The 56,018-nt window shown below is 69.8% G+C and carries 51 protein-coding genes and 1 tRNA gene; 20 read left to right on the top strand and 32 right to left on the bottom strand.

All coding sequences use genetic code 11. The features are described from left to right. Positions 1-224: 224 nt before the first annotated feature. Together DW298_RS06360 and DW298_RS06355 are read right to left on the bottom strand one after the other, a co-directional pair. Positions 225-315: transfer RNA gene (locus tag DW298_RS06360), tRNA-Ser, on the bottom strand. Positions 316-366: 51 nt separating this feature from the next. Continuing rightward, on the bottom strand, positions 367-1,413 hold the full coding sequence (locus DW298_RS06355; RefSeq protein WP_136041614.1) for a hypothetical protein: 1,047 nt from the start codon (positions 1,411-1,413) through the stop codon (positions 367-369). Positions 1,414-1,543: 130 nt separating this feature from the next. Here DW298_RS06355 and DW298_RS06350 point away from each other — a divergent pair, with 130 nt between their 5' ends. The 3 genes from DW298_RS06350 to DW298_RS06340 are packed head-to-tail and all read left to right on the top strand — an operon-like array spanning position 1,544 to position 3,266. After that, positions 1,544-2,320, top strand: a complete 777-nt coding sequence (locus DW298_RS06350) for a hypothetical protein (protein ID WP_240745035.1) — start codon at positions 1,544-1,546, stop codon at positions 2,318-2,320. Positions 2,321-2,358: 38 nt separating this feature from the next. Further along, entirely contained in the window at positions 2,359-2,835 is a 477-nt protein-coding gene (locus tag DW298_RS06345; RefSeq protein WP_136041612.1) for a MogA/MoaB family molybdenum cofactor biosynthesis protein, read from the top strand. Beyond that, on the top strand, positions 2,832-3,266 hold the full coding sequence (locus tag DW298_RS06340; protein ID WP_136041611.1) for a molybdenum cofactor biosynthesis protein MoaE: 435 nt from the start codon (positions 2,832-2,834) through the stop codon (positions 3,264-3,266). Before DW298_RS06345 ends, DW298_RS06340 begins: the two co-directional genes overlap by 4 nt. Positions 3,267-3,269: 3 nt before the next feature. Here DW298_RS06340 and DW298_RS06335 read toward each other — a convergent pair whose 3' ends face one another. Genes DW298_RS06335 through DW298_RS06310 form a run of 6 tightly spaced genes read right to left on the bottom strand, consistent with a single transcriptional unit; the run spans position 3,270 to position 7,173 of the window. Then, entirely contained in the window at positions 3,270-3,503 is a 234-nt protein-coding gene (locus DW298_RS06335; protein ID WP_136041610.1) for a MoaD/ThiS family protein, read from the bottom strand. Next, positions 3,503-3,784: a DUF6457 domain-containing protein gene (locus tag DW298_RS06330; protein WP_136041609.1), complete on the bottom strand. Its 282-nt coding sequence runs from the start codon at positions 3,782-3,784 to the stop codon at positions 3,503-3,505. The genes DW298_RS06335 and DW298_RS06330 overlap by 1 nt, the downstream gene beginning before the upstream one ends. Continuing rightward, on the bottom strand, positions 3,781-4,389 hold the full coding sequence (locus DW298_RS06325) for a molybdenum cofactor guanylyltransferase (protein WP_136041608.1): 609 nt from the start codon (positions 4,387-4,389) through the stop codon (positions 3,781-3,783). The genes DW298_RS06330 and DW298_RS06325 overlap by 4 nt, the downstream gene beginning before the upstream one ends. Continuing rightward, positions 4,386-4,859 carry a cyclic pyranopterin monophosphate synthase MoaC gene (moaC, locus tag DW298_RS06320; RefSeq protein ID WP_136041607.1) on the bottom strand — a complete coding sequence of 158 codons (474 nt, stop codon included), beginning with the start codon at positions 4,857-4,859 and terminating at the stop codon, positions 4,386-4,388. The genes DW298_RS06325 and moaC overlap by 4 nt, the downstream gene beginning before the upstream one ends. Next, a complete protein-coding gene (glp, locus tag DW298_RS06315; protein WP_136041606.1) occupies positions 4,856-6,082 on the bottom strand; it encodes a gephyrin-like molybdotransferase Glp in 1,227 nt (408 codons plus the stop codon). The genes moaC and glp overlap by 4 nt, the downstream gene beginning before the upstream one ends. Further along, positions 6,079-7,173: a ThiF family adenylyltransferase gene (locus tag DW298_RS06310; protein WP_136041605.1), complete on the bottom strand. Its 1,095-nt coding sequence runs from the start codon at positions 7,171-7,173 to the stop codon at positions 6,079-6,081. Before DW298_RS06310 ends, glp begins: the two co-directional genes overlap by 4 nt. 156 nt (positions 7,174-7,329) lie before the next feature. Between DW298_RS06310 and DW298_RS19490 the strand changes: the two genes are divergently transcribed. The 4 genes from DW298_RS19490 to DW298_RS06295 are packed head-to-tail and all read left to right on the top strand — an operon-like array spanning position 7,330 to position 10,094. Then, positions 7,330-7,719: a TOBE domain-containing protein gene (locus DW298_RS19490; protein WP_205820279.1), complete on the top strand. Its 390-nt coding sequence runs from the start codon at positions 7,330-7,332 to the stop codon at positions 7,717-7,719. Continuing rightward, the gene (gene modA / locus DW298_RS19485) at positions 7,716-8,486 is read left to right on the top strand and encodes a molybdate ABC transporter substrate-binding protein (RefSeq protein ID WP_205820278.1); all 771 of its coding nucleotides are present in this window, start codon (positions 7,716-7,718) and stop codon (positions 8,484-8,486) included. Before DW298_RS19490 ends, modA begins: the two co-directional genes overlap by 4 nt. Positions 8,487-8,535: 49 nt before the next feature. Further along, positions 8,536-9,345, top strand: a complete 810-nt coding sequence (locus DW298_RS06300) for an ABC transporter permease (RefSeq protein WP_136041661.1) — start codon at positions 8,536-8,538, stop codon at positions 9,343-9,345. Beyond that, complete coding sequence (locus DW298_RS06295; protein ID WP_136041603.1) at positions 9,342-10,094, top strand: ATP-binding cassette domain-containing protein; 753 nt, start codon at positions 9,342-9,344, stop codon at positions 10,092-10,094. Before DW298_RS06300 ends, DW298_RS06295 begins: the two co-directional genes overlap by 4 nt. Positions 10,095-10,161: 67 nt before the next feature. On the opposite strand, the gene narI is transcribed toward DW298_RS06295, so the two are convergent. From narI to DW298_RS06275, 4 genes are read right to left on the bottom strand one after another with little or no spacing between them, the layout of a single operon-like run. Beyond that, complete coding sequence (narI, locus tag DW298_RS06290; RefSeq protein ID WP_136041602.1) at positions 10,162-10,917, bottom strand: respiratory nitrate reductase subunit gamma; 756 nt, start codon at positions 10,915-10,917, stop codon at positions 10,162-10,164. Further along, complete coding sequence (gene narJ, locus DW298_RS06285; RefSeq protein ID WP_240745034.1) at positions 10,914-11,621, bottom strand: nitrate reductase molybdenum cofactor assembly chaperone; 708 nt, start codon at positions 11,619-11,621, stop codon at positions 10,914-10,916. The genes narI and narJ overlap by 4 nt, the downstream gene beginning before the upstream one ends. Continuing rightward, entirely contained in the window at positions 11,618-13,255 is a 1,638-nt protein-coding gene (narH, locus tag DW298_RS06280; protein ID WP_136041601.1) for a nitrate reductase subunit beta, read from the bottom strand. The genes narJ and narH overlap by 4 nt, the downstream gene beginning before the upstream one ends. Continuing rightward, positions 13,252-16,971 carry a nitrate reductase subunit alpha gene (locus tag DW298_RS06275; RefSeq protein ID WP_136041600.1) on the bottom strand — a complete coding sequence of 1,240 codons (3,720 nt, stop codon included), beginning with the start codon at positions 16,969-16,971 and terminating at the stop codon, positions 13,252-13,254. Before DW298_RS06275 ends, narH begins: the two co-directional genes overlap by 4 nt. 161 nt (positions 16,972-17,132) lie before the next feature. Between DW298_RS06275 and DW298_RS06270 the strand changes: the two genes are divergently transcribed. Beyond that, positions 17,133-18,365: an MFS transporter gene (locus DW298_RS06270; RefSeq protein ID WP_136041599.1), complete on the top strand. Its 1,233-nt coding sequence runs from the start codon at positions 17,133-17,135 to the stop codon at positions 18,363-18,365. Positions 18,366-18,394: 29 nt separating this feature from the next. Next, complete coding sequence (gene moaA, locus DW298_RS06265) at positions 18,395-19,435, top strand: GTP 3',8-cyclase MoaA (RefSeq protein ID WP_136041659.1); 1,041 nt, start codon at positions 18,395-18,397, stop codon at positions 19,433-19,435. 31 nt (positions 19,436-19,466) lie between these two features. Here moaA and cydC read toward each other — a convergent pair whose 3' ends face one another. The 5 genes from cydC to DW298_RS06240 are packed head-to-tail and all read right to left on the bottom strand — an operon-like array spanning position 19,467 to position 25,989. Next, the gene (cydC, locus tag DW298_RS06260; protein ID WP_136041598.1) at positions 19,467-21,158 is read right to left on the bottom strand and encodes a thiol reductant ABC exporter subunit CydC; all 1,692 of its coding nucleotides are present in this window, start codon (positions 21,156-21,158) and stop codon (positions 19,467-19,469) included. After that, complete coding sequence (gene cydD, locus DW298_RS06255; RefSeq protein ID WP_136041597.1) at positions 21,155-22,831, bottom strand: thiol reductant ABC exporter subunit CydD; 1,677 nt, start codon at positions 22,829-22,831, stop codon at positions 21,155-21,157. Before cydD ends, cydC begins: the two co-directional genes overlap by 4 nt. Beyond that, positions 22,828-23,856, bottom strand: coding sequence for a cytochrome d ubiquinol oxidase subunit II (gene cydB / locus DW298_RS06250; RefSeq protein ID WP_136041596.1), 1,029 nt, complete (start codon positions 23,854-23,856; stop codon positions 22,828-22,830). The genes cydD and cydB overlap by 4 nt, the downstream gene beginning before the upstream one ends. A gap of 14 nt (positions 23,857-23,870) precedes the next feature. Then, the gene (locus DW298_RS06245; RefSeq protein ID WP_136041595.1) at positions 23,871-25,286 is read right to left on the bottom strand and encodes a cytochrome ubiquinol oxidase subunit I; all 1,416 of its coding nucleotides are present in this window, start codon (positions 25,284-25,286) and stop codon (positions 23,871-23,873) included. Continuing rightward, positions 25,273-25,989 carry an ArsR family transcriptional regulator gene (locus DW298_RS06240; protein WP_136041594.1) on the bottom strand — a complete coding sequence of 239 codons (717 nt, stop codon included), beginning with the start codon at positions 25,987-25,989 and terminating at the stop codon, positions 25,273-25,275. Before DW298_RS06240 ends, DW298_RS06245 begins: the two co-directional genes overlap by 14 nt. A 100-nt stretch (positions 25,990-26,089) precedes the next feature. On the opposite strand from DW298_RS06240, the gene radA reads away from it, so the two are divergent. After that, on the top strand, positions 26,090-27,457 hold the full coding sequence (radA, locus tag DW298_RS06235) for a DNA repair protein RadA (RefSeq protein ID WP_136041593.1): 1,368 nt from the start codon (positions 26,090-26,092) through the stop codon (positions 27,455-27,457). Positions 27,458-27,490: 33 nt separating this feature from the next. Here radA and DW298_RS06230 read toward each other — a convergent pair whose 3' ends face one another. The 4 genes from DW298_RS06230 to DW298_RS06215 form a co-directional block, all read right to left on the bottom strand. Further along, the gene (locus tag DW298_RS06230; protein ID WP_136041592.1) at positions 27,491-27,901 is read right to left on the bottom strand and encodes a dehydrogenase; all 411 of its coding nucleotides are present in this window, start codon (positions 27,899-27,901) and stop codon (positions 27,491-27,493) included. A gap of 352 nt (positions 27,902-28,253) precedes the next feature. After that, entirely contained in the window at positions 28,254-28,895 is a 642-nt protein-coding gene (locus tag DW298_RS06225; protein ID WP_136041591.1) for a hypothetical protein, read from the bottom strand. Positions 28,896-28,960: 65 nt separating this feature from the next. Continuing rightward, positions 28,961-29,461 (bottom strand): amino-acid N-acetyltransferase, encoded by a 501-nt coding sequence (locus tag DW298_RS06220; RefSeq protein ID WP_029262444.1) that lies wholly within the window; start codon positions 29,459-29,461, stop codon positions 28,961-28,963. Positions 29,462-29,683: 222 nt separating this feature from the next. Next, on the bottom strand, positions 29,684-32,218 hold the full coding sequence (locus DW298_RS06215) for an ATP-dependent Clp protease ATP-binding subunit (protein ID WP_136041590.1): 2,535 nt from the start codon (positions 32,216-32,218) through the stop codon (positions 29,684-29,686). A 176-nt stretch (positions 32,219-32,394) separates the two neighbouring features. Between DW298_RS06215 and DW298_RS06210 the strand changes: the two genes are divergently transcribed. The 4 genes from DW298_RS06210 to DW298_RS06195 all read left to right on the top strand — a co-directional run bounded on the left by DW298_RS06210 (position 32,395) and on the right by DW298_RS06195 (position 35,663). Next, complete coding sequence (locus DW298_RS06210; protein ID WP_136041589.1) at positions 32,395-33,018, top strand: hypothetical protein; 624 nt, start codon at positions 32,395-32,397, stop codon at positions 33,016-33,018. Then, on the top strand, positions 33,018-33,791 hold the full coding sequence (locus DW298_RS06205) for a hypothetical protein (protein WP_136041588.1): 774 nt from the start codon (positions 33,018-33,020) through the stop codon (positions 33,789-33,791). The genes DW298_RS06210 and DW298_RS06205 overlap by 1 nt, the downstream gene beginning before the upstream one ends. Beyond that, a complete protein-coding gene (locus DW298_RS06200) occupies positions 33,788-34,024 on the top strand; it encodes a helix-turn-helix transcriptional regulator (RefSeq protein ID WP_136041587.1) in 237 nt (78 codons plus the stop codon). The genes DW298_RS06205 and DW298_RS06200 overlap by 4 nt, the downstream gene beginning before the upstream one ends. Positions 34,025-34,235: 211 nt before the next feature. Beyond that, positions 34,236-35,663, top strand: coding sequence for a dicarboxylate/amino acid:cation symporter (locus DW298_RS06195; protein ID WP_205820276.1), 1,428 nt, complete (start codon positions 34,236-34,238; stop codon positions 35,661-35,663). Between the two features lie 62 nt (positions 35,664-35,725). Here the strand turns inward: DW298_RS06195 and DW298_RS06190 are convergent, their stop codons facing one another. Beyond that, positions 35,726-37,456, bottom strand: a complete 1,731-nt coding sequence (locus tag DW298_RS06190; RefSeq protein WP_136041586.1) for a sodium:proton antiporter — start codon at positions 37,454-37,456, stop codon at positions 35,726-35,728. 161 nt (positions 37,457-37,617) lie between these two features. Here DW298_RS06190 and DW298_RS06185 point away from each other — a divergent pair, with 161 nt between their 5' ends. Beyond that, a complete protein-coding gene (locus tag DW298_RS06185; RefSeq protein WP_136041585.1) occupies positions 37,618-38,664 on the top strand; it encodes an LLM class flavin-dependent oxidoreductase in 1,047 nt (348 codons plus the stop codon). 125 nt (positions 38,665-38,789) lie between these two features. Then, positions 38,790-38,999: a methyltransferase gene (locus tag DW298_RS06180; RefSeq protein ID WP_136041584.1), complete on the top strand. Its 210-nt coding sequence runs from the start codon at positions 38,790-38,792 to the stop codon at positions 38,997-38,999. A 45-nt stretch (positions 39,000-39,044) separates the two neighbouring features. Here DW298_RS06180 and pheA read toward each other — a convergent pair whose 3' ends face one another. Next, positions 39,045-39,995 (bottom strand): prephenate dehydratase, encoded by a 951-nt coding sequence (pheA, locus tag DW298_RS06175; protein WP_205820274.1) that lies wholly within the window; start codon positions 39,993-39,995, stop codon positions 39,045-39,047. 78 nt (positions 39,996-40,073) lie between these two features. On the opposite strand from pheA, the gene pgm reads away from it, so the two are divergent. Then, a complete protein-coding gene (gene pgm / locus DW298_RS06170) occupies positions 40,074-41,717 on the top strand; it encodes a phosphoglucomutase (alpha-D-glucose-1,6-bisphosphate-dependent) (protein ID WP_136041583.1) in 1,644 nt (547 codons plus the stop codon). 40 nt (positions 41,718-41,757) lie between these two features. Here the strand turns inward: pgm and DW298_RS06165 are convergent, their stop codons facing one another. The 6 genes from DW298_RS06165 to DW298_RS06140 form a co-directional block, all read right to left on the bottom strand. Beyond that, positions 41,758-42,867 (bottom strand): glycerate kinase, encoded by a 1,110-nt coding sequence (locus DW298_RS06165; protein ID WP_136041582.1) that lies wholly within the window; start codon positions 42,865-42,867, stop codon positions 41,758-41,760. After that, positions 42,864-43,934, bottom strand: a complete 1,071-nt coding sequence (locus DW298_RS06160) for a LacI family DNA-binding transcriptional regulator (RefSeq protein WP_136041581.1) — start codon at positions 43,932-43,934, stop codon at positions 42,864-42,866. Before DW298_RS06160 ends, DW298_RS06165 begins: the two co-directional genes overlap by 4 nt. 180 nt (positions 43,935-44,114) lie before the next feature. After that, a complete protein-coding gene (locus DW298_RS06155) occupies positions 44,115-45,098 on the bottom strand; it encodes a sugar phosphate isomerase/epimerase family protein (RefSeq protein WP_136041580.1) in 984 nt (327 codons plus the stop codon). Then, positions 45,095-46,267, bottom strand: coding sequence for a dihydrodipicolinate synthase family protein (locus tag DW298_RS06150; RefSeq protein WP_136041579.1), 1,173 nt, complete (start codon positions 46,265-46,267; stop codon positions 45,095-45,097). Before DW298_RS06150 ends, DW298_RS06155 begins: the two co-directional genes overlap by 4 nt. A gap of 7 nt (positions 46,268-46,274) precedes the next feature. Continuing rightward, a complete protein-coding gene (locus tag DW298_RS06145; protein WP_136041578.1) occupies positions 46,275-47,438 on the bottom strand; it encodes a Gfo/Idh/MocA family oxidoreductase in 1,164 nt (387 codons plus the stop codon). A 121-nt stretch (positions 47,439-47,559) separates the two neighbouring features. After that, on the bottom strand, positions 47,560-48,510 hold the full coding sequence (locus tag DW298_RS06140) for a LacI family DNA-binding transcriptional regulator (RefSeq protein WP_168429561.1): 951 nt from the start codon (positions 48,508-48,510) through the stop codon (positions 47,560-47,562). A 148-nt stretch (positions 48,511-48,658) separates the two neighbouring features. On the opposite strand from DW298_RS06140, the gene galT reads away from it, so the two are divergent. From galT to galE, 3 genes are read left to right on the top strand one after another with little or no spacing between them, the layout of a single operon-like run. Then, the gene (gene galT / locus DW298_RS06135; RefSeq protein WP_136041576.1) at positions 48,659-49,861 is read left to right on the top strand and encodes a galactose-1-phosphate uridylyltransferase; all 1,203 of its coding nucleotides are present in this window, start codon (positions 48,659-48,661) and stop codon (positions 49,859-49,861) included. Beyond that, positions 49,858-51,051: a galactokinase gene (gene galK, locus DW298_RS06130; protein ID WP_136041575.1), complete on the top strand. Its 1,194-nt coding sequence runs from the start codon at positions 49,858-49,860 to the stop codon at positions 51,049-51,051. The genes galT and galK overlap by 4 nt, the downstream gene beginning before the upstream one ends. A 49-nt stretch (positions 51,052-51,100) precedes the next feature. Continuing rightward, a complete protein-coding gene (gene galE, locus DW298_RS06125) occupies positions 51,101-52,081 on the top strand; it encodes a UDP-glucose 4-epimerase GalE (RefSeq protein WP_136041574.1) in 981 nt (326 codons plus the stop codon). A gap of 184 nt (positions 52,082-52,265) precedes the next feature. On the opposite strand, the gene DW298_RS06120 is transcribed toward galE, so the two are convergent. The 3 genes from DW298_RS06120 to DW298_RS06110 are packed head-to-tail and all read right to left on the bottom strand — an operon-like array spanning position 52,266 to position 55,715. Next, positions 52,266-53,591 (bottom strand): MFS transporter, encoded by a 1,326-nt coding sequence (locus DW298_RS06120; RefSeq protein ID WP_136041573.1) that lies wholly within the window; start codon positions 53,589-53,591, stop codon positions 52,266-52,268. Further along, entirely contained in the window at positions 53,588-54,517 is a 930-nt protein-coding gene (locus tag DW298_RS06115) for a polysaccharide deacetylase family protein (protein WP_136041572.1), read from the bottom strand. The genes DW298_RS06120 and DW298_RS06115 overlap by 4 nt, the downstream gene beginning before the upstream one ends. A 49-nt stretch (positions 54,518-54,566) precedes the next feature. Continuing rightward, positions 54,567-55,715, bottom strand: coding sequence for an ROK family protein (locus DW298_RS06110; protein WP_136041571.1), 1,149 nt, complete (start codon positions 55,713-55,715; stop codon positions 54,567-54,569). Positions 55,716-56,018: the final 303 nt, after the last annotated feature.

Below are 56,018 nucleotides of genomic sequence, written 5' to 3'. Positions count from 1 at the left end.
TTCCTGCACGGACCTCCGAGACTATCAGCGCGGCTTCGGGCTGGACCGCACGTGCGTAGCTGAATGCGGCGTCGGCCAGACGCATGCTCATTCAGTCGTCGCCGGCTCCACGCGGCGATCTATTTCGATCCGTAAGGCTGCTGCTGCGTTACCGCAGACCGATCGCCGAACATGACGAAGGCCCCGACTTCCCAGTGTTTCCAAGGGAGTCGGGGCCTTCGTGGTGGCGGTGACGGTGGGATTTGAACCCACGGTAGGGGGTTACCCTACACAACTTTTCGAGAGTTGCACCTTCGGCCGCTCGGACACGTCACCGCGGAATAGCTTACGCGACGCGCGGCCCGCACGCGAATCGACGGAAGCAGCTCACCAGGCCGCCGCGACTTCGGCGTGGGTGCGCAGGATGCCCTCGGTCGAGCCGGCGGGCGCACGGCCGATGCCGCACTCGGTCGCGACGCCGAATTCGGCGGCATACGGGGCGGCGGCGGCGATGCGGCGCTCGGCGCCTTCCGCACCGTCCTCCCGGTGCACGAGCCCGAGGTACAGCTCGTCGACGGGGGCGAGGTCGGCGAGCGGAGCGAAGTACGCCTCGTCGTCGTGGGCGATCGGCACCGGCAGGTGCAGCCAGGTGAGCGAACGGGCTGATGCCGCCACGACGGCGTTCGCATAGCGGACGAGGTTCCCGGCATCGGCCGGCTCGAAGAAGTGCTTCTCCCCCGCGTCGCCGTAGCAGAGGTGCACGCCCACCTCGACGTCGGAGGGCACGGCATCGACCAGCGAAGCAAGGCGCGAGACGAGGCCGTCGAACGGGTCACCGGGCCACCACGCCTCCATGACCGCGCCATAGCCTGCCGCGCGCTCGATGATGCCCATCTCGCTCGCGACGTCCCACTGCACGGCGAGGTCGTCGTGCGGGATCGCGGCGAGGATCTCGTCGAGCTCCCGGAGGATCGCGGCGGTGTACACGGGCTCGATCGCGGCCCGGTCGTCGCCGTGGAAGAACGAGGAGATCACGGCGAGCGGCGTCGGCAGCGACACCTGGAACCGGATGCCGGCGGGCACAGCCCCTTCGGCGCGGAGCCGCGTGAACACAGCGTACGACTCGATCCCGGCGGCGGCGTAGCCGAGCAGGGGCAGCGCGATGCTCGCGGCATCCACTCCCTCGGCGATGCGCAGCCCGCGCGCGTCGATGCCGGCAGGGAACGGGATGGGCTCGTCGCCGATCCGCTCGATGCCGTCTGCCTGGCCGATCACGTCGGGCTGGAACATGATCCAGTGGAACCGCTTGCCGACCTCGCCGTCCGGGATGCGGCGGAGCCGGTCGCCGAGCAGGCCCGCCGCCGCGCGCATCGTGGTCTCGGCGTCGTCGAAGTTCACACTGCCCACGAGGAGGGCGCCCTGCGGCTGAGTCATCCCCTCAGAATATCGACCGCCCCCGCCGCATTTGCACGGCGCGAGGCCCTGCGAGAGCACCCGAACCCGGTTAGGATTGCCTAAGAACCCGCCGCCTGTGGGGGCAGCGATGACGGGAAGGGTACTCATCATGGGCTTCATCACGTCCGAGGCGCTGGCCGAGACGGGCTATGTCGTCCTCGACGACCACACCTCGACCGCCGATCCGGCCGAGTGGCTCGGCCTCCAGTACGTCGGCTGGCGCTCCTCGGGCATCACGCGCTTCGCGCCGCTCACCAGCTATGCCGGCGACGTCGACTGCAACGGCTTCTGGAACCACACCCCGCCGCGCACCGACAAAGACGGCGTCTGGGTCGAGTCGCAGGTCGCGATCGCCCCCACGCTCCAGCGCCGGGCACAGGAGCCGGGCGCCGGCATCGGCCGCTGCCGCGTGATCGAGCTGCAGCCCAACGAGTACGCCGACGCGATCTACAACCTGCACCAGGACGACAACAACCGCCTCAATGAAGAGGGCACCGGCTGGGTGGTCCGCGGATTCTTCAACCTCTCCGACGACACCGAGTCGATGCTGATCCTGCGCTCCGACCGCTTCGACCCGGCCACCGAGATCCGCCTGCCGCTGCGTGCGGGCTCCCGCATCATCGTCGACACCCAGCGCTTCTGGCACGCGGTCTGGCACCGCGGCACCGCCCCCCGCTACGCCCTGATCACCTCGTGGACGAGCGGACCCGAACTCGACGCGTACATCGCCGCGAACCACGGCGACCCGCACCCGACGACGATCGACCTCGACCCGCAGTTCGTCGACGACGCGCAGGTCGAGCTGCACCGCCGCATCGAGGAGCGCCGCCGAGCCTTCGAAGCGCAGGGCATCGTGATGGAACCGCCCGTCGACATGAGCGTCTGAACGATCATGCCCGCAACGCCCGGCGTTACCCTCGGCTTATGACCTCCGCCGCCGTGCTCACGGTGTCCGACCGCGGCGCAGCCGGCACCCGCGCCGACACGGCCGGGCCGCTCGCCGTCACCGCGCTCCGCGACGCCGGATTCGACTGCGCCGATCCCGTGATCATCCCCGACGGAGCGGATGCCGTCGAGCGGGCGCTGCGCGATCTCCTCGCTCGTGGCCTGCGGCTCATCGTCACCACCGGGGGCACCGGCATCGCCGCGCGCGACGAGACCCCAGAGGGCACCGCGCGCGTGCTCGAGCGACAGCTTCCCGGAATCCCCGAAGAGCTGCGTCGGCAGGGGGCGGCGAAGTTCCCCGCCGCGCTGCTCAGCCGGGGCCTCGCCGGCACCGCGCAGGGCGCGCTGATCGTGAACCTCCCCGGCTCTCCCGGCGGCGTCGCCGACGGCATGCCGGTCATCCTGTCGGTCGCGGCGCACGTGATCGCTCAGCTCGACGGAGAGGACCACCGATGACCGTCGCTCTGGCCGCCATCAGCGACATCGCGCTGTCTCTCGATGCGCACCTCGCCGCCGTGGACGACGACCGTGCGGGCGCTGTCACGACCTTCCTCGGCCGCGTGCGCGACCACGACCCGGATGCCGCCGGCGAAGTCGTCGCCCTCGAGTACTCCTCGCACCCGGATGCCGAGCGGATCCTGCGCGACCTCGCCGAACGTGCCGTCGCCATCGGCGTGAGCGGTGAGGCGATCATCGCCGTGAGCCACCGCATCGGTCGCCTTCCCGTCGGCTCGGCCGCCGTGATCGTCGCGGTCGCCGCCGCGCATCGCGACGAGGCGTTCGTGGTGTGCCGCGAGATGATCGAGTCCATCAAGCGCGAACTCCCGGTCTGGAAGCGTCAGGTCGAGGCCGACGGCACCACAGCCTGGAAGGGCATCGGCGGCTGAGCCTCAGCCTCCGGCGAACGGAGGCAGCACGTCGACGGTCCCGACCCCCGCCAGCGCGAAGTCGTCGTCCACCCTGGCACCGTCGACGAGCAGCGCACAGCGGTCGAGAATCGCTCCCAGCGCCGGATGCGCGTCCACGAGCTCGGCCCGGAGCTCACCGAGGGTCGCGGCATCCGAGGGCTCGGTCGCACGGCCGGCCGCATCCTCGGCAGCCGCGAAGTACCGCACCGTCGCCATCAGTTCTGCCCCTCGGCAGCATGACCGTTCGCGAGCTCGACGATCGCGGCCACCGCCGCACGCACGTCTTCGGGTGAGCCGCCTGCCCGACCGGCGACGAGCCCCGCGACGAAGGCACTGAACGGCGCAGCGGGCCGCGCGACCCCGTTCGCGACGTCTCGAGCGAGGTCGAGGATCAACGCGATCGGCACATCCTCCGCGCTCAGGTCGAAGCGTTCGCGCAGCTCGCCGGCCCACGCATCGAGCGCCTCCGGGGGAAGGGTGCGGCTGTTCTCGGTCATGGTGTCTCCTCGAGTTCCTGTCGTGCACGAGCCAGGTCGGCGGGCGAGTCGATGTCGGCGGTGATCCCCTCCTGGTCGAAGACCCAGTCGATGGCGAGGCCGCCGAGGAGTGCGCGGACGGAGGAATCCCGGTCGGTCTCGATCCGGTCGAGCGCGCGGCGGACGGATGCCGTGCGATACAGACCGGCCAGCCACTGCGGATGCCCGTCCGCGGAGAACACGATGCCGTCGACGGATGCCGGCACCGCCGCATCACGGGCGCGGTGGGAGAGCAATCCGCGCACGACCGCCGCCGGTCGCGCGAGATCACCGGCGAGGATCAGCACCCACTCGGCCGACATCTGCGCGATTCCTGCGGCGATCCCCGCCACCGGACCACCGAGCGGCGGCTCCTCCCTCGTCCAGACCACGTCGACCGCGTCGTCGAGCAACGGTCCGACCGCCACGATCGGCGTCACCCCCGCATCGCCGAGCACATCCACTGTGCGCCCCAACAGCGATCGCCCCTCCAGCGTGAGAAGCGGTTTCGCGATGCCGCCCATCCGACGCCCCTCGCCACCGACGAGCAGCACGGCGCCGACCCCGGCGTGCGACGAGGTGGTCACTCCCCCGGCCTCCGCCACGAACCGCTGCGCCCGCCCTCCTTGTCGACGATGCGGACGTTCTCGATCGTCACCGCGCGGTCCACACCCTTGATCATGTCGACGACCGCGAGCGCGGCGACCGAGACGGCCGTGAGCGCCTCCATCTCGACCCCGGTGCGGTCGGCCGTGCGCACGGTCGCGCTGATCCGGATCCCCTCGTCTTCGATGTCGAGGTCGACGACCGCGCCGTGCACGCCGATGACGTGTGCGAGCGGCAGCAGCTCCGGTGTGCGCTTGGCCGCCTGGATGCCGGCGATGCGGGCCACGGCGAGCACGTCGCCCTTGGGCACGGCACCGTCGCGGAGCAGGGCCACCGTTTCCGACGTGCAGCGCACGAAGCCCGCGGCGGTTGCGGCGCGCACGGTCGGCTGCTTCTCGGTCACGTCGACCATGCGCGCGTGGCCGGCCGGATCCAGGTGGGTGAAGGTCATGACAGCTCCATCACGTCGATGAGGTCGCCGACCGAGACCTGTTCGATCTCGGCGGGGACGATGGCGTAGGCGGTGGCGGCCCCGAGGCCGACCGCGAGGTGAGAGCCGGATCCGCCGCGGGTCGCGGGATGCACCCGGCCGTCGGCGTCGATCACCGCCGGCAGATACTGGCGACGACCGGGAGGGGTGCGCCACCCGGTGCCGGCGGCGAGGCGTCGCCGGGGACGATGGATCTCACGACGACCCTGCATGCCCAGCAGCGCAGGGCGCACCAGCACCTCGAACGAGACCGCCACGCTCACCGGATTGCCGGGCAGTCCGAACAGCAGCATCCCGGCGTCGGTAACTCCGAACCCCTGGGGCTTGCCCGGCTGCATGGCGACCTGCACGAACTCCATCGCCTCGCTCAACGCCTGCCGCACCGGCTCGTACGCGCCGGCGCTCACGCCCCCGGAGAAGATCACGGCATCGAGCCCGAGTGCGGTCGCACGAGCCACGGCCTCGGCGGGACCTGCACCATCGTCGCCGACGACCTCGCGGAACACGACCTCGGCCCCGGCCTCGGCCACGAGTCCGGCGAGCAGCAGGCCGTTCGACTCCGGAATCTGCCCTCGCACGAGGGGCTCCCCCGGAGACACGAGCTCGGCACCGGTCGAGACGACGGCCACTCGCGGCCGCGGCGCGAGAGCGACCCGAGCGATGCCGACGGATGCCAGCGCGGCCAGCTGCCGCGCGCCGAGCAGGGTTCCCGTCTCGAGGACGACAGCGCCGACCGCGGCATCCTCCCCCGCCCGACGCACATGCGCGCCCTCCGCCCGCGGTGCGCGAACGACTCGGATCTCGCCCAGGGAATCGGCGAGGCCGCCGGCGGTGTCTTCGAAAGGCACGACCGTGTCGGCAGCGGACGGCACCGGAGCACCGGTCATGATGCGGGCGGCGGTTCCGGGGGCGAGCGGCGGATCCTCCCCGCTGCCCGCCGGCACGTCCGCCACGACGCGCAGCACGGCAGGATCCCCATCGGACGCGGTGGCGACGTCGGCGAAGCGCACTGCGAAGCCGTCCATCGCGGAGTTCTCGAACACGGGGACGGGGTTCTGCGCGCGGGCCGGCTCCGACAGCGTGAAGCCGATCGCCTCGTCCAGAGGTCGAGTGACCGCCGGGCGAGACCGCACCGCGCCGAGCACGACGGCGAGCTGTTCCTCGACCGTGCGCATGCCGCTCATCGTGCGCTCCAGGCATCCATGCCGCCGGTCAGCACGACGGCATCCGCCCCGGCGCTCCGCAGCGCCGTCGCGGCACGCACCGCGCGCAGTCCGCGTTGGCAGACGACCACGACCCGACCTTCGGCGGCGAATTCCTCGGGGTGACCGAGGACGACTGCGAGAGGTGCGTGCCGGGAGCCGGGGATCGCCCCGGCGGCGATCTCGTCCGCCTCTCGCACGTCGAGCACGAGCGCGCCGGCGGCGACCTCGTCGTCGAGTGCATCCGCGGCGACGAAGGACACCTCGGCGCCGACGGGAGTCGTGGTCGCCACTCCGCTCGTCTCCCCCCGCCCCCGCAGCGGAACCTCGCTCATACGCCCCCGCAGCGCGTCGATCAGCAGCACACGGCCGAACAGCGGTTCACCGATGCCGGCGATGAGCTTGATGGCCTCCATCGCGAGCACCGACCCCACCTGGAGGCAGAGCGCCCCGAGCACTCCCACCGTGGCGCAGTTCGGCAGCTCGCCGACGCCCTCGGGCGGATAGAGGTCACTGAGCACCACCGGTGCCACCCCCGCGGGCGGAGCCGACCAGAACACCGTGACCTGCGCGGCGAACTCCTGCACGACACCCCACACCAACGGCACCCCGACACGCTCGCACGCCGCAGCCACCAGCGTGCGTGTCTCGAACGTGTCGGAGCCGTCGATGACGAGGTCGACGTCGGCGAGCAGCGCCTCGGCGTTGGCCGCGGTCAGGCGTTCGCGCACGGGACGCACGGTCGTCTCGGGCGAGAGATCGGCCGCGACGCGCACCGCGCTGTCGACCTTGGGCGCGTCGACGTCGGCCAGGCGGTGCAGCACCTGCCGCTGCAGGTTCGAGAGCTCGACCACGTCGTCGTCGATGACGGTGAGGGTGCCGACGCCCGCTGCGGCGAGCGCGAGCACGACAGAAGATCCGAGTCCGCCCGCACCGATGACCGCGACATGAGCCGCACGCAGCCGTCGCTGGCCGAGCTCCCCCAGGTCGGCGAGTACGAGGTGCCGTGCGGTCCGCTCCGACTCGGCCGCACTGAGGGCTGCGACGGGCTCGACGAGCGGAGGCAGCGGCATGCGCTCAGGCTACCCCGGGCGGCATGTCGTGGGGCCGTTCGAGCACCGGAGAAATATCCCCCTCGCTGAGCACGACCCCGCACAGAAATCCGCGGATGCGGAATATTCACGACGAACACCGTGGATCTGCGGAACCTTGCCCTCTAGGCTCGGGCCATGAGCACCTATCGCATCGCCGAAGCCGCACGACTGCTCGGCGTGAGCGACGACACGGTGCGTCGCTGGATCGACCAGGACGCGCTGCCGGTCACCGCCGACAGCCCCGCCCGCATCCCCGGCGATGCCCTCGCGCAGCACGCGGTCGCTCTCGCCGCGGCTCCGCCCACTCCCGGCGACGTGCTCTCCAGCGCCCGCAACCGCTTCACGGGACTCGTCACCCGCGTGCAGATCGACGGCGTCATGGCGCAGGTCGACATCCAGGCGGGTCCTCATCGATTCGTGTCGCTGCTCTCCGCCGAGGCCGTGCGCGAGCTCGATCTGCAGCCGGGCTCGCTGGCCGTCGCGGTGATCAAGGCGACCACCGTGATCGTGGAGACACCGCGGTGACCGGCAGGCTCCTCGCCGGGTCGGCCGCGTTGGTCGTCGCCCTGCTGCTGGGCGGATGCTCTGCCGCCTCCTCCGCGGATCCCTCGCCCTCCGCCGCCGATGGAGAGCTCACCGGCGAGGTCACCGTCTTCGCCGCAGCCTCGCTCAGCCCGGTCTTCGACGAGATCGCGGCGGCATTCGGCGAGGAGCACCCGGCGGTCGATGTCGCGCCGATCGTGTACGACGGGTCGAGCGTGCTCGTCACGCAGCTCACCGAGGGTGCGCACGCCGACGTGCTCGCCACCGCCGACGAGCGCACGATGCAGACGCTCGTCGACACCGGCATCGCCGAAGACCCGGCGCCGTTCGCGACGAACACCCTCGTGGTCGCGACGCCCGCCGGAAACCCGGCCGGGATCACCTCGCTGGCCGACCTCACGGAGGCGACCACGGTGCTGTGCGCGCCCGAAGTGCCCTGCGGGGCGGCGTCGCAGCTGCTGCTCGACGGCGCCGGCGTCTCGGTCACGGCGGCCAGTCTCGAGCAGAACGTCTCCGCCGTGCTGCAGAAGATCGTCGCCGGTGAAGCGGATGCCGGCCTGGTCTATGCGACGGACGTGGTGAGGGAAGACGTCGAGAGCTTCGCCCCGGACGGCAGCGACGGGGTCGTGAACCGCTATCCGATCGTCGCTCTCGACGGAGCGACGGATGCCGGCCGGGCCTTCGTCGAGTTCGTGCGGGGTCCGATCGGCCGGCAGATCCTCGCCGACCACGGGTTCGGTGCGCCATGACCACGATCGCGTGGCGAGGCGGAGCATGACGAGAACGAGCATGACGAGGATGCGGCAGGTCGACACGGGAGCGGCACCTCCCTTCCTCCTCGTCGCGCCTGCCGTGCTCGGCATCCTTCTGCTCGCGCTGCCGCTGATCTCCCTGCTCGCGCGTGCGTCGTGGTCGACGTTCTGGACCGACATCACCTCGACGGTGGCGCTGGACGCCCTTCGCCTCTCACTCACCACCGGGCTCGCGGCGACCGCGCTGTGCATCGTGCTCGGCCTTCCGCTCGCGCTCCTCATCGCCCGCGCGGGGCCGCGGACCTCGGCCCTGTTGCGGGCACTCGTCGCGGTGCCGCTGGTGCTGCCGCCGATGGTCGGCGGCGTCGCGCTGCTGTTCCTCCTCGGCCGCTCCAGTCCGCTCGGGGGTCTGATCGCCGCGTGGTTCGGCACGGGCATCCCGTTCACCCCCGTGGCCGTGGTGCTGGCGCAGGCGTTCGTGGCTCTGCCGTTCCTCGTGCTCGCGGTCGAGGGGACCATCCGCAGCACGGGAAGCCGGCACGAGCGCACGGCCGCCACGCTGGGAGCATCGCCGAGCACGGTGCTGTGGCGGGTGACGCTGCCGCTCGCCGCTCCCGGCATCGTGGTCGGGGTGATCCTGTGCTTCGCCCGCGCCATCGGCGAGTTCGGGGCCACGGCCCTGTTCGCCGGCAATGCTCCCGGGGTGACGCAGACCATGCCGCTCGCGATCTACACCGCTTTCAACGGAGCGGGCGCCGGCCGCGAGACGGCTGTGGCCCTGTCGATCCTGCTGCTGGGGACCGCCGTCGTCGTGCTGCTGCTCGTGCGGGCGTGGCGTCCGGGGGCCCTCCGATGACGGGCGCCCGCGTCGGCGGCTCGGTCGGCGATGCCCGCGATGCGGGTGTTCTCGACGCTCACGTCGTCGTGCAGCACGCCGGGCTCGACGCCGAGCTCCGCGTCGCCGCAGGCGAGCTCGTCGCGATCATGGGCCCGAGCGGTGCCGGCAAGACCTCTCTGCTGGAAGCGATCGCCGGGCTCGTGCGGCTCGATGCCGGACACGTCGACCTCGACGGGGACCGCCTGTCCGGAGAGCGGCAGCACACGCCGCCGTCGCGCCGTTCGATCGGTCTGCTCGGGCAGGACGCCCTGCTGTTCCCGCACATGACTGCGGCCGAGAACATCGCCTTCGCTGCCCGGGCCGGCGGCGGCACCCGCGAAGAGTCCACCCGACGGGCGACCGAGTGGCTGGACCGCATCGGTCTCGCGGGATACGGTCCGCGGCGGCCCGACGAGCTCTCCGGCGGACAACGCCAGCGCATCGCCCTCGCGCGGGCCCTCGCCGCATCCCCTCGGCTGCTGCTGCTCGACGAGCCGTTCACCTCGCTCGATGTCGAGGCCGCGGCCCAGCTGCGCGAGGTCGTGCGCGAACAGCGCGGAACCACCACGACGATCCTCGTCTCGCACGGCATCCTCGATGCTCAGGCTCTCGCGGAGCGGCTGGTGATCGTGCAGGCCGGACGCATCGTGCAGGATGCCGCCGTCGCCGAGGTCCTGGCCTCCCCGGCGACCCCCTTCGCCGCTGCCGTCGCCGACTCGGCGCGCTGAACGCTTCGCCGACTCGGCGCGCTGACGAGGACATCCCCCACGGATGCCTGCGCGCGGAGGCGGCGTATCAGGGACGCCGCAGACGCTCCGGGTCCGGAGTGGAGATGGGATCCCACCCTCGCTTCGGCGCCCTGGATCCGTTCTGGTCGTCGCGGGAGCGGTAGACGATGTACGGGCGGAACAGGTACCCGACCGGCGCCGAGAACACGTGCACGAGGCGGGTGAACGGCCACAGCGCGAACAGAAGTGTGGCCGTGAGCACATGCAGCTGGAACAGCAGCGGCACATCGAGCATCAGGTCGGGTCGCGGCTGGAGGATGATCAGCTGGCGCAACCACGGGGAGACCGTCTCGCGGTAATGGAAACCACCGCCGAACACCTGGTGCACCACGGTGGCCGCGGTGCCGAACAGGAGCGTCGCCCCCAGGAACACGTACATCACCTTGTCCATGACGGTGGTCGCCAGGAACACGGCCGCGACCGTGCGGCGTCGGTAGATGAGGATGGCGAGCCCCGCCAAGGTCAGTAGCGCCGCCGCCGTCCCGAGCACGGTCGCCCCGATGTGATACATCTCCTCGTTGATGCCGATCGCGTACAGCCACTCCCGCGGGATGAGGAGCCCGACCACATGCCCGGCGATCACCATGAGGATGCCGAGGTGGAACATCGGCGATCCCCAGCGCAGCAGCCTGTTCTCGTACGTCTGCGAGGAGCGGGTCGTCCAGCCGAACTTGTCGTAGCGATACCGCCAGATGTGACCGACGACGAAGATCGCCGCGCACACGTACGGCAGCGCGACCCACAGGATGATCTGCAGACTCATATCGATTCCCTCGCTCGGAATGCGGGCATCGGGAGGCTCAGCCCGACCGTCTCCGCGGGCGGCCCTTCATTCACCAGTGCGAGCACTCGCTCTCTCGTCGCCTGGTCGACCTTCGGCAACGACAGCGTCACGGCGCGCACGGGATCGGCCCAGCGACTGCCCATGCTCTCCAGCGCCGCCCGCAGCACTTCGACGCCTTCTCGGTGCGCGGCCAGGAGAGCGTCGGCGATGGGAGACCCCGACAGCGCCGAGAACTCCAGCACCGCCGGCAGGAAGTCGGGCAGGTCGGCCGCGTCGAATTCCCAGCCCGCGGCACGGTACGCCTCGAGGAACGTGACGAGTGCGGTGCCGCGACGCCGAGTGTCACCGGTCGCGTAGTAGCTCAGGTACAACGAGCACTTCCGCTTCAGGTCGAACGTCGTCACGTATTCGCGCTGCAGCCCCGATGCACCATCACGCTCCGCCCCGTCGAGGAACCGCGTCATCGGGTCGGCCACGGCGCGGGGCAGCGCTGCGATGTGCGCGCGCAGGACCGGGATCCGATCGAACCACGCGGCGTCCGGATACTCCAGCAGCAGCGACGCGAGCATGTGCACCGTCCGACGCTGCCCCGCGGTGAGCGCCGCAGGAGCCAGCGTGTCGGGAAGCGGGCGCAACGGCGTGACCCGTTCCGTCCGGTCCCGGATGGGGAGCACGCTGCTCACGACTTCGCCTCCGGTGGGAACATGCCGCCCGGTCGGCCGTTGCCGTCCCAGTTCAGCAGGTTCAGGCGATTCGGGGTCGACGGCCTGTCGGCGGTCTGCCGGTCGGCCAACACGTGGAAGTTCTCCACGGCGACCGGCGTCGGATAGCCGCTGTTCGCTCCGAAGGGGCCGGCACCGCCCATGCCCGGCCCGTCTTCATAATCGAGCGAACAGGCCATCTCCTCCAGCTCGTGCGCTCTCTCCGCGTGCGCTGCCGGGATCACGTATCGCTCCTCGTACTTCGCGATCGCGAGCAGCCGGTACATCTCCTCGATCTCGGTACCGGTCATGCCGACGGCCGCCGCGATGCGCTCGTCGCGCTCGTCATCGATGCTGACCCCGCGCATGTAGGACCGCATCGCCGCGAGCTTGCGCAGCGATGCGTCCACCGGTTTCGGATCGCCCGCGGTGAACATCTCGGCGAGGTATCCGATCGGGATCCGGAGCTTGTCGATCGCGGCGAACAGCGTGCGCGCATCTTCGCCGTCGTTGCCCGACCCGGTGATCACGTCGACGACCGGCGACAGCGGCGGGATGTACCAGACCATCGGCATCGTCCGATACTCGGGGTGCAGGGGAAGCGCGACCTTGTACTTCTGGATCAACCGATGGATCGGGCTTCGCTGGGCGGCCTCGATCCAGTCCTCGGGGATCCCGTCACGACGTGCGGCCTCGATCACTGCCGGGTCGTTCGGGTCGAGGATCACCGAACGCTGCGCCTCGAGGAGCTCGTGCTCGTCCTCCACCGCCGCAGCTTCGGCGACCCGATCGACGTCGTAGAGCACCAGCCCGAGGTACCGCAGTCGGCCGACGCAGGTCTCCGAGCACACGGTGGGCAGCCCGACCTCGATCCGCGGGTAGCACATCGTGCACTTCTCAGCCTTGCCGGTCTTGTGATTGAAGTAGACCTTCTTGTACGGGCAGCCCGACACGCACATGCGCCACCCGCGACATGCATCCTGATCCACGAGGACGATGCCGTCCTCTTCCCGCTTGTACATCGCACCCGACGGACACGAGGCCACGCACGAGGGATTGAGGCAGTGCTCGCAGATGCGGGGCAGGTAGAACATGAAGGCCTTCTGGAATTCCGCCTCGACCTGCTCGCTCATCTTCTGCAGGATCGGGTCCTCCTGCATCGTCTCGATGGAACCGCCCAGGTCGTCGTCCCAGTTGGCCGACCACGAGATCTTCATGTCCTTGCCGGTGATCAGACTCTTCGGTCGAGCCACCGGAGTGTGCTCACCGCTCGGAGCGTTGACGAGCATGTCGTAGTCGTACGTCCAGGGCTCGTAATAGTCGTCGATGCCCGGCAGCTTCGGGTTGGAGAAGATGCGCATGAGCTTCGCCAACCGTCCACCGCTGCGCAGGCGCAGCCGACCGCGCTTGTCGCGCACCCAGCCACCGCCCCACTTCTCCTGATCCTGATAGCCGCGCGGGTACCCGACGCCCGGTCGTGTCTCGACGTTGTTGAACCAGACGTACTCCATGCCGGTGCGGTTCGTCCATGCCTGCTTGCACGTGACCGAGCAGGTGTGACACCCGATGCACTTGTCGAGGTTCATCACCATCGACATCTGCGCCATGACCTTCATCGGTACCGCACCTCCTGGTCGCGGCGGCGGATCGTGGTGACCTCGTCGCGCTGGTTCCCGGTCGGGCCGAGATAGTTGAACGCCCACGACAGCTGCGCGTAGCCGCCGATCAGATGGCTGGGTTTGAGCAGGATGCGGGTGAGGGAGTTGTGGATGCCACCGCGCTGGCCACTGATCTCCGAGATGGGCACATCCACCGTTCGATCCTTCGCGTGGTACATGTACACGGTCCCCTCGGGCATGCGGTGCGACACGTTCGCCCGCGCGACCACCACGCCGTTGCGGTTGTAGGACTCGATCCAGTCGTTGTCGCGGACGCCGATCTTGTCGGCATCCTGCGGACTCATCCAGATGGTGGGGCCGCCACGCGACAGCGACAGCATGAAGAGGTTGTCCTGATACTCCGAGTGGATCGACCACTTGGAGTGCGGCGTCAGATAGCGCACATGCACCTCTGCGGCCCCGTTGGTTCCGGGGACGACGTCGCCGAACAGCCGGTGCATGTCGAGCGGCGGGCGATAGATGGGCAGCGTCTCGCCGAGCTCGTCCATCCAGTCGTGGTCGAGGTAGAAGTGCTGGCGACCGGTCAGGGTGTGCCAGGGCTTGAGGTGCTCGACGTTTATCGCGAAGGCCGTGTAGCGGCGCCCTCCGTGCTCCGATCCGGACCATTCCGGAGACGTGATCACGCTGCGCGGCTGCACCGAGACGTCGGAGAAGGTCAGGTGCGTCCCTTCGTGCTCCTCGGCGAGGAACGCCATCTCCTGGCCGGTGTGCTTTCCGAGCGCCTGGAAGCCCTGCACCGCGAGGCGGCCGTTGCTCGTGCCCGAGAACGCGAGGATCATCTCGCACGCACGGCGGTCGCTGTCCAGGCGCACCGATCCGGCATAGGGACCAGCCTCGACGACGCCGTTGCTCCTCTTGAGCTTCTCGATCTCGGGCGCGGCCCGATACGTGATGCCCTTGGTGGTCATACCCAGCTTCTGCGTGAGCGGTCCGAGCGCCTTCCACCGAGCGAACAGATTCGGGTAGTCGCGCTCGACGACGACGAGCTTCGGCATCGTCACGCCCGGCACGCGCGGCAGGTCCTCCACCTTGCCGTGAGGTGTCGCCATCGCGTCGGGGGTGTCGTGCTGCAGAGGCGCCGCCACGAGGTCCCGCCGCACACCCAGGTGGGTGCGGGCCATCTCGCTGAACTTCTCCGCCAGCATCCCGAACGTGTCGAAGTCGGTCTTGGTCTGCCAAGGCGGCGCGATCGCCGGGTTGAACGCATGGATGAACGGGTGCATGTCGGTCGACGAGAGGTCGTGCTTCTCGTACCAGGTCGCCGCCGGCAGCACGATGTCGCTGAAGAGCGTGGTGCTCGTCATGCGGAAATCTGCCGTCATCAGCAGGTCAAGCTTGCCCTCCGGAGCCTCGTCCCGCCAGGTCATGGTCGTCGGACGAGAGCCGGGCGCGGTTTCGTCGGCGCGGATCGCCGCGTCGGTGCCGAGCAGATGCTTGAGGAAGTACTCGTTGCCCTTGCCCGAGGAGCCGAGGATGTTCGCGCGCCACACCAGGACGACGCGAGGGAAGTTCTCCGGCGCGTCCGGATCCTCCACGGCGAACTTCAGGGAACCGTCGTCGAGGCTGTCGACGACGTGCTGCGCCGGCTCCTTTCCGAGAGCATCGGCCTCGTCGCACAGATCGAGCGGGTTGCGGTCGAACGTCGGATAGCTGGGCATCCAACCGCGCTGCACGGACTCGACGAGACAGTCGGCCGTGGTGCGGTCGGCGAAGCGGCCGAGACCCAACGGAGACGAGAGCTGGTCGGCCGGGAGTCCGTCGTAACGCCACTGATCGGTCGCCAGGTACCAGAATGCGGTGCCGATGGTGTGACGCGGAGGGCGGCCCCAGTCTGCGGCGGCCGCGTACTGCTGGTATCCCGTGATCGGACGCACCTTCTCCTGCCCGACGTAGTGCGCCCAGCCGCCGCCGTTCACCCCCTGGCATCCGGTCATGGTCGTCAGCGCCAAGAAGGTGCGGTAGATCGTGTCGGAGTGGAACCAGTGATTCGTGCCGGCGCCCATGAGGATCATCGACCGACCGCCCGACCGCTCGGCGTTGTCGGCGAACTCGCGTGCGATGCGAAGCGCCTGCGGGGCCGGCACCGCCGTGTGCTCCTCCTGCCACGCCGGCGTCCCCGGACTGCTCGCGTCGTCGTAGCCCGTTGGCCACGCACCCGGCAGCCCTTCGCGACCGACGCCGTACTGCGCGAGCATGAGGTCGAAAACGGTCGTGACCTTCCGCCCGGCGACCGTGCGCACCGGAACGCCGCGCACGACGACGCCCGACCCCCCGGCATGCTCCTGACCCGGCTCCGGGTCGAGGTCGAAGCGCGGCAGCCGCACCTCGACGGCGTCATGATCACCCGGCAGGTCGCTGATCGAGAGCGGCGGAACGACGTCGCCGAGGTCGAGATTCCAACGCCCCTCGTCCTCTGCCGTGAACCGGTGGCCGAGGGAGCCGTTCGGAACCACAGGGTTCCCGACGGCGTCGAGCAGCACGGGTTTGAAGTCCGCGCGCGCCTGCGCTGCCGCATCCCCGTCGAGATCCGAGGCGGTGACGAACTTGCCCGGCACCAGCCCGCCGTCCCTCTCTTCCAGAGCCACGAGGAAGGGCGCATCGGTGTAGCGCCGCATGTAGTCCTCGAACCGCGGTGTCCTCTTCTCGACGAAATGCTCACGGAGGATGACATGGCCCATCGCGAGCGCGAGCGCGGCATCCGTACCCGGGTGGGGCGCGACCCATTCGTCGGCGAACTTGGTGTTGTCGGTGTAGTCCGGCGAGACCGTGACGACCTTCTGGCCGCGGTAGCGTGCCTCGGCCATGAAGTGCGCGTCCGGCGTGCGCGTGACGGGGACGTTCGACCCCCACATGATGAGGTAGCCCGCGTTCCACCAGTCGGCGGACTCGGGCACGTCGGTCTGATCGCCGAACACCTGGGGGCTCGCCACGGGCAGGTCGGCGTACCAGTCGTAGAACGACAGCATCGTTCCGCCGAGCAGGTTGAGGAAGCGGGAGCCCGCGCCATGGGAGACCATCGACATGGCCGGGATCGGCGAGAAGCCCGCCACCCGGTCAGGCCCGTACTCCTTCACCGTGTGCACGTGGGCCGCGGCCGCGATCTCGAGCACCTCGTCCCAGGTCGCACGGATCAGACCGCCCTTGCCGCGGACACGTTTGTAGGCGGTGGACTTCTCCGGATCCTCGACGATCGAGGCCCAGGCGTCGACGGGGTCGGCGTGCACGGCTCGCGCTTCGCGGTAGAGCTGGGCGAGGGTTTCTCGGATGTAGGGATAGCGCACCCGGGTCGGCGAGTACGTGTACCAGCTGAAGGCAGCGCCGCGGGGGCATCCGCGCGGTTCGTACTCCGGAGAGTCGGGGCCGATGGAGGGGTAGTCGGTCTGCTGCGCCTCCCACGTGATGATGCCGTCCTTGACGTACACCTTCCAGGAGCAGGAGCCCGTGCAGTTCACGCCGTGCGTGGACCGCACCACCTTGTCGTGCGACCAGCGATCGCGGTAGAACGCGTCGCCCGAGCGGCCGCCCTCCAGAAACAGCGAGCGGAGATCGGAGGAGACCTCGCCCGGCCGCATGAACCTGCCGAGGCTCACCAGCCCGTCGGCGAGAGCACCGTCGGTGGAGTGCGGACTCTCGGTTCGGATGCCAGGGGTCATCGTGTCTCCTTCAGGCGGCCTTTGACTCAGCATCCAACACCCGGACATGCACCCGCACAAGGGTGCGCCGTGTTAATCCGCGAAGCAATTAGCACGGGAGAACAGGGTGGTGGGCGGGGTGCTCGCGGGGCTACTCTCGTCGCTCAGAGGAGGAACCACCCATGAGTTCTGCCGCATCTTCCCCCGCCCGGTCCGAGCTCAAAGGCGGCTTCGCGCAGGTGATCCTCGCGACCCTCGCCTCCACGGTCGGCTTCTGGGCCTGGATGGCGATCGCACCGCTGCAGAAGGCGTACGCCACCGAGATGGGCCTCGATGAGGGGCAGATCTCCCTGATGCTCGCCACGCCCGTGCTGGTGGGTGCGCTCGGACGCATCGTCGTCGGCGCGATGACCGACCGCTTCGGCGGGCGGAAGATGTTCACCGCCGTGCTGCTGATCTCGGTTCCGGCCGTGCTCCTCGTCGCGGTGGCAGGAGAGATCCGCAGCTTCCCTCTGCTTCTGATCGCCGGGTTCTATCTCGGTGTCGCCGGAACGATCTTCGCGGTCGGCATCCCCTTCTCGAGCGCGTGGTTCCCGCCGGCTCGACGCGGGTTCGCGAACGGCGTGTTCGGTATGGGGATGATCGGAACGGCCGTCTCGGCGTTCTTCACCCCCCGCCTGGTGGAGTCGATCGGGTACCTCCCGACGCACCTGGTGATCGCGGGGGCGCTGGCCGTACTGGCCGTGCTGTCGTGGTTCTTCCTCCGCGACTCGCCCGTCTGGCGTCCCAACACCGAGCGGTTCGTGCCAAAGGTCGTCGGCGCGCTGAAGCTCGCGGTGACGTGGGAGATGGCGTTCCTCTACGGCATCGTGTTCGGTGGATTCGTCGCGTTCTCGACCTTCCTGCCCAAGTACCTCACCACGATCTATCCCGACGACGTCGATGTCGTCGGAGCGGGGACGCGAACCGCTCTCTTCGCCGCGGCGGCGGTCATCGCGCGTCCCATCGGCGGCGTGCTGGCCGATCGCTTCGGCCCCAAGGTGATCGCACTGATCTCGCTCGGGGGGATCGTGTCCCTCGCGTACATCGTGGGCCAGCAGCCGCCCGAAGGTATCGTCACCGGGGTCACCTTCATCCTGATGGCCGCTGCGATGGGGCTCGGCATGGGTGCGGTCTTCGCCTGGATCGGTCCATCGACGCCACCGGAGAAGGTCGGATCCGTCAGCGGCATCGTCGCGGCAGCGGGAGGCCTCGGCGGATACTTCCCGCCCCTGGTCATGGGAGCCACGTACAACGCCGACACCAACTCCTACTCACTGGGCCTCTGGCTTCTCGTGTTCGTCGGCGCCTTCGCCCTGGTGGTCGCGGGAATGCTCCGGGACGTGGGCGGAAAGCGTAATCTGGGACGATCGTGACCACCGTTCCCGTGCAGATCGGACGCCGGATGCCACTGGCGCCGGCCGAGACCTCCACGGCCTCCACCCGTGCACTCCTGGACACGCACGGCCGCAGCCACCGGGATCTCCGCATCTCGCTCACCGACCGCTGCTCGTTGCGCTGCACCTATTGCATGCCGGAGCAGGGCAACGAGTGGCTCGCTCGCGAGTCGATCCTGTCGGTCGACGAGATCGTCCGGATCGCCCGCATCGCCGCGGCGGCAGGCATCACCACCTTCCGCCTCACGGGCGGCGAACCGTTGCTGCGTCGCGACATCGTCGACATCGTGCGCCGACTGCGCGAGATCGACACCGACGACGGCCCCGTGCAGGTCGCGATGACGACGAACGGAATCCGCCTCGACGAGGTGATCGACGACCTGATCTCCGCGGGCCTGAGCCGCCTGAACATCTCGATCGACACACTGCGCCCCGACAGGTTCGCCGCCTTGACGCGACGTGACCGCCTCGACGACGTGCTGCGCGGGATCGCGGCCGCCTCGTCATCCGGATTGCGCCCGCTCAAGCTGAACACGGTCGCGATGCGCGGGGTCAACGAAGACGAGCTGTGCGACCTCGTCGATTTCGCGATCGCGCACGGAGCCGAACTGCGCTTCATCGAGCAGATGCCGCTGGACGCCGGTCACACCTGGGATCGGGATCGGATGGTCACCCGTGAGGAGATCCTCGACACGCTCGCCGAGCGCTGGACGCTGACCGAGATCCCCGGCCGCGGCGGGGCACCTGCCGAGCGTTGGCGTCTCGATGGCGGGGTGGCGACGGTCGGCGTGATCGCCTCTGTCACCGCTCCCTTCTGCGGCGCATGCGATCGTCTGCGACTCACGGCCGACGGGCAGCTGCGGAACTGCCTGTTCTCCACCGATGAGTTCGACCTCCTTCCTGTGCTTCGAGCCACGGGCGGCGCGGGCTCCGACGCGGCGGTCGACGACGTGCTGCGGCGCTGCGTCTGGGCCAAGCTCCCCGGTCACGCGATCAACGACCCGGCCTTCCTCCAGCCGGCGCGCGGCATGAACGCCATCGGCGGCTGAGTCCGGCGCCGAGCGCCTGCGCGAACGCGGCTCAGCGCGTGCGCCCTCCGTCGAGCCGCACCACGCGGTCGACCGTTCCTGCGGGCGGCGCCACGTGCGAGATGAGCAGCACCGACTGCTCCCCTGCCGCCTCGAGCAGGTCGCGGAGCAGGGCGTCCGATGCGTCGGGATCCACGCCCGCCGTCGGCTCGTCGAGGACCAGCACGGGGAAGCCGCGCAGCAGCGCGCGGGCGAGGGCGATGCGCTGCGCCTGACCACCCGACACGAGCGCGCCACGGTCGCCGACCCTCGCATCGAGGCCACCGCGCTCCCGGGCCCACTCCCCGAGGCCGACACGGTCGAGCACGGCGTACAGTTCGTCGTCGGTCGCCGTATCGCGGGCGAAGAGCAGGTTCTGGCGGATGTCCTCGTCGAACAGTTGGGGGCTCTGCTCGCACAGGCCGATCACGCGTCGCAGCGCCGGCCCCGACAGCCCCGCCGCATCCCGCCCGTCGACCAGGTAGTCGCCCTCCACGCGGAGGAAGCCGACGAGGGCAGCCGCGAGCGAGCTCTTGCCCGCCCCGCTCGGCCCCGCGACCAGCACCCTCTCCCCCGGCTGCAGATCGAGGTCGACACCCGTCAGCGCGGGAGCACCACCGGGCCAGTTCGCACGGACCCCGCGCATCCGGATCGTCGGCGTGCCGTCGAGCTCGATATCGTCGCCGGCATCGGGTCGGAGCTCGTCCGGCATCCGCTCCGGCAGCGCGTCGACGATGCGTTCCGCGCTCGAACGGACGCTCCGCCAGGATGCCGCAGCCACCGGAACCGCGCCGAAGATCTCGAACACCACCATCGGCACGAGGACCGCCACGGCCAGCCACGGTCCGTCGATCGAGCCGTCGGCGAGCCCGGGTGCAGCGGCGGCGAGTGCCCACACGGATGCCGCCCCGGCGACCGCGGACACGACGCCCGCCGCGATGGCCTGAGCGAGCGAAGCACGGTCGACGACGCGTCGCAGGCCCGCGTCGGCCGCCGCGATCCGCTCGCGTGCCTGCTCCTCCGCACCGTAGGCCAGGATCACGTCGAGGCTGCCGAAGTAGTCGACGAGCGCGGCCGAGAGCTCGGCCCGTCGCACGGACACGAGGGCTTCGGCACGCGAGCCGAACACCCAGCCGAGTCCGATCGCCGCGGCCGCCGCGATCAACAGGCAAACCGCCAGCGTGAGGGCCGCCGGTGGAGAGACGAACGCGATGAAACCGACGGCCCCGACCGCCACGAGCGCGGCGACCCCGAGCGGCTGCACCACGCGCAACGGCAGGTTCTGCAGGTTCTCGACGTCGTCCACGAGCGCGGTGAGCATCTGTCCGCGATCCGTCGTGCCGAGACCGGCCGGCGAGAGCGGGGTCAGTCGCCGCACCATGTCGGCACGTGTCGAGGCGAGCTGTCGCAGCGCCGCATCATGTCCGCTGAGGCGCTCGAGGTACCGGGTGACCGCACGGGACACCGCGAAGAACCGCACGCCGACGACCGCGATCGACAGCGGCACGAGCGAGTCCACGATGGAGGCGCTCACGATCAGCCAACCACTCACCGCCAGCAGGCTCACCGCGGCGGCGGCCGACAGCACACCCCAGAGCAGACCGGGGAGGAAGCGTCCGATCGGCGGCTGCGCGAGCTTCAGGACGTCGCGGATGCGGTCGCTGCGCGAGTGCAGGGTGTCTGGTTCAGGGCGGCGCGCGGTCATGCGTTCACCCCCAGCGTCACCACGTGGTCGGCGATGTCCCGCGCCGTGCGACGGTGCGAGACCAGGAGGATCATCGCGCCGGCATCCGCTCGCGCGCGCAGCGACCGCCAGAGCCGGGCCTCGGTGTCGGGGTCGAGAGCACTCGAGGGCTCATCGAGCGCGAGCACCCGGCGCGGGTCGGAGGCCTGGCGATACAGAGCCCGGGCGACCGCGACCCGCTGCGCCTGACCTCCCGACAGGCCGCTGCCCTGTACGCCGAGCTCGAGGGCGGGGTCGATGCCCTCGGCGCACGCGGCGTCGAGGGTCTCGCGGATGCGGTCGGCATCCGGGGCCGGATCGCCGAGGGCAATGTTCTCCGCCACGGTCCCCCGCATCAGCCCCGGAGTCTGTCCGGCCCAGGCGAGCCACGCCGCCGGGGAGAGCCCGCGGATGTCGTGCCCGTCGAAAGCGGCCGCGCCGTCGAAGTCGGCCGCGCCACGAAGCGCCGCGACCAGCGACGACTTCCCCGCCCCGCTCGGTCCCTCGATCAGGGTGATCGTTCCCGGCTCGGCCGCGAACGACACGGGCGGCAGCTCCCGCACGCGCAGCCCGTCGACCACGAGGGCGCCTGCATCCGCCGCACCCGCCGCATCCGCCGGTCCCACCTGCAGGATCGATTCACGGATGCCGGGCGCATTGCCGGCGATTCCTCCTGCATCCGTGGAAACGTCCTGCATCTGTACCCGAGCCCGGGCCGCGTCGAGCACCTCGAACACGTCCTCCGTCGCCGCAACCCCCTCGGCGGCCGCGTGGAACTGCACACCCACCTGTCGGATCGGCAGGAACGCCTCGGGCGCGAGCAGCAGCACGAACAGCCCGACCTCGAGCGTCAGGTCGCCCGACAGCAGCCGGAACCCGACCGACACCGCGATCAGCGCGACCGCGAGCGAGGCCAGCAGCTCCATCGCGAAGCCGGACAGGAACGAGAACCGCAGCACCTTCATGGTCTCGCGGCGGTATTCGTCGGCCGTGACCTCGATGCGGTCAGCCGCACGGCGGTCACGCCCGAACAGCCGCAGCGTCGACAGCCCCTGCACCGTGTCCGCGAAACGTGCGGCGAGGCGCTGCAGCGTCTGCCACTGCCGCGTCTGCACGGTGCGGGTCGCCATCCCGATCAGGATGAGGAACAGCGGGATGAGCGGCAGGGTGATGATCGCGGTGAGCCCGCTCGGCCAGTCCTGCCACCACATCACCGCGACGAGCACCGGCGTCGCGATCACGGTCAGCACGAGCTGAGGGATGTAGCGCGCGAAGTACGCGTCGAGGGCTTCCAGTCCGTGCCCGGCGGTCACGGCGAGCGCGGTCTGGTTCCGCTGCGCGAGCCAGCCCGGTCCCAGTCGACCGACCGCCGAGATCAGGGCCGAGCGCAGCTGCATCCCGGTCTTCGCGGCCGCGCGCGTGCCCGCGGCATCCGATGCGGCGATCAGCAGTCCGCGCAGCAGCGCCGTGGCCAGCAGCCACAGCAGCGATGCCGTGACGTCGCGCCCCGCGATCGCCCCGGTGACGGCATCCGTCAGCAGCCAGGCGAAGACGACCACGACCGCGGTCTGGACGACGCCGATCAACGCGGATGCCGCGAGGAACCCCCTCGCGGCACCCGCGTATCGCAGCAGTCTCGGGTCGACGGGTTTCACGCGTGCGCCGGAGCCCCCTCGATGGATTTCCGGGTGACACGCTTGCGGAACACCCAATAGGTCCACGCCTGGTAGGCGAGCACGAGCGGCATCGCGATCAGGGCGGTCCAGCTCATGATCTGCAGCGTATACGGAGTGCTGGAGGCGTTGGCGATCGTGAGGCTGTAGGCCGGGTCGATCGTCGACGGCATCACGAACGGGAAGAGCGCGCAGAACAGCATGACCACGGCGAACAGCACCGTGAGCATCCCGGAGAAGAACGCCCAGCCGTCACGCCGGACCAGCGAGAACCCGACGGCCGCGATGAGGCTGACCGCGGCGAGCGCGCCCGCACCGATGACGAGCCAGAGCAGCGGAGCCTCGCGCCCCATCGCGATCGCGACGGTCCAGATCACGGTGGCCGCCGCGACGAGGATCGTCGGGATGGCAGCCCTCTTCGCGAGGCGCCGCGCATCCTCGTGCACCTGCCCGTCGGTCTTGAGTGCGACGAACAGCACGCCGTGCAGGAAGAACAGCAGCAGCGTGGTGACGCCGACCAGCAGCGCATACGGGTTGAGCAGCGCGAAGAAGCCGCCGACGTAGATGTGGTTCTCGTCGATCGCCACACCCTGCACGATGTTGCCGAAGGCGACACCCCACAGCAGCGCCGGGACGACCGAGCCGATCACGATCATACGGTCGAAGCCGGCCTTCCACTTCTTGCTCTCACGCTGATGCCGATACTCGAACGAGACGCCGCGCAGGATCAGCGCGAGCAGGATCAGCAGCAGCGGCAGGTAGAAGCCGCTGAACAGCGTGGCGTACCACTCGGGGAACGACGCGAACAGCACGGCGCCGGCGACGATGACCCAGGTCTCGTTGAGATCCCAGACCGGACCGATCGTGTTGATGACCTGTCGGCGCGAGACGTCATCCTTCCCGAGGAACGGCAGCGACATGCCGACGCCGAAGTCGAACCCGTCGAGCACGAAGTAGCCCACGAAGAAGAAGGCGACGATGAAGAACCAGAGTGTTGCGAGATCCATGATGCTCCTCCCTCTCAGTAGACGACCGACGGCAGCTGGGCCGTCTCCTCGTGCGGTTGCTCGTCGGTGTCCGGTCCCTTCTGCGCGGCCCGGATGATGAGGCGGATCTCGACGACGGCGAGCGCCGCGTAGATCGCCGTGAACGAGATCAGCGAGATCAGCACCTCGAGGCCGCTGACGCCGGGCGAGACACCGTCCTGGGTGGTCATCAACCCGAACACGATCCAGGGCTGTCTGCCCATCTCGGTGAAGACCCAGCCCATGATGTTGGCGGCCAGCGCGAGCGGGAACGACCAGATCGCGAGCTTCCACATCCACGGCGCCGGGGGCTTCTTGGCGCCCTTGCGGGTGAGCCACAGACCGGCGACGGCGACGAGCGCGGCGGCGATGCCCAGGCCGATCATCCAGCGGAACGCCCAGTACGTGATCCACAGGACCGGGGCGAATTCCGTCAGCCCGGTGGCGGCGTATGTCTGGGCGTACTCGGCGTTCAGGTCGTTGATGCCGTGCACACACGCGTCGAGGGTGTGCGTCGACAGCAGCGACAGCAGGTACGGGACGCGGATGGAGAACAGTTCGGAGCTGCCGTCGGGTGTGCCCAGGGTGAAGAGGCTGAACGAAGCGTCCGGCCCGCAGACCGTGTTGAAGGTCGCCTCCGCTGCCGCCATCTTCATCGGCTGCGCGGCATACATCGCGAGTCCCAGCTGGTCACCCGTGAGCACGACCCCGGCGGTGGAGACGATCATCGCCCACAGGCCGAACTTGAGCGAGATGCGCATGGTGTCGAAGTGCTGGCCGCGAGAGAGGTGCCAGGCCGAGACCGAGATCACGACACCGGCGGCGAACATGAACGCGCCGAAGATCGTGTGCGGGAACGCGGCGAGCGCGACGGGGTTGGTCAGCAGCGCCCAGAAGTCCGTCAGCTCGGCGCGGTTCGTCGCCTCGTTGAACGTGTAGCCGACCGGGTTCTGCATGAACGCGTTGGCCGCGATGATGAAGTACGCCGAGAGGATGCTGCCGATCGAGACGCACCAGATCGTGGCGAGGTGCAGCTTCTGCGGGAGCTTGTCCCAGCCGAAGATCCACAGTCCGATGAACGTCGCCTCGAAGAAGAAGGCCAGCAGACCCTCGAACGCGAGCGGGGCGCCGAACACGTCGCCGACGAAGCGGGAGTAGTCCGACCAGTTCATCCCGAACTGGAACTCCTGCACGATGCCCGTGACGACACCCATGGCGAAGTTGATCAGGAAGATCTTGCCGAAGAAGCGGGTCAGGTGCAGGTACTGCACCTTGCCGGTGCGCACCCAGGCGGTCTGGAAGATCGCGGCCACCAGGGCCATGCCGATCGTCAGCGGCACGAACAGGTAGTGATAGACGGTCGTCAGCCCGAATTGCCATCGGGCGAGAGCGAGCGGATCAAGCCATTCCATGCGCTACTCCTGTTCTGTGAGGCCGTTGCCCCGCGCCGTGACGCCGCAGCGTCGTTCCCTCGGCCGGCCGCGCCGTGGCGTCGCGCAGCTGGACGGTGCAGTCCGATGCGAGGACGGCGTCGTGGACGCACTCGGCTTCGAGTGGTCCGCCGGCCTCGTTCAGCACGCTCTGCATGAGTTCGAGGTGCACGCGGCACAGCATCGGGCGGTCCTCGGAGCGACTGGCCGCGTGCGGGCACGGGCTGAGGTCGACGGTGAGGCTGCCGTCGTCGACCACGGGTTCGAAGCCGCTCTCCTCCAGGTGCTCGACCAACGCGTCGAGCTGATAGGTGGCCTCGCGGCCGAGGTCGGACCCCGCGTCGGGGATCATGCTGCGCATCAAGTCTCCGCGGCGTGCGGCCGCCTTGGCCTTGTCGCGCGCCACCGGGCTCGACGCCCCCGGCGCGCCTGTGGCTGCCCGGTAGAGGGTGCGCGGCCGCCCTCGCGTCGTGCGGTGCTCGACCGTCGGGATCACGTGGCCGCCTTCGATCAGGCGCTGCAGGTGCTCACGGACGGTGTTGGGATGCAGATCCGTGGCTGCGCACAGTTCCGCGATCGTGAGTTCCGCGCGCCCCGTCGTGCTTCCCGCTTCGAAGAGCAGATGCAGGATCTGCACCCGGGAGTAGCTCGATATCGGCCCGCAAACGGACCCGCCGTTGGCCATGATCCCAGTATCCCGTGATACCGGCTGGTTTCACCTCTACCCGGCCGTGAATAAACACCTGGTCGATAGGGATGTCCGATCCCGGCGATAGCCTGGGGGCATGGCCACCCGTAAACCCGCTCCCCCCGCCTATGTGTGCACGGAATGCGGGTGGACCACCGCGAAGTGGGTGGGCCGCTGCGGCGAATGCCAGCAGTGGGGCACCGTGCAGGAGCAGGCCGCACAGACCGGCATCCTCCGACGCGTGGGGCCCATCGCGCCGACGGCGGATCGTGCGGCCCGACCCATCACGCAGATCACGACGCAGGATGCTCCGCGGCGCTCGAGCGGGGTCGGGGAGTTCGACCGCGTGCTCGGCGGCGGCATCGTGCCCGGAGCCGCGATCCTGCTCAGCGGTGAGCCGGGCGTCGGCAAATCGACCCTGCTGCTCGAGGTCGCAGCGCAGGCGGCTCGCGGCGGGCGCCGCGTCCTCTACGCGAGCGCCGAGGAGTCTCCGGGTCAGGTGCGGCTGCGCGCCGAACGCACCGGCGCCCTGCACGACGAGCTGTACCTGGCGAGCGAGACCGACCTGGCGACGATCCTCGGCCACATCGACGAGGTGAAGCCCCAGCTCGTCATCGTCGACTCGGTGCAGACGGTCTCGTCGTCGCTGATCGACGGCGCCGCCGGGCAGCCGAGTCAGGTACGCGAAGTCGCGGCGACCCTGATCCGCATCGCGAAGGACCGCGATCTGCCGATCATCATCGTGGGCCACGTGACCAAAGACGGCCAGGTCGCCGGCCCCCGTGTGCTCGAGCACCTGGTCGACGTGGTGTGCCACTTCGAGGGCGACCGGCAGACGTCGCTGCGCTTCATCCGCGCGCTCAAGAACCGCTTCGGCCCGACCGACGAGGTCGGCTGCTTCGAGATGACGGGCGACGGGATCGCCGAGGTGCCCGACCCCTCGGGCCTCTTCCTCTCGCAGGGGGCCACCGAGCCGGGGACCTGCGTGGCGATCTCGCTCGAGGGGCGTCGCGCGCTGCCGGTCGAGGTGCAGGCACTCACCGTTCCGAGCAACGCCCCCAACCCCCGCCGCATCGTGCACGGGGTCGACTCCTCGCGGGTGGCCATGGTGCTGGCCATTCTCGAGCGGCGCGCGAACATCAAGACGAGTACCCTCGACGTCTACGTGTCGACGGTGGGCGGCGTGCGCTTCACCGAACCGGCCGCCGATCTCGCGATCGCCATCGCCGTGGCCGGATCCATCCAGCAGTTCTCGGTGCCGCGGACCGTCGCCGCCGTGGGCGAGCTCAGCCTCGCGGGCGAGATCCGTCCGGTCACCCAGGCGGCGCAGCGTCGATCCGAAGCCGCCCGGCTCGGCTACGAGCAGGTCGTCGACGACCGGTCGAAGACCCTCCGCGCCGCACTCGGCGATGTGCGGGCACGCAACACCTCACGCCGTGCCGATCGCGACATCCCGCCGTTCTGATCGCCGCCTCGATCGGCGCCCCGCCGGAGTACGTCAGGCGTCGAGTGCCTTGAGCAGCTCGGCCGGGTCCGCCTGCATCGGGTGCGGGCCCGCGATGTCGAGGAACACGGTCGTGATCGGATGCGCTGCCAGGAATCGTCGCAGCCAGTCGGCCGTGTAGATGCCCACGCCGGGCGGGAGGTTGGCGGGCTTGTTCTTCGCGTCACTGAACAGCAGCAGAGCGAGGTCGCCGGTGTTCGCGTCGCGGTAGGTCCACACCTCGCCGCTGTCGAGCGGATTGTCGCGGGCTCCCGGCTTGATCAGCGGCACGACCGTGGTGCCGTTGCGGAGGGCGAGGGCGACCGCGGCGACGTCCTGCTTCTCGAGGGCCAGCGCCAGAGCCTCCGACCGGAAGTCCTCGGGAGCGGGCTTCTTCTTCCCGGGTTTCGCCTTCTTCGCTGCCATGCATCCAGCTTAGGCAGACGGCGGAGTGCAGCGCGCGGAAACGACAGCGGAGACGTAAGGGGCCCTCTCGAGTCCTCCATTGGGGACTGGGGTACTCGAGAGGGCCCTCGGACTCTCGGAGCGGCGGTGTCGAAGCGCTGGGGACGCTGTAGTTCGACGCCACTGGGGATGGCATGGTGCCGCATGATGCGGAGAGTCACCTCAATGGTATCCCAAAGATCCGCACCTGTCTGCCTCAGACGGCCAACGTTCACCAGGTCGTGTCTTTCCGCACGGGAAACCGCTCGGTGCGACGCATTTCGAAGGCGTTGCGGGCCGATCGCTTCGAACTGCGAACGACGGATTCCGCGGGTCAGTAGAGCAGGATCTGGGTGGTCGTGAGGCTCGTGAACCCGCCGATCGACACCTCGACGTGGTACGAGGCTCCTCCACCGGGAGCACGCTGACGGTTCTCCTGGTCACAGGTCTCGACGCTCGAACGTGTGCGATCCCAGGCCACCGGGTCCTTGCTGGTGACCGTCGTGCCGGCGGTGAGCGTGGCGATCATGCTGCTCGGGTTCTCCTGGCAGTCCGTGGACCGCCACCAGACGTCGGCGCCGCTGGAGATCGTGAAGACCTGCGTCGTCGAGCCGACGTCGAGCGTGCAGTCCTTCGTGCCCTTGTTGGTGAGCGAGATGGAGAGCTTCGGCAGAACACCCGCCGGGTAGGTCTCCGCGTCGGTGACGGCTGTGACCTCGACGTCTTTCGCCTCGCACGCCACGATCGCCGGCGTCTGCTCCGCGGAAGGACTCGGCGACGGCGACTCCGAATCGGTCGGAGTCGTCGTGGGCGTCTCCGACGACGAGGAGGTCGGCTTCGGAGAGGCATCCGCGGCAGCCCAGGGCTTCGCGATCAGGAGCCAGATCCCGACGCCGATGGCAGCGACGAACAGAATGAGCCCCATCACCACGACCAGTCGCCGACGACGATAGACGGCAGCGGAACGACGGGGCATGGTTCCAGGTTAAGCGATCCTGCCCGTGCAGCCTGGGAGGCCGGGCGGGGGTCTGGCCGGTGCCCTCAGAGCACCTTGAGCATGCGCGTGTTGCCGAGCGTGTTCGGCTTGACGTGAGCGAGATCGAGGAACTCCTCGACACCCGCGTCGCCGCTGCGCAGCAGCTGGGAGTACACGTCGGGGTCGACGACCTGTTCGCCGATCGGTGTGAAGCCGCGGCGGCTGAAGAACTCGACCTCGAACGTGAGGCAGAACAGGCGCGACAGCCCGAGCGTGCGTGCGTTCTCCTCGAGCCGGTCGACGATGGCCCGCCCGACACCGTGGTGGAGCCAGTCGTCCTGCACGAGCAGGGTGCGCACCTCGCCGAGGTCCTCCCAGAACACATGCAGCGCGCCGCATCCGATCAGCACGCCATCGGCCTCGGCGACGACGAACTCCTGCACGGCGCCGTAGAGCACCGCCAGATCTTTGCCGAGCAGGATGCGCTGCTCGACGAGAGGCTGCAGCAGGTTGCGGATGCCGACGATGTCGGCGCTGCGCGCCGGCCGGACGATGTACTCGCTCACGCATCCACCCTAGAACCCGCGACTCCGAGCCGTTCCCAGATGCGCCCAGTTTCGGAGATCCTCCCCGCGCGACACAACTTCGGAGATCCGCGACGACACGCCGGGACCCCGCGCCGGAGGACGGCGCGGCGTGCGCGATCTCCGAAGTTGTGCCGTCCTGCGCCGGACACAGGAAAGGGGCGGATGCCGCAGCATCCGCCCCTTTCGTGATTCAGCCGGAGGTCACTCCCCGCTGGCGACCGCCAGGTCGGGGGTGCCGGCGATCGCGCCGCCGCCGGTGTTGACGCCGACCGCGACGGGGCCGCCGTCGCGCGGACCGTGCTCGAACAGGAACTCCCCGTCCTTCGCATCGACCTTCACGTGGTCACCGGAGTTGAGCTCGCCGTGCAGGATCTTCTCCGACAGACGGTCCTCGACCTCGTGCTGCATCGCGCGACGCAGCGGCCGGGCGCCGAGCGCCGGGTCGAAGCCGATCTCGATGAGACGCTCCTTGGCGGACTGCGACAGCTCGATCGTCATGTCACGGTCCAGCAGACGCTCGCCGAGACGCTTGGTGAACAGATCGACGATCTGCACCAGCTCCTCCTTGCTCAGCTGAGGGAACACGATGATGTCGTCGACGCGGTTGAGGAACTCGGGCTTGAAGTGCCGCTTGAGCTCCTCGTTCACCTTGCCCTTCATCCGGTCATAGCTCGTCGAGTCGTTGCCCTCGATCTGGAAGCCGACGGGACCACCCGCGATGTCGCGTGCACCGAGGTTGGTGGTCATGATGATGACCGTGTTCTTGAAGTCCACGATCCGACCCTGGCCGTCGGTGAGCCGACCCTCTTCGAGGATCTGCAGCAGCGAGTTGAAGATGTCGGGGTGGGCCTTCTCGATCTCGTCGAACAGCACCACGCTGAACGGCTTGCGGCGCACCTTCTCTGTGAGCTGGCCGCCCTCTTCGAATCCGACGAATCCGGGAGGGGCACCGAACAGACGCGAGACGGTGTGCTTCTCACCGAACTCGCTCATGTCGAGCGAGATGAGAGCTGCCTCGTCGTCGAACAGGAACTCGGCGAGGGCCTTGGCGAGCTCGGTCTTTCCGACACCCGTGGGGCCGGCGAAGATGAACGAGCCCGAGGGGCGCTTCGGGTCCTTGAGACCGGCACGCTGGCGACGGATCGTCTTGGAGAGGGCGGCGATCGCCTCTTCCTGACCGATGACGCGCTGGTGCAGAGCCTTTTCCATGAAGACGAGTCGGCTGGACTCCTCTTCTGTGAGCTTGAAGACGGGGATGCCGGTGGCCTGTGCGAGCACCTCGGCGATCAGGCCCTCATCGACGACCGCGGAGGTCGCGACGTCGCCCGCACGCCACTGCTTCTCGAGACGCAGACGCTCGGCGAGAAGGCTCTTCTCCTCGTCGCGGAGGGAGGCGGCCTTCTCGAAGTCCTGCTCCTCGGAGGCGATCTCCTTCTGCTCGCGCACGGCGGCGATCTTCTCGTCGAACTCGCGCAGCTCGGGCGGGCTCGACAGGATCGACAGACGCAGGCGTGCGCCGGCCTCGTCGATCAGGTCGATGGCCTTGTCCGGGAGGAACCGGTCGGAGACGTAGCGGTCGGCGAGGTTCGCCGCGGCCACGATGGCACCGTCGGTGATCTGCACCTTGTGGTGCGCCTCGTAGCGGTCGCGCAGTCCCTTGAGGATGTTGATCGCATGCGGCAGCGTCGGCTCGTTGACCTGCACCGGCTGGAAGCGGCGCTCGAGCGCGGCATCCTTCTCGAAGTGCTTGCGGTACTCGTCGAGCGTGGTCGCGCCGATCGTCTGCAGCTCACCGCGGGCGAGCAGCGGCTTCAGGATGCTGGCCGCGTCGATCGCGCCCTCGGCGGCACCCGCACCCACGAGGGTGTGGATCTCGTCGATGAAGACGATGATGTCGCCGCGCGTGCGGATCTCCTTGGTGACCTTCTTCAGGCGCTCCTCGAAGTCACCGCGGTAGCGGGAACCGGCGATGAGCGATCCGAGGTCGAGCGAGTAGAGCTGCTTGTCCTTCAGCGTCTCGGGCACATCGCCCTTGACGATCGCCTGGGCCAGGCCCTCGACGACGGCGGTCTTGCCGACGCCGGGCTCGCCGATCAGGACGGGGTTGTTCTTGGAACGGCGGGAGAGGATCTGCATGACCCGCTCCGCCTCCTTCTCGCGCCCGATCACCGGGTCGAGCTTGTTGTCGCGCGCGGCCTGGGTGAGGTTGCGACCGAACTGGTCGAGCACCGCGGAACCACCCTGGGCTCCGGCCGGCGAGTCGTTGGTCTGCGCGCCGACGGATGCCGGCTCGCGGCCAGGGGCTCCGGAGAGCAGCTGGATGACCTGCTGGCGGACCTTGTTGAGGTCGGCGCCGAGCTTGACGAGCACCTGAGCGGCGACGCCCTCGCCCTCACGGATGAGGCCGAGCAGGATGTGCTCGGTGCCGATGTAGTTGTGACCGAGCTGCAGAGCCTCGCGGAGGCTGAGCTCGAGCACCTTCTTGGCGCGCGGCGTGAACGGGATGTGCCCGGTCGGCTGCTGCTGGCCCTGGCCGATGATGTCCTGCACCTGCTCGCGCACGGCGTCGAGGGAGATGCCGAGGCTCTCGAGGGCCTTGGCGGCGACGCCTTCACCCTCGTGGATGAGGCCGAGCAGGATGTGCTCGGTCCCGATGTAGTTGTGGTTGAGCATCTTCGCCTCTTCTTGGGCGAGGACGACCACTCGACGGGCTCGGTCCGTGAATCTCTCGAACATGCTGTGACTCCTTATTCGCACGGGGCGAAGACGCGTGAAGCGCTTGTACATCGAGAGTAACCACCACGCAGGGCCGGTATGCCCGTGTTCGCCGTGGGCATACCGGGGGTTGACCGAGTTATCGACAGTCGTTATGTTAACGACAGTCGATAACAACCGAACCCCAGGAGGCAGCGATGCTCACCAGAGAAGGACGCCCCTCACTCGCCGACGGGATCGCCCTCGGACTCATCGCCACCGGCGCGGTCAGCGTCGGGATCGGCGCGATCGTCGCCGTCACCTCCGCCGCCTCCGAGATCTTCGGCGCGACGCCGACGGTGTCGATGCCCGTGCACGACGTCGACCTGACCGCGCTGGATGATGTCGCCGGTGTGAGCGCGGCGACGGTCGACACCGCACTCGTCACCGTGCCGGCCATGCCCACCGGCGCCCGCTGGATGCTGCTCCTCGAGGTGGCACTCCCGGCCCTCGCGACGGTGGCGTTGTGCGCCGGCGTCTGGTGGCTCGGAGTCTCGTTCATCCGCTCGCGCCCCTTCCGTGCATCGCTGGGCTGGATGTTCGGCGTCGCTGCATCTCTGATGATCGCCGGCTCGCTGTTCGGACAGTTCGCGGGAGGCATCGGCCGGGCCATGATCGTGCAGGACCTCGCGAACACCGACCCGCAAGTCGAGGATGTGCTGTGGACGCTCCTCCTGGAGTTCGACCTGGCGCCGGTGGGCTGGGCGTTCGCCCTCGCCCTCGTGGCCGGCCTGTTCGAGATCGGGCGCAGACTGCAGCGCGAAACGGAAGGACTCGTCTGATGCTCACCTTCGGATCGGATGAGCTCGGGCAGTCCCTGCTCTACATCGGCATCGGTCTCGGCGTGATCGCCCTGATCGTCGCGGTCGTCGTGTGGAACAGCCGCCGCCGCGGGAGCCGGACGGTCGCGCTCGATGCCGCCCTCACCCTCTCCACGTGGTGGATCCTGCTCGGGATCCTCGGTGCCGTGGTCTACATCATCAAGGCGTTCACGGTCGACTGGGCCGAGCTCGACGGGCAGACGTACGTATACCTGGACTGGCCCGCGAACCTGCCCTGCTCCGAATTCGGCGACAGCGCGACCACGATGCTCATGTGCGGCAGCGAACCGCTCTCGGAGTTCACCGTCGGGAACGCCTCGCTCGGGCTCCGGCTGCTCGCCGCGGCGGCCCAGCTGAGCACGGTGGCACTGACGACCATGCCCGCCGTGATCCTCGCGGTCATCTGCTTCCACACGCTGCGCGGGCGCGTGTTCTCGCGCACCGTCACGCGGGCTCTCGTGGGCGGTGCCATCGCGGTGCTCGTGTTCGGTGTCGCGGCCGACCTGCTGGGCGGGATCGCCGCGACCGCCGGGCTGCGCGAGGTGTTCCCGCCCGACAGCGAGTGGTACCCCTCGGCCTATCAGCTCACCGTCACCCCTCTCCCCTTCGGAGCCGCGCTCGCGCTCATCGCGCTCGCCGCCGTCTTCCGCCAGGGGACGCGGATCGAGCAGGACCGGGCTCGCCTGCAGCAGGAGACCGAGCGCCTGCAGAAGGATACGGAGGGCCTGGTGTGACCCCGGCCGAGAGCGACGACGAGCTCACCGGCATCCACTGCCGGCTCGACGAGCTGCTCGCCGACCGCGGGATGACGCTGACCGAGCTCAGCGCCACGGTGGGCGTGAGCATCGTGAACCTGTCGGTGCTGAAGAACGACCGCGCCCGCGCCATCCGCTACTCGACGCTGCGTGCGATCTGCGAGGCGCTCGACTGCTCCCCCGGCGACCTGCTGGTGCTCGCGCCGCGCTGACGGGGAACCCCGGTTCCGGTCGCAGTTCCTGCCGCTCGTGGCGCGTTCAGGCGGCAGGAAGTGCGACCGGAAGCAGGCCTGCCGGCTACACCGAGCGGATTCAGGCTCGAGCGTCATCCGGCGTCACATCCGCCCAGGGAATTCCCAGGCAGACATAGCGTTGAGCCTCAGGGCGCGCACTCGGCGCGCCGTGATTCTGGAGTCCCCACCCATGAGCACCACCGCACGCGCCCAGAAGGCGCCTGACACCCGCGGGCCGGTCCGGAAGCTGCTGACCTCGTTCGGCTTCCAGATCCTCGCTGCCCTCGTCCTCGGCATCGCCGCCGGTCTGATCGGTCGCCAGCTCGGGGCCACGGCAGAGAACCCGAACGGCCTGTCGGCCACCCTCGACACGATCGGCAGCTCGTACGTGACGCTGCTGCGCGCCGCCGTCGTCCCGTTGATCTTCACCGCGATCGTCGCGAGCATCTCGAACCTGCGCCGGGTGCAGAACGCCGCGCGCCTGGCCGGGCAGACCATCCTCTGGTTCGCGTTCACCGCCTTCATCGCCGTGATCATCGGCATCGTCCTCGGCCTCGTGATCCAGCCCGGCAGCCGCGCCGGCGAGGGCCTCGAGACCGGCGAGCCATACACCGTCGGCACCTGGTGGAACTTCCTGCTGGGCCTGATCCCGCAGAACTTCCTCGGCCTCACGGTCAGCACGTCGCCCGGCGAAGCCGACGGCACGTTCTCGTCGAGCGTCGGCTTCAACATCCTGCAGGTCATCGTGGTCGCTGCCGTCATCGGCATCGCGGCGCTCAAGGCCGGCAAGAAGGCCGAGCCCTTCCTGGTGTTCACCGAGTCGCTGCTGAAGGTCATCCAGCGCGTGCTGTGGTGGATCATCCGCATCGCCCCGCTCGGCACCTTCGGCCTCATCGGCTCGGCCGTGATCAAGTACGGCTGGGAGAAGCTCGCCTCCCTCGGCTGGTTCGCCGCCGCGGTCTACATCGGCCTCGCGCTCGTGCTGTTCGTCGTGTACCCGATCCTGGTGCGCACCAACGGCCTGTCGATCAAGCAGTACTTCTCGGGCGTCTGGCCCGCCGTGCAGCTGGCCTTCGTCAGCCGCTCCTCGATCGGCACGCTGCCCCTCACGGAGCGCGTCACCGAGCGCAACCTCGGCGTGCCCCGCTCCTACGCCTCGTTCGCCGTGCCGCTCGGCGCGACCACCAAGATGGACGGCTGCGCCGCGATCTACCCGGCCATCGCCGCGATCTTCGTCGCCCAGTTCTTCGGCATCGAGCTGAACTTCGTGCAGTACCTGCTGATCGTGATCGTCTCGGTCGTCGGCTCGGCCGCCACCGCCGGCACGACCGGCGCGGTGGTCATGCTGACGCTGACGCTGTCGACCCTGGGCCTGCCGCTCGAGGGCGTCGGCCTGCTGCTCGCGATCGACCCGATCCTCGACATGGGCCGCACCGCGGTCAATGTCGCAGGTCAGGCGCTGATCCCGACCATCGTCGCCAAGCGCGAGGGCATCCTGAACGAGGAGCTCTACAACGCTCCCCGCGAGGGCCTGCCGTTCGCCGACGACTCCGGCGACGACGACGATGCTCCCGAGGCGGATGCCATCCCCGACAAGGAGCCGGTCGGCGCGCGCTGACTTCTCCACTCGCACAGAGCGCCTCACCCCTTCGCGGGGTGAGGCGCTCTCGCGTCTCGGGGTCAGGCCCGGCCGGGCTGGCGCGTGACACCGCGGGTGTCGAGTGCGAGCTCCTCGGCATCCATCGCCGCGATGAGCTCGCGCATCACCTCTTCGTCGAGATTGCCCGCGTCTCGCTCAGCGAGGAGGATCTCGCGGCGCACCTGCAGCCATCCCTTCGTCAGGGCCACGAGGTCGTCGTAGGACGGCCGGCTCGCGGCATCCTCCACCTTCTGGGCCTCGTCGGTGTCCTTCTCGACGCGGGTCATGCGCTTGGTGAACGCATCGAAGACGCTCAGATCGACCTCGCCGTACTTCGCCTCCCACTCGCGGCGCTTCTCGGCGAGGAACTCCTTGCCGGCCTCGCGGCTCTTCGCCCTGACCTCGGCGAGCGCCTCTTCATCTTCCTTCTCATCGGCGTCGCTGGCGATGCCGAGACCGCGGATGAGCAGCGGCAGCGTGAGCCCCTGCAGAAGGAGAGTGCCGACGGTGACGATGAAGGCGACCACCACGATGGCATGCGAGGCCTCCGTGTCGAGCGTCGCGAGGTCGGCGGCAGCCACCGCGATCGCGAGGGTGACGACCCCGCGCATCCCTGCCCAGGAGATGACGGCACTGTCTTTCCAGGTGAGCTGCAGCCCGGCCATCCGTTCGCGCACGATCTGACTGCGCAGCTCGTCCGTGCTGTACTGCCGCCAGCGCCTCGACTGCTTGCGGCGCTCGTCGAACTCTCCCGACTGGATGCCGCGGTCGACGCGGGCGAGCCTTCGGCGGTCCTGGAAGTTCGCCCAGGCACTCGTCGGATAGATGTAGAGAGGTCGCACGATCAGGACCACGAGCAGGACGGCACCCGAGAGCAGCAGGATGTGCCCGACCGACTCGCTGCCGAGATCGCGCAGCACCCGCGGGAACTGCAGTCCGATGTAGGCGAACACGAAGCTCTCCAGCAGCAGGTCGGCCGAGAGCCAGAGCGGCTTCTCCTGCTGGCGCGTCGTGTAGTCGGTGCGCGGGGAGTTGTAGCCGACGTAGAGACCCATCGCGACGACGGCGAGGACCCCGGAGCCCAGCAGATGCTCGGCGATCGCGTAGGCGCCGAAGGGAGCGAGGAGCCCGAACGTGCCGATCACGACGGCATCGCTGATGCGCATCCGCAGTTGATGCAGGACGATCCCGAACACGAGGCCGATGCCGACGCCGATCGCGACCGCGAGCAGGAACTGCCCGATGCCCTCCCAGACCGAGACGGTCGCCCCGGCCAGGATCGCCGCGAACACCCGGTACAGCGTGAGCGAGGTGGCGTCGTTGATGAGGCTCTCGCCCGAGAGGACCGTCATGATGCGGCGCGGCAGACCGAGGCGGCGGCCGATCGCCGCGGCGGACACCGCGTCGGGCGGGGCGACGATCGCGCCGAGCAGCAGCGCGCCGGGAAGCGTGAGCGCGGGGAAGATCCACCAGGCCACGAAGCCGACGGCGAGGGCTGTGATGAGCACGAGCCAGATCCCGAGCCGGCGGATCTGCGGCAGGCTGCGCTTGAATCCGACGAAGGACACGTCCAGCGCGGCCGAGTACAGCAGCGGTGGCAGCACCAGGCTGAGGAGCAGGTGCCCGTCGATGTCGATGTCGGGCACGAACGGGAGGAACGATACGGCGAGCGCGACGACCGTCACGAGCAGCGGTGCCGGCCACCCTCGTGAGCGCGCGAACGCCGCCACCGCGACCGAGCCGACGAGGACGTAGAAGATACCCGCTTCCATGAGGGAAGCGTATCGCCGCCGACTTGCCGGCCCAGACCCCGGGCTGCCGCCGAAACCCCGGGCCGCGTGCAGCCACACCCCGGGGTCTCGGCGCGAAAGCGGGGTCTCGGCAGGTGGGACAAGGGGGAATGGAGGCGGCACGCCGCGCGTTGCAGGAGAGGATGTCCGATACAGCCCTCTCCGTCCTCGACCTCGTCCCGGTTCGCACCGGCCAGACCAGTGCCGAGGCCATCGCCGCCTCCCTGTCCCTCGCCGAGATCGCCGACCGGCTCGGCTACCGCCGCTACTGGTTCGCCGAGCACCACAACATGCCGTCGGTGGCATCCACCACTCCCCCGGTGCTGATCGCCGCAGCGGCCACCCGCACCTCCCGCATGCGTCTGGGCTCCGGCGGCGTGATGCTGCCGAACCACGCGCCGCTCATCGTCGCCGAGCAGTTCGCCGCGCTCGAGGCCATCGCACCCGGACGCATCGACCTGGGCCTCGGCCGCGCCCCCGGCAGCGATCCCGTCATCACCCAGCTGCTGCGCGGCTCGGGCACCACGAGCGACGTCGAGCAGTTCCCCCGCCACGTGCAGGACATCGCGGCGCTGCTCTCGGCCGAGGGCGCCGCGCTGCGGTTCACCTCGGGTGGCGAGTACACCGTGCGCGCGACGCCGGCCGCGACCGGCACCCCCGAGGTGTGGCTGCTCGGTTCGAGCGACTACTCCGCACAGCTGGCCGCGTCGCACGGTCTGCCCTACGTCTTCGCGAACCACTTCTCGGGGCAGGGCCTCGAGCGCGCGCTCGACCTGTACCGAACCGGCTACCGGCCGAGCGAGGAGCACCCGGAGCCGCGCACCTTCCTCACGGTCAACGCCGTCGCCGCGCCCACGCAGGAGGAGGCGGAGGCCCGCGCCCTGCCTCAGCTGCGCATGATGGCGCGGCTGCGCCTGAACCAGCCGCTCGCCGCTCTCGAGACCGTCGAGCAGGCGGCCGCCGCCGAGACGAACGCCGCGACCGACGAGGTCGTGCAGGCGGCGCGCTCGCGGTGGTTCGTCGGAACGGGTGAGAGTGTGTCGGCGGAGATCAACGCCTTCGCCGAACGGTACGGCGTCGACGAGGTCATGCTGTCTCCGGTCGCCGGCTCCTACGACGCCGAGCCGAACGACGCACCGACCGGCCGCGCGCAGACGCTGGAGCTCATCGCCGCCGCACTCCTCCGCTGACCTCGCACGCCTGTCAAGCCCTGGCTTTCCCGCCGGCACAGGCGTAGCGTCACCAGCAGTGCCGTCGACAGGGGCGCAGCCCCTTCGGCGATCGCACTGTCGGCAGCAGCAGAAGGAGTTCGATGATGAGCACCACCAAGACTCTCGCCCTCTGGGTCGCCTACGGCCGCAACGGCGTCGTCGGCAGCATCCGCCACGATGACACCGGTTACACGGTGACGATGGTCGGCTCCGACGAGGTGACCGGGACCTACCCGAACCTCGCTTCGGCCAAGGGCGCCCTGCACTCCCACATGGCTCCGGGCAGCGATTGGCCGCGCTTCCAGGAGCACTGAGCCGCGCCATCCGCCTGACCGTGCTGGGCGGTCGGGCGGGTGACGTCAGACGTCGGGTTCGCCGGAGAGGATGCCGCGCAGCCAGTCGCGCGCCTCGATGAAGACGTCGTCGGAGTAGCGCTCGGGATAGTGCACGATCTGCCGGTCGGCGCGCGGATACGAACCGAGGAACACCACCCGAGGGCTGAACCGACGGATGCCGAGCAGCGCATCGGCCATGCGCTCGTGCTCGATGTGGCCGTCGGCGTCGATCACGAACCGGTAGCGGCCGAGCTCGTCGCCGATCGGCCGGGACTCGATGAGCGACAGGTTGATGCCGCGGGTCGAGAACTGCTCGAGCATCTCGAGGAGCGAGCCGGGGTGGTCGTGCGGGAGTTCGACGATGAGCGAGGTCTTGTCCGCTCCGGTCGGCTCGGGCGAACGGGTCGTGCGGGTGACCAGCACGAAGCGGGTCACTGCCTGGGCGTTGTCGCCGATGCCATCCGCGAGCACGTCGACGTCGTAGTGGTTCACGATGCCGGGCGCCGCGATGGCGGCCTGAGCGGGCAGCGTGCCCTCGAGCACGCCGATCGCGGAGGCGACGTTGCTCGAAGCGGGCACGTGCGAGTGCGAGGGCAGGTGCGCGCCGAGCCAGCCGTGGCACTGGGCGTAGGCGACCGGATGCGCCGCGATCACCTCGACCTGGTCGAGCGTGGTTCCCCGCGGCGCGACGAGCACGAAGTTCACCCGCACCAGGTATTCGCCGACGATGCGGAGCCCGGGAAGCGTCGCGAGGGCGTCCTGCGTGGTGGAGACACCGCCCTCGATCGAGTTCTCGATCGCGATCATCGCGGCGTCGCTGCGGCCCTCGAGCACATCGGCCAGGGCCTCGCCCACGTTGTGCACGGAGCGCCACTGCTGACCGCGAGCCTCGGCCACCTGTTCCAGCGCCGCCTCCGTGAAGGTTCCGGCAGGGCCCAGATAGCTGTACGTACGGCGTTCAGTCACGGGTTTCACCTTATCCCTCAGCCGACAGTCCGATATGCGGATGACGTCGCGGATGCGAACCTGCCGAACAGGGGGCAGACTGAAGAGATGACCAGCCGTGCCGGCCTCCCCGCGGAGGAAAGTGACCTGATCGATGTCGACGAGCTGATCGCCGCATACTACGACCGCGCGCCGAATCCCGATGTCGCCGCCGAGCGGGTCGTGTTCGGCACCAGCGGCCACCGAGGGTCGTCGCTGTCGAACAGCTTCAACGAGAACCACATCCTCGCCACGACGCAGGCGATCGTGGACTACCGCGCAGCTCAGGGCATCACCGGCCCGCTGTTCCTCGGTCGCGACACGCATGCGCTCTCGCTCCCCGCTGAGCGCAGCGCGATCGAGGTGCTCCTCGCCAACGGCGTGGACGTGCGCGTCGACTCCCGCGACTCGTGGGTGCCGACGCCGGCGCTCAGCCACGCGATCCTGACCTACAACCGCGGACGTGCGGCGGATGACCCGGGTCGCGCCGACGGCATCGTCGTGACCCCGTCGCACAACCCTCCGCGTGACGGCGGCTTCAAGTACAACCCGCCGCACGGCGGGCCCGCCGACACGGATGCCACCGGCTGGATCGCCGACCGGGCGAATGCACTGATCGCTGCGGGGCTCGACGGCGTCAAGCTCGTGCGCTTCGCCGACGTCGACTGGGATGGACTCAACGGCTACGACTTCCGCGACGCCTACGTGCGCGACCTGCCCTCCATCATCGACATCGATGCGATCCGCAACGCCGGGGTCAGCATCGGCGCCGACCCCCTCGGCGGCGCATCCGTCGAGTACTGGTCGCTGATCGCCGAGATGCACGATCTCGACCTCACCGTCGTGAACCCCGAGGTCGACCCGACCTGGCGCTTCATGACCCTGGACTGGGACGAGAAGATCCGGATGGATCCGTCGTCGCCGTCGGCGATGGCCTCGCTGGTCGCGAAGAAGGGCTCATACGACGTCCTCACCGGCAACGACGCGGATGCCGACCGGCACGGCATCGTCACTCCGGATGCCGGGCTGATGAACCCGAACCACTACCTCGCCGTCGCGATCGACTATCTCTTCTCGCACCGGCAGGACTGGCCGCGGGATGCCGCGATCGGCAAGACCCTCGTGTCGTCGATGATCATCGACCGGGTCGCCGAGTCGCTCGGCCGGCGCCTGTTGGAGGTGCCCGTCGGGTTCAAGTGGTTCGTGCCCGGTCTGCTCGACGGCTCGGTCGCGTTCGGCGGCGAGGAGTCGGCCGGCGCGTCCTTCCTCCGCCGCGACGGCTCGGTCTGGTCGACCGACAAGGACGGCATCCTGCTGTGCCTGCTGGCCGCCGAGATCATCGCCGTCACCGGCAAGACCCCCTCGGAGCGGTACCGCGAACTGGAGGCCGCCTTCGGAGCCTCGGCCTACCAGCGCGTCGACGCTCCGGCGACGCCGGAGCAGAAGGCGACGCTCGCGAAGCTCGCTCCGGAAGCCGTGACGGCGACGACCCTCGCCGGTGAGGACATCTCGGCCAAGCTCTCGCACGCCCCCGGCAACGGTGCGGCGATCGGCGGCCTCAAGGTGCAGACCGAGCACGCCTGGTTCGCCGCCCGGCCGTCGGGCACGGAAGACGTCTACAAGCTGTACGCCGAGAGCCTGCGCGGCCCGGAGCACCTCGCCGAGGTGCAGGCCGAGGCGCGCGCTGTGGTGTCGGCCGCGCTGGGCGACTGAGGCAGCCGACGCGGCGCCGGAGTATTCGCGAGCCGGGCGGTCAGGAGGCCGCCGCGCGGGCGAGCACGGCGCCGGCTTCTCGCAGCCAGCGCGCGGGATCCGCGATCGCCGCGTCGGATGAGCCCGAGAGGTCTATGAGAGAGACGGATGCCGCGAACGGCGTGGTGTCCGCATCCGTGGTGATGCGCCCGGCGGCGAGCAGCGCGCGGGTGCCCGCGGCGGCGGCAAGGCCGGCCAGAAACGAGGGCACCTTGCCGTCGCCGGATTGTCCGTCGTAGGAGCCCTCGCCGGTGATGACGACGTCGGCATTCGTGATCGCAGCGGCGAGGCCGATGAGCTCGGCCACCTCGGCGGCACCGAGGGCGAGCACCCCGCCCCAGACGACGAGCGCGGCACCGGTGCCTCCGGCTGCGCCGTATCCCTGCCCCGCCGGATCGATGCCCAGCAGGTCGGCGAGGCGGCGCAGACCGGTATCGACCGCGGCGATGTCTTCCGACGCACGCAGGCCCTTCTGCGGGCCGAACACCGCGGCGGCGCCCCGAGGGCCGGTGAGCGGGTTGGTGACGTCGGTCAGCACCCGCACCTCCGGCGCCGCGCGCAACCCGGTCAGGTCGGCCGAGACGATGTCGGCGAGTCCCCGTGCACCGCGGGCGACGGGTGCGCCGGACGCGTCGAGGAACCGCGCGCCCAGCGCGGTCAGCATCCCGGTGCCGCCGTCGGTCGACGCGCTCGATCCGATGCCGACGACGAGACACGAGACCCCGTGATCGAGGGCGTCGGCCATGGCCTGCCCCAGACCCGTCGTGTCGGCATCCCAGGGCTGCAGCTCGTCGAGGAGCTCGATTCCGGACGTCGAGCCGAGATCGACCACTGCTGTACCCGCGGGGGCTGCCGGTGTCGGCGGGAGCAGCAGCCAGGAGGTATTCACGCGCGTTCCCGCGGGCCCGTCCACCACCACCGGCATCCGCGCCGCGCCGTCGACCGCGGCCTCGAATGCGGCGACCGTGCCCTCGCCGCCGTCCGCCATCGGCCGATGCACGAACTCGGCGGCCGGGTCGACCGCAGCCCAGCCCTCGGCGAGCGCCGTCGCCGCGTCTGCTGCCGTGATCGTGCCTTTGAAACTGTCCGGCGCCAGCACGACCCTGGTCATCGCGGGATGCCCGGGGTGCTCGCCCGCACCACGACCTCGACGGGGAGAGGGGCCTGCTCCCAGTCGGCATCGACCGTCGCCCGGAAGGCCTGATAACCCATTTCGGTCAGCGGCACGCGGACCGTCGTCAACGCCGGGGACACATCGCTGCTGGCCGGCACGTCGTCGAAGCCGCAGACCGCGATGTCGGCGCCGATTTCACGACCCGCCTCGCGGATGGCGGACATCGCGCCGATCGCCACGACATCGCTGATCGCGAAGACGAGAGTCCCCGTGGGCACCCCGTCGGCCAGGGCGGACGCCATGCCCTCCGTTCCCGATTCGCGCCGGAAGTCCCCCCGCCGCACGCTCTCCACCACACCGCCGGATGCCTCGAACCCCGCGCGGAACCCCGCCAGACGGTCGTCGGAGGTGCGCACGCCATCGGCGGCACCGAGGACGATCGCGGAGCGGTAGCCCAACTCCGCCATCCGCCGGGCGAGTGTCTCGGCACCGGAGCGGTTGTCGATCTCGATGCGTCGGTCGGCGTCGCCGTCCGGCCCGAAGGCGACCACTCTTCCGCCGAGGCGGGCGAACTCGGCGAGCTCGCGCGCGGTGTCGACCTCCATCGGCTCCTGCGTGCGGGAGGCCGCGAGGATCAGCCCGCGCGGACGCTGGCCGCGCAGGGCATGCACGATCCGCGCTTCCCGCGCCTGATCGCGTTCGGTGATCGCGATCGTCACGACCAGCCCATGCTCGTCGGCACCGCGCGCGACGCCCGATGCGATCAGACCGAAGTAGGGGTCGGCGATATCCGCGACGAGCAGAGCGATGACAGGAGACGTTCCCCGGGCGGTGGCCTGAGCGGAGACGTTGGCCGTGTAGCCGAGCTTCGCTGCGGCGGCTTCGACGCGCTCGCGGAACGACTCGGCGACCTTGCGCTCCGAGCCGTTGAGCGCACGCGAGGCCGTGGCCAAGGAGACACCGGCCTCACGCGCCACATCGTGCAGCGTGGGCGCCGGGCCGCGCGGATGGCGCGACGCGCGCTCCGATGACGGCCGCTCCGCGGGCGATGCGGGGTTGGTCATGTCTCCGAGCCTACTTCCCGGGTCTTCGTCACACGGGCCTCTCCAGGTGGTCGCTGTTCGTGGCCCACCCGCCGGTACGGATGCAGGACCGATGCACGGTTGTCGGGCCGAAGGCCCCGTTTCCGTCCTGCATCCGTGCATCCGTCCGACTTGTGGGACACGACCGGCGACCGGCGCGCGTCATCCGAGGTGCGGGGAGACCGCCGCCGCGAAGGTCTCGGCCGTGCGGCGCACGACGTTCTCGGGGGAATCCGCCCAGATGTCGGCGTTGAAGATCTCGACCTCGATGTCGCGGTCGTACCCGGTCGCCATCACGGCACGGGTGAGCGAGCCGAAGTCGATCACTCCGTCACCGGTGTAGTGCCGGGAGAGCAGCACGTCGGCCGGGAGGGGCGTCTTCCAGTCGCACACCTGGTACGTGGCGATGCGGCCTTCGCGTCCCGCGCGCGCGACCTGCTCGAGCACCTGGGGGTCCCACCAGATGTGGAAGGTGTCGACCGCGGCGCCCACCACCGCGGGCTCGAAATCGGCGGCGATGTCGAGCGCCTGACCGAGCGTCGAGACGACGGCACGATCGGAGGCGTACATCGGATGCAGCGGCTCGATCGCGAGAGTGACCCCCGCGGCCGCGGCCTCGGGGGCGAGCACACCGATCGCATCTCGGACGCGCTCGCGCGCCCCGACCAGGTCGCGGGAGCCGGCCGGCAGGCCGCCCGCGACGAGCACGAGCACCGCGGTCGAGCCCTCGGCACCCGCGGCGGCCAGTGTCGCGGTCTCCTCGATCGCCCGACGGTTGTCGTCGAGCGCGGCATCCCGCTCCGCCCCGGCGGGCAGCGTGAAGAAGCCGCCGCGGCAGTGCGTCGTGAAGCGCAGCCCGGAGTCGGTGAGCATCCGAGCGGCGACGTCGAGGCCGACCTCGTTGACCGGTTCTCGCCACAGTCCGATGGCCTGGATGCCAGCGTCGGCGGTGACCCGCAGGGCCGTGGCGAGGTCGGCGTACTTGATGGTGGCCTGGTTGATCGACAGGCGCGGGTCCGGCCCGGCAGTGTCCACCTGTCGGACGGATGCACGGATGTCGGGGGATTCCCCGGCGATTCCACCGACAGGCGTGCTTTCTCCCTGCAGGTGTGCGGCCGCGGGCGTCGAACCCGGCACCGCGCTCATGCGTCGACCCCGGTCAGGCGCAGCATCCCGTGCCACCGTTCGCGGGCGAGGTCGGGTTGCTCCAGCGCGAGTGAGGCGTTGGCCAGCTCGACGATCCGGCTCAGGTGCGGGAGGCTGCGCGCGGAGTGCAGGCCTCCCACCATCTGGAACGCGGGCTGATGCCCGTTGAGCCAGGCGAGGAAGGCGACGCCGGTCTTGTAATAGAAGGTCGGCGCGGCGAAGACCTGTCGGCTGAGTTCCTCGGTGGGACCGAGGATGCGCAGGTACGCCTCCGGGTCACCGGCATCCAACGCCTGGATCGCGGCCGAGGCGACCGGGGTGATCGCGGCGAACGCACCGAGCAGAGCGTCGGAGTGCCCCGCGCCGTCGCCGACGGTATCGCCGCCGATCAGGCTCACGTAGTTGAAGTCGTCGCCGGTGAACATGCGCACACCCTCGGGGAGCCGCTCGCGCACCGAGATCTCGGACTCGGCGTTGAGGAGGCTCATCTTGACGCCGGCGACCTTGCCCGGGTTCTCCTCGATCACATCGAGCAGCACCGCGGATGCCGTCTGCCAGTCGTCGGCCCCGAAGTATCCGGCCAACTCGGGGTCGAAAGCGGTGCCGAGCCAGTGCAGCACCACGGGCACGGTCGCGCGCGACAGCACCTCGCGGTAGACGCGGCGGTAGTCGTCGGCATCCGTGGCGACGCGGGCCAGGTGGCGGGAGGCCATGAGCACGGGACCGGCGCCCTGCTCCTCGGTGAAGTGCAGCTGCTCGAGGTAGGCCGCGATCACCTGCTCGAGCGAGATGTGCGACTCGGCGATGTGATCGGTGTTGACGCCGACCACGACGGAGCCGCCCTCCTCGCGGGCGACCTCGGCGCTGCGGGCGATCAGCTCGCGGGTGGCCGCGGCATCCAGGCCCATGTTCCGCTGCGCGGTGTCCATGGCGTCGGCGACGCCGAGTCCCCAGGAATAGACGTTGCGGCGGAACGCGAGCGTGGCGTCCCAGTCGATGTCGGCCGGCTGCCCCGGGGTGTTGTCGGCGTGCACCTTCGGCACCACGTGGGCGGCGGCATAGGCGACGCGGCTCTGCAGCGGAGTGGTCGGACGGCTGTACGCGCCGGAGTCGTTGAGGGCGACGTCGGCGGTCTCACCGGTCGCCCGCAGGAGTCGGAGGGTGCTCATGCGCGCCTCAGTCCAGCGTCAGCGGCTCGAGGGCGATCTTGCGACCCTCGGCGCTCGAGGTCAGACCGGCCTCGGCGAACTGCACACCGCGGGCACCGGCGAGCAGGTCGAACGGGTAGTCGGTGCCCTCGACGTACGAGACCAGGTACTCCTCCCACTGCTGACGGAACCCGTTGAGGAACACGTCGTTGGTAGGCACCTTCTGCCAGTCGGCGTCGTAGTCGCGGGTGTCTTCCAGGTCGGGGTTCCACACCGGCTTCGGGGTGGCGTTGCGGGGCTGGATCTTCGCGCCGAACAGCCCGACGACGGCCGAGCCGTGCGTGCCGTCGACCTGGAACTCGACGAGCTCGTCGCGGTTCACGCGCACGGTCCAGGATGAGTTGATCTCGGCGATCACGCCGCCGGAGATCTCGAAGATGCCGTAGGCCGCGTCTTCGGCCGTGGCCGTGTAGTGCTCGCCCTTCTCGTCCCAGCGGTCGGCGATGTGCACGGCCGCCTGCGCGTAGACGCTCTTGACCTCGCCGAACAGGTTCTCGAGCACGTAGTTCCAGTGCGGGAACATGTCGGTGATGATGCCGCCGCCGTCTTCGGTGCGGTAGTTCCAGCTCGGGCGCTGCGCGGGCTGCCAGTCGCCCTCGAACACCCAGTAGCCGAACTCGCCGCGCACCGAGAGGATGCGGCCGAAGAACCCGGAGTCGATCAGGCGCTTGAGCTTCTGCAGGCCGGGCAGGTAGAGCTTGTCGTGCACGACGCCGGTCTTGATGCCGGCCTCCTTGGCGAGGCGCGCGAGTTCGAGCGCCTCCTCGAGCGATTCGGCAGTGGGCTTCTCGGTGTAGATCGCCTTGCCCGCGGCGATGGCCTTGCGGATCGCGGTGGCGCGGGCCTTGGTCACCAGGAAGTCGGCGTAGATCTCCCACTGCGGGTCGGCAAGGGCGGCGTCGAGGTCGGTCGTCCAGTCCTCGATGCCGTGCTTCGCGGCGAGCTCGGCGAGCTTGGTCTCGCTGCGACCGACGAGGATCGGCTTCACCGTGATGCGGGAGCCGTCGGGCAGCTCGATGCCGCCCTCCTCGCGGATCGCGAGGATCGAGCGCACCAGGTGCTGTCGGTATCCCATGCGTCCGGAGACGCCGTTCATGATGATGCCGATCTCACGGGTGTTCGCCTGGGTCATGGTGTTCCGTTTCTCTCGCGGGAAGCTGTCCGCGCTTCCTTCGACTCTGACTGGAAAGCGCTTTCCGAGATCATGCCATGAGATGAGAGGAGAGCGCAACCGAAGCGCTTTCGGCCGGAGGTCAGGCGGTGCTGTCGCGCTCGACGAGCTCGGTCGGGATGACCGCAGATGCTTCGTCCTGCGAGGTGCCCTCGATCGCTTCCACCAGCGCCGACACGGCGCGGTGGGCGAGAGCGGTGAAATCCTGCCGGATCGTGGTCAGCGGCGGGCGGTAGTTCGCCGCATCGGGCACATCGTCGAAGCCGATGACCGCGACATCTTCGGGCACACGCCGGCCGGATTCGGAGAGGGCGCGCAGCACGCCGAGCGCCATCTGGTCGTTGGCGCAGAAGATCGCGGTGGCCTCGGCGAGCGCGTGCCCGGCCGAGTATCCCGAGTCGGCGCTCCAGTCGCCGCGGACCACGGCGGGCGGACGGATGCCGGCGGCGACGAGCGACTCCCGCCACCCCCGCTCGCGCTCGGCAGCTGCGAAGGAGTCCGCGGGACCGGCGAGGTGGTGCACGGTGTCGTGCCCGAGGCCGAGCAGCCGAGCCGTGGCGACGGCCGCGCCGCCTTCGTGATCGCTGTGCACGGAGGTGAAGCCCGCATCGGTCGGGGCGTCGACGACGACCAGCCGCAGACCGGCGGGGGGCCGCACCGCAGGGACGAGCGCCGACGCCTCGTTGAGGACGATCGCGCCGTCGACCTCCTGCTCGGCGAGCCGCTCGAACGTCTCGGCGACGCCGTCGGTCGCGGTCACGAGCGTCAGCGCGTATCCGCGTTCCGCCGCCGCTTCGGCTGTGGCCTGCAGCATCCGCGAGTTGCCGACCGTGGCGAGGGTGGTGACCACGAGGCCGATGGTCTGCGAACGACCGGTACGCAGTGCGCGAGCCGCACGGTGCGGGCGATACCCGAGTTCGGCCATCGCGCTCTCGACACGGGAGCGGGTGCCGGGGTCGACGCGCGGACTGCCGTTGACGACCCGGGACACGGTCTGACCCGAGACCCCGGCGTGGGCGGCGACCATGGCCATCGACACGCGGCCCGAGGACGATCGAGGCCGTCCAGAGCGCGGTTCACCAGCCAGGTCGCGTTCGTCTCCCACGCACATTCTCCGTTCGCCGCCCGTGCACAACTCCGCAATGTTGACGTTATCACGGCCGTATGGATACCATGTTTACGTGAACACGCACGATCTTCCTGAGTTGCGCACCGAGACCCTCGGCGCCGGCGTCGTCAAACGCGCCACCACCCTCGCCGACGGCCGCGACCTCATCTACTACGACGATCCGGGCACCGCGCTCGGAGCCGAGCGCGCGGTCGACGCCCGCGCGCTCGACCCGCGCCCCGACACCGCGACGATGCGCCTCGACGTGCTCACCGGCGACTGGATCACGGTCGCCGCGAACCGGCAGAACCGCGTCATGATGCCCAGCGCCGACGCCGACCCGCTCGCACCGCAGACCCCCGGCAACCCGTCGGAGGTGCCGTCGCGCTACGACGTCGCGGTGTTCGAGAACCGCTCCCCCGCGTTCGGCCCCGCCCTCGCCGAGGCCGTCGGCACCGCGCCGCAGGCATCGAATGCGCCCCGCGGATTCGACGACCTCGCCGCCCTGGGCATCGGTCGCACCCGCACCTCCGTCGGCCGCTGCGAGGTCGTCTGCTTCAGCCCCGATCACGAAGGCTCGTTCGGCACGCAGTCCGTCACCCGCGCCCGCACGGTCATCGAGGCCTGGGCCGACCGCACGGCCGCGATCTCGAAGCTGCCCGGCATCCAGCAGATCTTCCCGTTCGAGAACCGCGGCGAGGCGATCGGCGTGACCCTGCCGCATCCGCACGGCCAGATCTACGCCTACCCCTACGTGACGCCGCGCACCACGCGGTTGCTCGAATCGATCGCCCGCACCGCGCCCGACCTGTTCCAGCACATCCTCGAGTCGGAGCAGGCCTCTGAGCGCGTGGTGTTCCGCGGAGAGCACTGGACGGCCTTCGTCCCCTTCGCCGCCCGCTGGCCCCTCGAGGTGCACCTGATGCCGCACCGCCACGTGCCGGACTTCGCCGAGACGACCGAGGCCGAACGCGACGAGCTCGCGCCTCTCTACCTGCGGCTGCTCCGCGGCGTCGACGCCCTGTACGAGACCCCGACCCCGTACATCGCCGCCTGGCACCAGGCCCCCGTGCACGTCGGCCGCGACACCGTGCGCCTGCACCTGCAGCTGACGAGTCCGCGCCGGGCCGCCGACAAGCTCAAGTTCCTCGCCGGCTCCGAAGCCGCGATGGGGGCATGGGCCGCAGAGGTTCCGCCGGAGGTCGGCGCCGCACGCCTGCGCGACGCGATCGAGCGCGTCTCCGAGGACGAGACCTCTGAAGGAGCATCCGAATGACCGCCGCCCACGACGACGCCCGCGCACTCTTCACCGACCTCACCGGACGGGAGCCCGACGGCCTCTGGTCGGCTCCGGGACGCGTCAACCTCATCGGCGAGCACACCGACTACAACGACGGCTTCGTGCTGCCGTTCGCCATCCCGCAGCGCACGGTCGCCGCGGTCGGACTGCGCGACGACGACCGCGGCCGCGTCCTGGTCGGGTCGACCTTTGCGGAGGAGCCGGTGAAGGTCGACCTCGCCGAGCTCGACGAGCTGTTCCCCACCGAGCCGGGCACGCACCCCGCTGTTCCGGAGTGGGCCGCCTACCCGCTCGGAGTCGCCTGGGCGCTGCGCCAGGCGGCGGAGCGCTCGGGACACTTCCCCGGCCTCGACATCGCGATCGCCTCCGACGTCCCGGTGGGCGCGGGGCTCTCCTCCTCCGCCGCGATCGAGGGGGCGACGGCATCCGCCCTGAACGAGCTCTGGGGAACGGGTCTCGACGCCACGGCTCTGGCCCGCGTCGGACGCCGTGCCGAGAACGAGGCCGTCGGGGCCCCCACCGGGATCATGGACCAGATGGCGTCGATGCTCGGCCGGCCCGACACCGCGATCTTCCTCGACTGCCGCTCGCTCGAGGCCCAGCCGGTGCCGCTCGGTGTCGCCGAGGCCGGACTTGCGATCCTCGTGATCGACACCCGCGTGAAGCACGCCCACTCCACGGGCGGCTACCGCGAACGTCGGGCGTCGTGCGAACTCGGTGCCTCGCTCATGGGCGTCCCGGCCCTGCGCGACGTGTCTATCGCCGACCTGCCGCGTGCCGAAGAGCTGATGGACGACGTGACCTTCCGCCGCGTGCGTCACATCGTCACGGAGAACCAGCGCGTGCTCGACACCGTCCAGGTGCTGCGGGAGCAGGGCGCGAGGGCCATCGGCGACCTCCTGGTGGCGTCGCACGTGTCGATGCGGGACGACTTCGAGATCTCGACCGTCGAGCTCGACACCGCCGTCGACACCGCGCTGGCCGCCGGCGCTCTCGGCGCCCGCATGACGGGCGGCGGTTTCGGCGGTGCGGCGATCGCGCTGATCGAGCAGGATGCCGTCGAGGCCGTGTCGGATGCGGTGACCGCCGCGTTCGCCGCCTCGGGATTCGACGCCCCGCACCTGTTCACGGTCACCCCGTCCGCAGGTCCGCTCCGCGACGCCTGAGAGAATGATCGATCGAGCCGTGACCACGCCGCGGCAGGAGAGGAACGCAATGTCCTGGATCGTCACCGGCGGCGCCGGCTACATCGGAGCCCACGTCGTCCGTGCCCTCGCGGAAGCCGGGCTCACGCCGGTCGTGCTCGACGACCTCTCCAGCGGCGTCGCGTCGTTCGTGCCCGAGGGTGTGCCCTTCGTGCAGGGCAGCATCCTCGATCGCGCGCTCGTCGAGAAGACGCTGCGCGACCACGACGCCCAGGGCGTCATCCACGTCGCCGGGTACAAGTACGCCGGCGTCTCGGTGCAGCGCCCCCTGCACACCTACGCGCAGAACGTCGAGGGCACCCGCATCATCCTCGAGGCGATGGAGGCCGCCGACGTCTCGAACATCGTGTTCTCGTCGTCGGCTGCCGTGTTCGGCACCCCCGACGTCGCACTCGTCGTCGAGGACACCGCCAAGAAACCGGCCAGCCCGTACGGGGAATCGAAGCTCATCGGCGAGTGGCTGCTACGCGACCAAGCGATCGCGACGGCCGACTCCGAGCGTCCGCTGCGGCACACGTCGCTGCGGTACTTCAACGTGGTGGGCTCCGCCGACCCGACGGTCTATGACGTCAGCCCGCACAACCTCTTCCCGATCGTGTTCGAGGCGCTGCTCGCGGAAAAGACCCCGAAGATCTTCGGCGATGACTACGACACGGCCGACGGCACCAACGTGCGCGACTACGTGCACGTGGGCGACATCGCCGCCGCGCACGTCGCCGCTGCACAGCGCCTCGCCGACGGCCGCCCCATCGAGGCCGCCTACAACCTCGGCTCCGGCGACGGACTCAGCGTGAAGCAGATCATGGATGCCGTCGCGCGCGTGACCGGCATCGACTTCACCCCCGAGATCGGACCCCGGCGCCCCGGAGACCCCGACCGCATCGTGGCGACCGGCGAGCTCGCGGCCCGTGACCTCGACTGGACCATGCGGTACACGGTCGACGAGATGGTGCGCACGGGGTGGGAGGCGCGGCAGGCTGCTCAGGCCTGAGCTGGATTTCTTGGGGGCGGGCTCCGGGTCGCGCCGCTGCTCGCAGAGCGGGGCGCCCCTCCCCGCAAGCGGGGACCCCTCCCCGATGCTCGCATCGGCGCGGCCCTGCGCCCTCGACACACGCGCTCGACTCGGTGTGCACGTGGATGGCGCGCCTCCTCGTGCTGGGTAGGAGGAGAAGCACTCAGACGTCGCGGGCGCGGATGGGGTAGAGCCAGAAGCAGAGCCAGGCGAGGGCGGTGAACCCGAGCGGGATCACCGCGAGCATCAGACGGATGCCGCCGTCGACGCTCTCGGGCTGCGCGTCGCCGAGGGTGGCATCGAACCCGGAGGCCGTGAGCACCACCGCGGCGACGATCGCCTGCAGCACCACGGAGCCGCGCACCACGAAGCCGTTGACTCCGAAGTAGGCGCCTTCGCGGCGGTGCCCGGTGCGCACGGCATCCTCGTCGATGATCTGCGCGAGCATGACCTCGAGCAGCTGCAGCAGGCCGCCGACGCCCACACCGACCGCGACGCCGACCAGCGCCGCACCGAGCACGTTCGACGGTGCCAGGTAGCCGAGCACGGCGACGCCGAACACCGCCACGCTCCACAGCACAGCCGTGCGCGGTGAGGTGCGGCGGACGACCGCGCTCCACAGCACGATCGAGGGGATCGCGGTGACGAAGATGGCTCCGAGGAGCAGGCTGCCCTCCCCCTCAGCCGCGCCCAACGAGTACCGCACGTAGAAGGGGATCGCGGCGAGGATCACGGCGATCGAGGTCTGCACGAACAGCGACCCGAGCACGTACGGGACGAAGGCACGGTTGCGGAACGTGTACTTCAGCTGGTCGCCCCACCGCATGGCCTCCGACGCCGCTTCCGGGACACGGCGCTCGATCATCCCTCCGAAGAACGACCACACGAGCAGCACCAGGCACACCGTGCCGAGCACGAGAGCCATGCCGGGCCAGCCGATCGAGTCGTACAGGGCGGGCGCACCGGCCGTTCCCAGCACCATGCCGAGGATCGCGAAGATCTGCCGCGGGACGTTGCCTCGGGCGCGCTCCTCTGTGGTGCGGAAGATCTCGGGGAACAGCGCGGAGATGTTCAGCACCACGACGACGAACGCGATGTCGTACACGGCGACGACCACGAGGAACCACAGGATGAGACCCGCGGCCGGGAGCTCGGGCGGCATCCACACCAGCGCGAAGGCGACAACGAGCGGCACGATGCCCAGCCCGATCCACGGGATGCGTCGACCCCAGGGTGTGCGCATCCGGTCGGAGATCGTGCCGACGAGCGGATTCAGCACCGCGTTCAGGATGCCGTGGGCGATCATCGCCACGGCCACCCATCCGGCCGGCACCGCGAGGTGCGAGACGTAGAAGTAGACGACGAAGGCCGAGAAGGTCTGCGCCATGAGCTGGGTCGGGAACCCGGATGCTCCGAACGCGATCGTCTGCGCCCTGGTCGGCGCGGCATCCAGCCGTCGATCGCGCAGGCGTTCGCCCAGGACGGTCATCGAACGCCCGCCCGCTGCAGGTCGCGCAGGTCGCGCCAGCCGATGCGCACGAGAGCCTCGTCGTCGATGGCCTGCAGCACGGCGGGGTCAGCGAGCAGACGCAGCTCGTATCCGCGCTTCGCCGCGCTGAAGTCGACCGCGGCGCGCAGCTCGTCGTCGTCGATCATCGGATGCAGGTAGATCTCGGTGACACCGGCGGGAACGGCGCGCAGCAGTGTGATGAAGCCGTCGCGCACCTGCTCGTAGGTCTCCTCGTCCGGCTCGCCCTCCCGGAGGAGTTCGAACGGATGCGACCACAGCCGGTCGATGATCACGACACCCATCGCGTCGGCAGCGGAGGCCGCGTCGTCGAGCTTCGCCTGCAGCGCGGCGTCCTCTCCCACCCCGTCCATGGTGCGCGGCAGTCGGAACGGGAGGCCGTTGCGGGCGGCCAGCTCGAACACCGGGCGCAGGAAGTCGTGGCCGGTGACGAGGCCGTAGACCGACCCCATGTGGTTGTCGAGGTGCGTCACGTCGACACCGGCGTCGAGCGCGGCGTGCAGCTGGGCGGCGAGCTCGGCGGCGACGTCGTCGTCGGTCGCGGACCGCTCGACGGACGCGACATCGACGGGGAAGAACCCGTCGGCATCGACGAGGCTCGTCCCGGTGCCGGTCAGGGGGCGCCAGCGGTAGCGGCTCCATTCACTCGTGAGCACCAGGTGCACTCCGACGTCGAGGTCGGTGCGGGATGCCGCGAAGGCCAGGGCCTCCGACGACCACGAACACGGGACCATCACGGTGGTCGAGTCGATGCGCCCGGTCGTGAGCAGGTCGACGATCGCGGTGTTCGCCGCGTGGCACATGCCGAAGTCGTCGGCGTTGAGGATGATCGCCCGCGCACCGGGTGCGAGGCCGAGGCGGTCGGCGAGGTCGGAGGGGGCGGTCATCAGGTGTCCTGTCGGGTGGGGACGGTGGGGCGATCGGGGGGGGTGTGGCTCAGCGACCGGTCTTCGCAGCCGGGGTCAGGATGCGGGTGAACAGCATGCTCCGGAGAGCGGATGCCGCTTCGTCGACGGCGCCGACCAGCGGGGCCTCCGGGCCGAACGAGGAGACGAGGAACCGCAGCGGCAGTTGGGCCGCATACTCGTCGGCGACGCGCTGGATGGCCTCGACCAGCACGGGGTGGGCTGCCGTGCCGCTGAGGATGAACGCCTCCGGGTCGAGCACGAGGCCGATGCTGCCGGCGACGAGCACGATGCGCTTGCCGATCTCGGCGACGACCCGGGTCGCGGCCTGGTCGCCGCGGCCGGCCGCCTCGAGGTGATCCTCCAATGAGGCGTCGGCGTCCCGCCCGACCCCGAGCGCGAGATCTCCGACGACGGCGTCGCTCACGATGGGAGCCCCGATCGGAAGGGGAGTCTGCGGCAGATACATGACCTCGCCCGCGACACCCGAGAATCCGCGGTGCAGTGCGCCGTCGATCACGATGCCGGCCCCCAGGCCGTCGTCGAGGAGCAGCAGAGCGAAGCTGGCGAGGTCGCCGCCGACGCCTGCCGTGAGCTCGGCGAGGGCGGCGAGGTTGACGTCGTTCTCGATGCGCACGGGGCAGCCGAGGGCCGCAGTCAGCGCGGCACGGAAGGCGCCGCCGTCCGGACCCAGATCGTCGCGGATGCCGCCGTCGGCGGTGACGATCCCGGGGATGCCGACCACGGCGAGGTGGATCGCCGCCTTCGCAGCCTTGACCGAGAGGCGGCATCGGTCGACGAGAGCGACGATGTGCTCGACGCGATCCCCCTGGGTCGGCAACACGTCGTGTTCCTCGGCGTGCACGACTCCGCGGGCGTCGACGAGCACCACGTGCGCGGCATGGTGGTCGATGTGCACGGCGGCGGCGAACCCGAGCCGCGGATGCAGGGCGACGCGGCCCGCGGCGGGCCCTCGCGTCTCGCGATCGACGCCCGCGGCGGCGACGGCTCCGGCCGCATCCAGCATCCGCAGCACCTGGGTGACGGCCGTGCGGGACAGGCCGGTCGTCGACATCAGCTCCGCGCGGGTCTGCGGACCGCTGCGCGCGAGCGCCTCCAGGATTGCGCGACCGTTGAGCGTGCGTAGCAGGCCCTGCGGTCCCGCGAGTGGTCTGGACATGTGCTCCGGCGTCTGCTTCTCGATTCACGTACCGCGCCGGGCACTGGGCCGGGCGCAGTGCCCGCAAGCATGCCACATCGAGTCGCACAGGTCGACACTTCACGCCGAGTCGGCTCGACGCCATTCATGCTCTGATCGGTGTCGAGGGTGTCTCGCCGATGTGGCCGTGGGTCGTGGTGCCGGGGGTTGTGGTTTTGTGGGTCGTGGTTTTGTGGGTCGTCGCGCCGTGGGTCGTCGCGCTGCTGGTCGTGGTGTGCGCCATTGTCGGGTGGGGTCCCACCAGGCGGGTCCGCGGACGTGTGG

The sequence above is a fragment of the Microbacterium sp. A20 genome (genome assembly GCF_004794515.1).
Taxonomy (GTDB): domain Bacteria; phylum Actinomycetota; class Actinomycetes; order Actinomycetales; family Microbacteriaceae; genus Microbacterium.
Note: the sequence above shows the minus strand (reverse complement) of the source record. Positions and strands in the feature narration are given on the sequence as shown.

Excerpts from the sequence above, each read along its gene's own strand:
- DW298_RS06355 (WP_136041614.1), bottom strand. The coding sequence starts at position 1,413 with ATGACTCAGCCGCAGGGCGCCCTCCTCGTGGGCAGTGTGAACTTCGAC.
- DW298_RS06350 (WP_240745035.1), top strand. The coding sequence starts at position 1,544 with ATGGGCTTCATCACGTCCGAGGCGCTGGCCGAGACGGGCTATGTCGTC.
- DW298_RS06345 (WP_136041612.1), top strand. The coding sequence starts at position 2,359 with ATGACCTCCGCCGCCGTGCTCACGGTGTCCGACCGCGGCGCAGCCGGC.
- DW298_RS06340 (WP_136041611.1), top strand. The coding sequence starts at position 2,832 with ATGACCGTCGCTCTGGCCGCCATCAGCGACATCGCGCTGTCTCTCGAT.
- DW298_RS06335 (WP_136041610.1), bottom strand. The coding sequence starts at position 3,503 with ATGGCGACGGTGCGGTACTTCGCGGCTGCCGAGGATGCGGCCGGCCGT.
- DW298_RS06330 (WP_136041609.1), bottom strand. The coding sequence starts at position 3,784 with ATGACCGAGAACAGCCGCACCCTTCCCCCGGAGGCGCTCGATGCGTGG.
- moaC (WP_136041607.1), bottom strand. The coding sequence starts at position 4,859 with ATGACCTTCACCCACCTGGATCCGGCCGGCCACGCGCGCATGGTCGAC.
- glp (WP_136041606.1), bottom strand. The coding sequence starts at position 6,082 with ATGAGCGGCATGCGCACGGTCGAGGAACAGCTCGCCGTCGTGCTCGGC.
- DW298_RS06310 (WP_136041605.1), bottom strand. The coding sequence starts at position 7,173 with ATGCCGCTGCCTCCGCTCGTCGAGCCCGTCGCAGCCCTCAGTGCGGCC.
- DW298_RS19490 (WP_205820279.1), top strand. The coding sequence starts at position 7,330 with ATGAGCACCTATCGCATCGCCGAAGCCGCACGACTGCTCGGCGTGAGC.
- DW298_RS06300 (WP_136041661.1), top strand. The coding sequence starts at position 8,536 with ATGCGGCAGGTCGACACGGGAGCGGCACCTCCCTTCCTCCTCGTCGCG.
- DW298_RS06295 (WP_136041603.1), top strand. The coding sequence starts at position 9,342 with ATGACGGGCGCCCGCGTCGGCGGCTCGGTCGGCGATGCCCGCGATGCG.
- narI (WP_136041602.1), bottom strand. The coding sequence starts at position 10,917 with ATGAGTCTGCAGATCATCCTGTGGGTCGCGCTGCCGTACGTGTGCGCG.
- narH (WP_136041601.1), bottom strand. The coding sequence starts at position 13,255 with ATGAAGGTCATGGCGCAGATGTCGATGGTGATGAACCTCGACAAGTGC.
- DW298_RS06275 (WP_136041600.1), bottom strand. The coding sequence starts at position 16,971 with ATGACCCCTGGCATCCGAACCGAGAGTCCGCACTCCACCGACGGTGCT.
- DW298_RS06270 (WP_136041599.1), top strand. The coding sequence starts at position 17,133 with ATGAGTTCTGCCGCATCTTCCCCCGCCCGGTCCGAGCTCAAAGGCGGC.
- moaA (WP_136041659.1), top strand. The coding sequence starts at position 18,395 with ATGCCACTGGCGCCGGCCGAGACCTCCACGGCCTCCACCCGTGCACTC.
- cydC (WP_136041598.1), bottom strand. The coding sequence starts at position 21,158 with ATGACCGCGCGCCGCCCTGAACCAGACACCCTGCACTCGCGCAGCGAC.
- cydB (WP_136041596.1), bottom strand. The coding sequence starts at position 23,856 with ATGGATCTCGCAACACTCTGGTTCTTCATCGTCGCCTTCTTCTTCGTG.
- DW298_RS06245 (WP_136041595.1), bottom strand. The coding sequence starts at position 25,286 with ATGGAATGGCTTGATCCGCTCGCTCTCGCCCGATGGCAATTCGGGCTG.
- DW298_RS06240 (WP_136041594.1), bottom strand. The coding sequence starts at position 25,989 with ATGGCCAACGGCGGGTCCGTTTGCGGGCCGATATCGAGCTACTCCCGG.
- radA (WP_136041593.1), top strand. The coding sequence starts at position 26,090 with ATGGCCACCCGTAAACCCGCTCCCCCCGCCTATGTGTGCACGGAATGC.
- DW298_RS06230 (WP_136041592.1), bottom strand. The coding sequence starts at position 27,901 with ATGGCAGCGAAGAAGGCGAAACCCGGGAAGAAGAAGCCCGCTCCCGAG.
- DW298_RS06225 (WP_136041591.1), bottom strand. The coding sequence starts at position 28,895 with ATGCCCCGTCGTTCCGCTGCCGTCTATCGTCGTCGGCGACTGGTCGTG.
- DW298_RS06215 (WP_136041590.1), bottom strand. The coding sequence starts at position 32,218 with ATGTTCGAGAGATTCACGGACCGAGCCCGTCGAGTGGTCGTCCTCGCC.
- DW298_RS06210 (WP_136041589.1), top strand. The coding sequence starts at position 32,395 with ATGCTCACCAGAGAAGGACGCCCCTCACTCGCCGACGGGATCGCCCTC.
- DW298_RS06205 (WP_136041588.1), top strand. The coding sequence starts at position 33,018 with ATGCTCACCTTCGGATCGGATGAGCTCGGGCAGTCCCTGCTCTACATC.
- DW298_RS06195 (WP_205820276.1), top strand. The coding sequence starts at position 34,236 with ATGAGCACCACCGCACGCGCCCAGAAGGCGCCTGACACCCGCGGGCCG.
- DW298_RS06190 (WP_136041586.1), bottom strand. The coding sequence starts at position 37,456 with ATGGAAGCGGGTATCTTCTACGTCCTCGTCGGCTCGGTCGCGGTGGCG.
- DW298_RS06185 (WP_136041585.1), top strand. The coding sequence starts at position 37,618 with ATGTCCGATACAGCCCTCTCCGTCCTCGACCTCGTCCCGGTTCGCACC.
- DW298_RS06180 (WP_136041584.1), top strand. The coding sequence starts at position 38,790 with ATGAGCACCACCAAGACTCTCGCCCTCTGGGTCGCCTACGGCCGCAAC.
- pgm (WP_136041583.1), top strand. The coding sequence starts at position 40,074 with ATGACCAGCCGTGCCGGCCTCCCCGCGGAGGAAAGTGACCTGATCGAT.
- DW298_RS06165 (WP_136041582.1), bottom strand. The coding sequence starts at position 42,867 with ATGACCAGGGTCGTGCTGGCGCCGGACAGTTTCAAAGGCACGATCACG.
- DW298_RS06160 (WP_136041581.1), bottom strand. The coding sequence starts at position 43,934 with ATGACCAACCCCGCATCGCCCGCGGAGCGGCCGTCATCGGAGCGCGCG.
- DW298_RS06155 (WP_136041580.1), bottom strand. The coding sequence starts at position 45,098 with ATGAGCGCGGTGCCGGGTTCGACGCCCGCGGCCGCACACCTGCAGGGA.
- DW298_RS06150 (WP_136041579.1), bottom strand. The coding sequence starts at position 46,267 with ATGAGCACCCTCCGACTCCTGCGGGCGACCGGTGAGACCGCCGACGTC.
- DW298_RS06145 (WP_136041578.1), bottom strand. The coding sequence starts at position 47,438 with ATGACCCAGGCGAACACCCGTGAGATCGGCATCATCATGAACGGCGTC.
- DW298_RS06140 (WP_168429561.1), bottom strand. The coding sequence starts at position 48,510 with ATGGCCATGGTCGCCGCCCACGCCGGGGTCTCGGGTCAGACCGTGTCC.
- galK (WP_136041575.1), top strand. The coding sequence starts at position 49,858 with ATGACCGCCGCCCACGACGACGCCCGCGCACTCTTCACCGACCTCACC.
- galE (WP_136041574.1), top strand. The coding sequence starts at position 51,101 with ATGTCCTGGATCGTCACCGGCGGCGCCGGCTACATCGGAGCCCACGTC.
- DW298_RS06120 (WP_136041573.1), bottom strand. The coding sequence starts at position 53,591 with ATGACCGTCCTGGGCGAACGCCTGCGCGATCGACGGCTGGATGCCGCG.
- DW298_RS06115 (WP_136041572.1), bottom strand. The coding sequence starts at position 54,517 with ATGACCGCCCCCTCCGACCTCGCCGACCGCCTCGGCCTCGCACCCGGT.
- DW298_RS06110 (WP_136041571.1), bottom strand. The coding sequence starts at position 55,715 with ATGTCCAGACCACTCGCGGGACCGCAGGGCCTGCTACGCACGCTCAAC.